The following is a 57399-nucleotide window of genomic DNA, read 5'->3' as shown; positions in this document are numbered from 1 at the left end:
TGCGGCCGTTCTCCAGGGCCTTGGCGAGGATCTCCCGGGCCCGGCCGGGCACCCGCGCGAGGACGGTGTCGAAGAAGGTGTCGTGGACGACCTCGGCACCCGCCCGGCGGAGCCCGGCGGCGATCTCGGCGGCGTGCCCGTGCGTCCGTTCGGCGATGGCTGCCAGGCCCTCGGGGCCGTGGTAGACCGCGTACATGCTCGCCATGACGGCGAGCAGCACCTGGGCGGTGCAGATGTTGCTGGTCGCCTTTTCGCGCCGGATGTGCTGCTCGCGGGTCTGCAGCGCCAGCCGGTAGGCGGGGGCGCCGTCCGCGTCGACGGACACGCCGACCAGGCGGCCCGGCAGCTGCCGCTGGATGCCCTCGCCGACGGCCATGTAACCGGCGTGCGGGCCGCCGAAGCCGTACGGGACGCCGAACCGCTGCGACGAGCCGACGACGATGTCGGCACCCGACTCGCCCGGCGGTCGCAGCAGAGTCAGCGCGAGCAGGTCGGCCGCGACGACGACCCGGGCGCCGCGCTCGTGGGCGGCGGCGGTGACCGGCTCCAGGTCGCGCACCGCGCCGGAGGCGCCCGGGTACTGCAGGAGCACCCCGAAGAAGTCGCCCTCGGGCAGGCCGCCGGACAGGTCGGCGGTGACCACCTCGATGCCGAGCGGGACGGCGCGGGTCCGGATCACCTCGATCGTCTGCGGCAGCGCGTCGGCGTCGACCAGGAAGGAACCCGGGTCCTTGCGCTTGGAGACCCGGTGCGCGAGGGCCATGGCCTCGGCCGCGGCGGTCCCCTCGTCCAGCAGCGAGGCGTTGGCGACCGGCAGCCCCGTCAGGTCGCTCACCACGGTCTGGAAGTTGAGCAGCGCCTCCAGCCGCCCTTGGGAGATCTCGGGCTGGTACGGGGTGTAGGCGGTGTACCAGCCGGGGTTCTCCAGGACGTTGCGCAGGATGACGCCCGGCGTGTGCGTGCCGTGGTAGCCAAGGCCGATCATGGAGCGGACGACGGTGTTCTTCACGGCCAGCTCGCGCAGCCGCGCGAGGGCCTGCGGCTCGCTCAGCGCCGCCGGCAGGTCCAGCGGCCGGCCGGTCCTGATGACGGCGGGCACCGCGTCGTCCATCAGCGCCTCGGCGCTCGAATAGCCGATGGCCGCCAGCATCCGGGACTGGTCGTCGGGGGACGGGCCGATGTGCCGGTCGGCGAACGTGGACCGTGGGTGTTGCGGCGACGCCACCGGGGCGAAGTACTGGGCGGTCATAGGGGAATCCTCCTGGGCTGCTGCGGTCGCTCAGGGCCACCATCGGCCCGCGCTGGCCCGATGGCCGGTCTCCCCCTCTGTCATCGGCACCTGAGAGCTTCACCCGCGGAACGGGGTTTCCCCTTCGGTGAGACGTCAACCCCTCCATCGAGGGGACGACGCCTGCTTTCCAGAGGTGCCTCGCCCAGCGGTCCTTTTGCCTGAGAGGTTCCGGGGAGGTTGCCCCTTCGGCGCTCCACGCTGGCGGCGTGGAGTCTCTCCCGCACAGGGTCGACGGCATGTCCTAAGGGAACTCTATCCAAAGAGGACGGAAACGATCGACGCGGCCCGCGGTCCGGCGGCGCGCGGCCCGCGGTCCGCAGTCCGGGCCCATGATCGGCCGCGCTGGACGGTGAGTACGATATCCACAGCTCACAGAGCCACGGGCGGCCGGGAGCCAGGGGGCGAGACCAATAGGCGAGTCGGGTGGGGCTGCGCGGGGCAGGACGGCATGCCCCGCTCGACGAGGCGGCGCCGGTTCTGGGACGCTGATCACAGTGAGAGTTCCGGACGGTGGTGCGGCATGACACAGGGCGTGACGCACGGCACAACAGAGGGCGTTCCCGAGGCCCGGAGTGAGGCGCCCGAGCCCAGGCAGGGCGCCGCCGTCGGCGTGCCCGTGGACGAGCCCGCCGGGCCCGACCGGATCCGCCGCCCGGTCGACGCCATCCGTTTCCTGGCCGCCGTCGCCGGGCTCGCCGCGATCCTGCTGCTGGTCTCGATCGCCAAGGGCACCACGACCGGTCTGCAGAGCGACATCGTCGGGGGCACCACGCATGCCCCGCGGTTCCTGCTGACCATGGCCACGCTGGTCTCCAGCTTCGGTGTGCTGGCCGTGCCGGTGGCGTTCGCGATCGAGCGCCTGTTCCACAAGGACGGGGTACGGGTCGCGATCGCCCTGCTGGCGGCGGTGATCGCTTTCGGCCTCACCATCGTCCTGGACGACTGGGTGGTCCCCGCGGCCCCCGGCGGCGTCCTGGACTCCCTCATCTGGGGCGGCACCGACACCGCGCCCGTGCACACCGACATCACCCCGGTCATCGCGTTCGTCACGGCCGTGGGCATGGCCGGCCGGACGCGCTGGCAGGCCGCCACCTGGGCGATGATCGGGCTGGCGGCGCTGACCGGGCTGACGGCCCTGTACGCCTCCGTGGCCGCGCTGGCGGCCACCTACTTCCTCGGCCGGGCCATCGGCCACGGCACGCTGTACGCCGTCGGCACGCCCAACCCCCGCCCGCCCGGCACCGCGGTCATGATCGCCCTGGCCAGGCTGGGCTTCACACCTCTCCACGCCCGCCGTGTCCCGACTCCGGCCGACGAGCCCCGCGCCTACGACGTGGCGGTCGAGCAGGCCGCCGGCCGCCCTCTCCCCCAGGGCGAATGGCAACTGCGGGTCACCGTCCTGGACCGCGACCAGCAGACCGCCGGGCTCTTCTACCGGGTGTGGCGCCTGGTCCGGCTCCGCGCCGCGACGCCCCGCCGCGCGCTGCGGTCGCTGCGCCGGTCACTGGAGCAGGAATCCCTGATGGCGTACGCGGTCAACGCCGCCAACGCCCGGACGCCCCGCCTGCTGGGGACCTCCGAGGTGGGCACCGAGGCCGCCCTGCTCGCGTACGAGCACGTCTCGGGCCGCACCCTCAACACGCTCGCCGACGACGAGATCACCGACGAGCTCCTGGCCGACATCTGGCGCCAGTTCCAGCGGCTCCAGGCGGGGCGCCTCGCCCACCGCCGGCTGGAGGGCGAGGCCATCCAGATCACCGAAGGCCGGGCGCATCTGATCCACCTGCGCGTCGGCGAGGTCGCCGCCGGTGACCTGGCGCTGCGCCTCGACCTGGCCCAGCTCCTCACCACGCTCGCCCTGCGCGTCGGGCCGGAACGCGCGGTCGCGACCGCCTCACCCATCCTCGGCGACGGCACCCTGGCCGGGGTCGTGCCGATGCTCCAGCGGGTCGCCCTCACCCGCGCGACCCGGGCCGCGCTGCGGCACGACAAGGATCTCCTGACCCGCATCCGCGAGCAGATCCTGCGCCTGAAGCCCGAGGGCGAGGCCCCGCCGATCCGGCTGGAGCGTTTCCGCCCCCGCACGATCGTCAGCATCGTGGCCCTCTCCTTCGCGGCCTACATCATCATCCCCCAGCTCAGCAGCGTCGATCTCGGCAATCTGCTGTCGGCGGCCGAGTGGTGGTGGGCAGCGGCCGGCCTGGCCGCGGCGGCCGCCACCTACGTGGCCGCCGCCTGGATGCTCATCGGCTTCGTGCCCGAGCCGCTCCCGCTCTGGCGCACGGTCCTGGTGCAGCTGGCCGCGTCGTTCGTGAAGCTGGTGGCCCCGGCCGCCGTCGCGGGCGTGGCGCTCAACACCCGCTACCTCCAGCGCTCCGGGGTCCGTCCCGGGCCGGCGGTGGCCAGCGTGGGCGCCTCCCAGCTGATGGGCATGGCCACCCACATCCTGCTGCTGGTCCTCTTCGGCTTCCTCACCGGCTCGACGACGAACGCCACCAAGGACCTGGCGCCGTCCCGGATGATCGTCATCGTCCTGCTGGCGCTCGCCGTCGTCGCCGGGATCGCGCTCACCATCCCCAAGGTGCGGCGCTTCCTCACGGCACGGCTGAAGAACATGTTCTCCGGCGTCGTGCCCCGGCTGGTGGACGTGCTCCAGTCGCCCAAGAAGATGATCACGGGGATGGGCGGCATCGTCCTGCTCAGCGCCGGCTTCGTGATCTGCCTGGACAGCTGCATCCGCGCCTTCGGCGGTGAGCTGCCGCTCACCACGGTGATCGTGGTCTTCCTGACCGCCAACGCGGTCGGCTCGGCCGCGCCCACTCCCGGCGGCCTCGGCGCCGTCGAAGGGGCACTGACCCTGGCGCTGACCCTGGCCGGCCTCAGCGCCGAGACCGCGGCGTCGGCCGTGCTGCTCTACCGCTTGCAGACGCTGTGGTTCCCGGTGCTCCCGGGCTGGGCCGCGTTCGCCTACCTGCAGCGCAAGGAAGCGATCTAACCCGTCTTGCGCACGCGCCGACGATGCGCCAGCTCGTCGTGCGGTTGATCGTCGTCATCGTCGGTCACGGCTCGTTCCCCCGGCAGCTCCGCGAGGCTGCCTTCGACCTCCTGCCAGACCCGCCCGAGGGCGATGCCGAAGACGCCCTGGCCGCCCTGGAGCAGATCCACGACCTCGTCGGCCGACGTGCACTCGTACACGCTGACGCCGTCGCTCATGAGCGTGATCTGGGCCAGATCGTTGACCCCCCGGTCCCGCAGGTGCGTCACCGCGGTCCGGATCTGCTGCAACGACACACCCGTGTCCAGGAGCCGTTTGACGACCTTGAGGACGAGGATGTCGCGGAAACTGTAGAGCCGCTGGCTGCCCGAACCGTGCGCGGCCCGCACACTCGGCTCGACGAGCCCCGTGCGTGCCCAGTAGTCCAGCTGCCGGTAGGTGATCCCGGCCGCGGAGCACGCGGTCGGCCCGCGGTAGCCGACATCCTCGGGCGGCGACGACACCTCGGTGTCGAAGAGCAGTCCCTGCTCTCCGGCACGCCGAGACGCCATGTGCCTATCGGGGGTCGCCTTGCCCTCGCCGCTGCTCACCGCCACGCGGACCTCCGGCTTCTATCAGCCCGCCGCGCTCCGTCAAGGGGGTTTGACGAATTACACCACGGGTGTTCCACCAGCACGGTAGGTGCCGGTCAGGGTGTGGTCAACGTTCGTCGTCGGCGCGTCGCATGCCCGGATGAACCGGCTTCACGTGGGCAAATTGCGCACCCCGCACCCCATGTACTCCTACCCAGGTGATTACCCAGCGGAAACAGGACCCTCACCAGCAATGCAAGATCACTCGGAACCGGGCATGACCTTGCATGCCCAAAAAGCTTTACCTAACCCGGAGGACCGCTGTTCGGCCTCGGACGCTAGCCCGCTCTCCCGAAGTCCTCAGGGGTGATGGTGTCGAGGAATTCGCGGAACTTCTCGACCTCGTCCTCCTGCTCGTCGGGGATGGCGACCCCGGCCTCTTCGAGGACGTCCTCGCTGGCGAAGATGGTGGCCCCGGTGCGCAGGGCCAGGGCGATCGAGTCGGAGGGGCGGGCGCTCACCTCGACGCCGTTGGAGAACACCAGGTCCGCGAAGAAGATGCCTTCGCGCAGCGCGATGATGTTGACCGTGCGCAGCTGGACGCTCAGGGCGTCGAGAACGTCGCGGAAGAGGTCATGGGTGAGCGGGCGTGCCGGCAGCACGCCCTGCTGGGCGAAGGCGATCGCGGTCGCCTCCACCGCCCCGATCCAGATGGGCAGGTAACGATCCCCGTCCGTCTCCTTCAACAGGACGATCGGCTGATTGGAGGGCATCTCGACCCGGACGCCGACGACCTCCATCTGCTTCACTGCGGCTCCCTGCTGGTCCTCGCTGTCTCGATCACCAATTGCCCAGATCGATTTCTGACCGAACCTTGTAGCCAACGTACACCCGACCCCCGACACGGGGGCGCGCGGACGGCGCGGCAATAACCTCCGGCGAGTCCATGATCAGGGGTCAAGGCTTTCGCGCAGCCCTGTGGCCAGCAGCGCAGCGTGCAGCCGGACCGACAAATCGGCGATCTCACGGGCCGCCTCGGCCGCCTGCTCGTGCGCGCCGGGGCTGCGGCGGCGCAGCTGGGGTGCGATCACCTGTTCGATGAGGCCGACCTGCCGGTCGGCGGCGGCCTTGAGGGCCCGCAGATTGCGGACCTCGACGCCGAACGACCCGAGGGCGGCGGCGGCGCGGGCGATCGTGAGAGCCTCGCCGTCGTAGTGGGCGCCCGCGCGGGTCACCAGCCCGTAGTCCTCCAGGTTGCTCAGCAGGTCCTCGTCGATCCCGGCGCCGTCCAGGAGCTGGCGCCGGGTGAGGCGCACGGCGGGCTCCGGGGCACCCGTGTCCGCCGCCACGAGCGTGCGGGGGCGGCGTTCCTGCGCCGGAACATGCCGGGCCGCCTCCAGGGACGGCGGGGCCTCACCGCGGTCCCGGGCGTCCAGCCGCTGCTTGATCACCCGCAGTGGCAGATAGTGGTCACGCTGGGCGGCGAGGATGAACCGCAGCCGCTCGACGTCGGTCTCGCCGAACTTGCGGTATCCGGAGGGGCTGCGCTGCGGCTCGATCAGGCCCTCCGCCTCCAGGAAGCGGATCTTGGAGATGGTGACGTCGGGGAAGTCGGCCCTGAGCAGGCCCAGAACGTCCCCGATCGTCATCAGGGCACGGGCCGGCTGCGCGTTCATGGCTCCTCCCCTCGTCCCCGTGGCGGCCGCCCGCCCGGCGTGCCGCCCGTCACCCCGCGTGCGGCCGTCCGGTCACCCGTGCTGCGGATTGGTCAGGAACACGAGCCGGAACTTGCCGATCTGGACCTCGTCGCCGCCCGACAGGCCGGCCGAGTCGATCCGCTGCCGGTTGACGTAGGTGCCGTTGAGGCTGCCCACGTCCCGGACCGAGAAGCTGCCGCCCTGACGGGCGAACTCGGCGTGCCGGCGGGACACGGTCACGTCGTCCAGGAAGATGTCGCTCTCCGGGTGGCGCCCCGCCGACGTGCGCTCCTTGTCGAGCAGGAAGCGGCTGCCGGCGTTGGGCCCGCGCTTGACCACCAGCAGCGCGGTGCCGGGAGGCAGGGCCTCGACGGCGACCTGGTCCGGGCCGACGGGCTCCTCGGTGCTCTGATCGGTGTCGAGGGCCTCGAAGCCGCCGATCGAGATCGTCGACGTCGACTCGCCCGGCGACTCGCGGTAGGCCGGCGGTGGCGGCTGCTGGGGCGCAGGGGAAGGAGGCGTGGCGGTCCGCGTCAGCGGAGTGCCGCAGTTGGAGCAGAAGCGGGCATCATCCGGGTTGGCGTGACCGCACTGCGTGCAGTAGACGCTCGGCATCGATCGGCTCGGCCTCCTACCATCGGCGTGCCGCTGGCCCCTCGCTCTCACGAGGGCCGCCTGCGCCACGCGCATCCTTTACCAACCCACGCCGGGGACCCGCCCCCGACCACGGTCCGACTCCCCGTCCTCCAACACGACGGTCGCCGCAACTTACGCGGGTATTGCCCGAGGGGTCAACTGGATCGGGGAGCCGATCTCCTCAAGCTACCTTCGATAATGATCGCAGGTCTACGCCGCCGCGCGGACGAGACTCGATCACCAACCCCGTTGCCCCTCACCTCGACCGTACCGCGCGGATGGTGAGTCTGGTACGCGGGGTGACGTCGTGCTCGCGCCGGGTTGGGAGCGCCTTGACCACGCCGCCGGAAATGTTGAGCGCCCCTGTCATGGAATTGTCATGGAATGCGGCTCTCCGACGGCGGGGAAGCGGGCGGTGCGGCGGGGAAGGTGACACGGAACGCGGCGCCGCCGCCCGGCTCGGAACGCGCCGTCGCCGTGCCGCCGTGCGCCTCGGCGACGGCGGCGACGATCGAGAGCCCCAGCCCCGCCCCGCCGTGATCACGCGTCCGGGCCTCGTCCGCCCGGTAGAAACGTTCGAACACCTTGGCGCACTGCTCCGCGGTGAGGCCAGGCCCGGTGTCGGCGACCTCGACGAAGGCCTGGCCTCCCGCGACGCCGGCGTGGACGGTGGCGGCTGTCCCGGCTGGGGTGTGCCGCCGGACGTTGACGAGGAGGTTCCCGAGCACCTGCCGCAGCCGTTCGGCGTCACCCAGGACGGCGACGGGCCCGTCCGCCTCCAGCGTGAGCGGACGGTCGGGTTCCACCGCGCCGGCGTCCGCGACGGCGTCGGCGGCGAGGGCGGCCAGATCGACAGGTTCGCGTTCCAGGGGGCGGCCCTGGTCGAGGCGCGCCAGGAGCAACATCTCGTCGACCAGCAGGCCCATCCGCTCGGCCTCGGACTCGATCCTGCGCATGGCCTTGGCCAGGTCTCCTGGCCGGTCGGCGGCGCCGCGCCGGAACAGCTCGGCGTACCCGCGGACGGTCGCCACGGGGGTGCGCAGCTCGTGCGAGGCGTCGGCGATGAAGCGCCGCAGGCGTTCCTCGGAGGCCGCGCGTTCGCGGAAGGCCGACTCGATCTGCGCGAGCATCGCGTTCAGCGCGGCGCCGAGCCTGCCCACCTCGGTCTTCGGGCCGGGCGCGTCGACGCGCCGGGCAAGGTCGCCGCCGCCGATGGCGCCCGCGGTCTCGGCGATCTCGTCCAGCGGCCTCAGCGCCCGCCGTATCGCGCGCCAGGCCAGTAACGTGACGCCGCCGAGGACGAGCAGGGTCACCGAGAACAACGTCCCGAGCGTCCGGCCGATCAGCTCGTCCTGCTCGGTGGTGCGCATGGCCATCACCAGCGTGCCGCGCCCACCGGGCAGCCACGCGGCGCGGATCCGCCAGTCGGGCGTGTGGTTGCCGAACGGCCCCTCCCACCGGTCCTCGGCGCCGGTCACGAACGCCTCGATCCGGGTGAACCGCTCGCCGTCGGGATTGTCCTCGTCCGCCTTCCCCGGGCGGACGCTCGCCGGGATCGGCGGCGTCTCGGCGAACGACACGGTCTGCAGGACCTTGCCGTCCGGCCCGCGGACCTGGAGGAACGAGGGGAATCCGCCGTACCGGCTCCCGGCCTGCCACAGGCGCGGCAGGTCCTCGGTGGCCGGCGGCAGGGTGAGCCCGTCGCCCCGGTCGGCGCGGGCCGCGATGAGGACCGCCGCCTCCCGGCCGACCGAGCTCATCAGCCGGTCGTTGGTCGAGGTCTTCCAGTCGAAGATCGCCGCGATGGTCGAGGCGCCCACGGTGACGAGTCCCAGCGTCAGGAGCACCAGCACGGTCAGGATGAGCCGCCGGCGGAGGGACATCAGGCCTCCCTGGGCAAGCGGAGGATGTAGCCGATGCGCGGCACCGTGTGGATCAGGCGGGGGTCGCGGTCGTCGACCTTGCGCCGCAGGTAGCTGACGTAGGTCTGGACGACACCGTCGCTGCCGCCGAAGTCGTACTCCCAGACGTGGTCGAGGATCTGCCGCTTGGACAGGACTCGGCCCGAGTTCAGCACCAGATAGCGCAGCAGCTTGAACTCGGTCGGGGTCAGCTCGACGAAGTCGCCGCCGCGCCGCACCTCGTAGGTGTCCTCGTCGATCTCCAGGTCGGCGAACACCAGCCGGGAACGGTCGCGGTCGCGGTCGTGCGGCCTGGCCCGGCGCAGGACGGCCCGGATGCGCGCGATCAGCTCCTCCAGGCTGAACGGCTTGGTCACGTAGTCGTCGCCGCCGACCGTCAGCCCCTTGATCTTGTCCTCGGTGGCGTCGCGGGCGGTCAGGAACACCACCGGCGCCTCGCAGCCGTCGCGCCGCAGTTTGGCGCAGGTCTCCAGGCCGGAGCCGTCCGGGAGCATCACGTCGAGCACGATGAGGTCGGGGGCGAACCGCGCCACCTGCGTCAGGGTCTCCGCGCCCGACCCGGCGACGGCCGCCTCGAACCCCTCATAGCGGAGCGCGGTGGCGACCAGATCGGCCAGGTACGTCTCGTCGTCGACCACGAGGATGCGTGTGGGGGCATGTGTCACGCGCCCAGTCTCGCTCCAGGACCGCTTTGGGCGCAGTGTGAGATCCCTTAGAGATCCCTGTGAAAGCTGATTCACAGGGATCCCTAAGAGCGTCCACACAGGCCCCGAAGACCGGGCCGCTGCACTGAGCCGCATGGAGAGATTCTCTGGATTCGTGCTGCGGCACAAACTTCTCGTCACGCTGCTGTGGCTGGCCGCCACCTGCGCGGGCGCCCTGGCCGTCACGCAGGTCACCGACCGGCTGAAGGAGGACTTCGCGCCGCCGGGATCGGCCGCGCGCGACGCGAACGCCGCGATCGCGCAGTTGTACGGCTCGGGCGGCACGGAAAAGCCGCTGATCCCCGTGATCACACTGCCCGCCGGGCAGAACCTGGACTCGCCCCAGGTCAAGGCGGCGCTGGGCAAGGCCTTCGACGCCGCCCGGACCCGGTTGGACGCGCGTGTCGTCTCGTACGCCGACACCGGGGACCGGCGCCTGGTCGGCTCGGACGGCCGGACCACGTTCGGCCTGGTCTTCCCGATTCAGGAGACGGAAGGCGGGGAAGGCGGCGGCGGGCTCGACGAGGGCCCGGACCTGAGCGGTCCGCTCGGCCAGGTGCTGCGGTCGCAGCTTCCGGCCGGCGCCACGGTCGCTGTGACCGGCATGGAGGGGCTTGAGGAGGGCGCCGGGAGTGAGGGGCCGAGCGTGCTCGTCGAGACGCTCGTGGGCGGCGTCGGCGCGCTGGTCGTGCTCGCCTTCGTCTTCGGCTCGTTCCTCGCACTGGTGCCGCTCGCCATCGCCGTCGTGTCGATCCTGACCTCGTTCCTGGCGGTGTACGGGATCACCGGCGTGACGGACGTCAACTTCATGGTGCAGTTCGTCGTCGCCCTGATCGGGCTGGGCGTGGCGGTCGACTACTCGCTGCTGCTGGTCACCCGGTGGCGGGAGGAACGGGCCCGGGGGCACGAGGGCGACGCGGCGGTGCGCCGGGCCATGGCCACGGCCGGGCACGCGGTCCTCTTCAGCGCCGTCGCGGTGGCCATCGGGCTGATCGCGATGCTGGCCATGCCGGTGGAGTTCCTGCGCAGCGTCGCGTACGGAGGCATGATCATCCCGACGGTGAGCGCGCTGGCCACGCTCACGCTGCTGCCGGTCGTCCTGGCCACCATCGGCCCCTGGCTGGACCGGCCCAAGCTCCGCAAGGAGGCCGGGGCCAGCCGGGCTTGGATGGCATGGACCCGCATGGTGGTGCGCTTCAAGTGGGTGGCGGTCCTGGTGTCCACGGCGGTGCTCGCCGCCCTGGCGTACGTCGCGCTCGGGATGAACCTCGGCGAGGCTCACAGCGGTGCCATGGCCAAGTCCGGCCACGCCTACGAGGGCCTGACGGCGCTCCGCCACGGGGGCGTGCCGTCCGGCGTTCTCACCCCCGTCGACGTCCTCCTGCCTGCCGGCGCCGATCCGGCCCGCGTCGCCGCCGAAATGCGCGGCCTGCCCGGAGTGCACGCCGTGGTCGCGCCCGAAGGAGACGGCTGGCGGCGTGACGGCTCCGCGCTCGTCACCGTCCTGCCCGCCGGAGAGGGCGGCACCGGCGCGGGCAAGGACACCGTGAAGGCCATCCGCGGCGCCGCGCCGCCGGGTGCGCAGGTGGGCGGCGAGACCGCGGCCGATCTCGACTTCACCGACAAGGTGTACGGCGCGTTCCCGCTCCTGCTGGCGGTCATCGGCCTGCTCACGTTCGTGCTGCTGGCCCGAGCGTTCCGGTCGCTCCTGCTGCCGCTGAAGGCCGTGCTGCTCAATCTGCTGTCGCTGGCGGCCGTCCTCGGCTCGACGGTCCTCGTGTGGCAGCAGGGCCACGGCAGCGAGCAGATCTGGGGCATCTCGGCGACGGGGTCGATCGCGGTCTTCATCCCGGCGATGGTGTTCGCGTTCCTCTACGGGCTGTCGATGGACTACGAGGTCTTCATCCTCGCCCGGATGCGGGAGGAGTACGACCGCACCGGCTCCACGGAGACGGCCGTCATCGAGGGCATCGGGCGGACCGGGCGGCTGGTGACCAGCGCGGCGCTCATCCTGTTCCTGGCGTTCGCCTCGCTGGCCGCGGCGCCCATCGTCGAGGTCAAGATCTTCGCGACCGGGCTGGGGCTCGGCATCCTGCTCGACGCGACGATCATCCGCGCGCTCCTGGTCCCGGCGATGGTCGCACTCTTCGGCAAATGGAACTGGTGGTTGCCGCCGTGGGCCGCCCGGATCCTGCGCGTGGCGCCGTCAGGGGGCGGCCACGGCCGCCTTGGACTTGTCGAGCCCGATGTGGACGGCGAGCCCGCCGAGCACGGTGCCCATCGCGTACCGCTGGACGCGCTGCCAGAGCGGCCGCCGCGCTAGGAACAGCGCGACCGCCCCCGCGCTCAGCACCCAGAGGGCGTTGACCGTCAGCGCCACGGCGACCTGGGTCAAGCCGAGGATGAGGCCCTGCAGCGCGACGTGGCCGCGTTCCGGGTCGACGAACTGGGGCAGCAGCGACACGTACAGGATCGCGATCTTCGGATTGAGGAGGTTGGTCACCAGGCCCATGGTGAAGAGCCGGCGCGGCGGGTCCACCGGAAGCTCCTTGGGGGCGAACGGGGAGCCGCCGCCCGGCCGCACCGCCTGCCAGGCCATCCAGAGCAGGTAACCGGCGCCGGCCAGCTTGATCGCCGTGTAGAGCGCCGGGACCAGCGTGAAGACCGTGGTGAGCCCGGCGGTGGCCGCGAGCACGTACACCACGAACCCGACCGCCACCCCGCCCAGCGAGATCATCCCGGCCCGCCGGCCCTGCGTGATCGTCCGCGAGACCAGATAGATCATGTTGGGACCGGGCGACAACACCATGCCCAGCGCGACCGCCGCGATCCCCGCCATTGCACCGAACGAAACCATCACACCTCAAATCTCGGGATATTGCTCCGAGCCTAGACCTCCAGGCTTTCTCGGTGCAATATTGGACATTGCTCTCGGTGCAATGAGAGGGATGACGACGTGGACGACTACCGGCTCGTCGCCGACGCGGTGGCGGCCGAGATCGCCTCCGGACGGCTGCGCCCGGGCGACCGGCTCGCCCCGCAACGCGAGTTCGCACGCGCACGCGGCATCGCCACCTCGACCGCCGCCCGGGTCTACAAGGAGCTGGTGCGGCGCGGCCTGGTCGTCGGCGAGGTCGGCCGCGGCACCTTCGTGCGATCCGCGGACCGCACGGCCGAGCCCGCGCTCTCCGAACCCGCGCAGGCACGCGTCGACCTGGAGCTGAACCTGCCGATCGTCCCGGGGCAGGCCGAGCTGCTCACCGCCGGGCTGCGCCGGTTCCAGCGTCCCGACGTGCTGGGGGCGGCGCTGCGCCCGGCCGGGGCCACCGGCACGCGTTGCGCCCGCCAGGCCGCCGCCGGGCTGCTCGCGCACGGCGGCTGGCATCCGGATCCGGCGGCGCTGCGTTTCACTGGCAGCGGGCGTCAGGCGATCGCCGCGGCGCTGTCGGCCCTGGTGCCCGCCGGTGAACGGCTGGCCGTCGAAGCGCACACCTATCCGGTCGTCAAGAGCCTGGCGGCGCGGCTCGGCATCGTCCTGGTGCCCGTCGAAGTGGACGAGCACGGGTTGAACCCGGACGCCCTGGCCGCAGCCCACCGCGCCGCCCCGGTCCGCGCCGTCTACGTCCAGCCGACCTTGCACAATCCCTCCAGCGCGACCATGCCGGCAGCCCGTCGCGCCGCGCTGGCCGACGTGCTCCAGCGGCACCACGTGCACGCGGTCGAGGACACGATCTGGGCGTTCCTGCCGGACGAGGCGCCACCGCCGCTCGCGTCGTTCGCCCCGGCCCACACGATCCTGGTCGACAGCCTCTCCAAGCGTCTCGCCCCTGGGCTGACCGCCGGTTTCGCCGTCGTGCCGCCGGGCGTCATCGACGCCTTCACCTCGGCGGTGCGATCGGGCGCGTGGCTGCCCTCCGGATTCGCGCTCGACGCGGTGACCGGCTGGATCAACGACGGCACGGTCTCCGAGATCACCGCCCGCAAACGCGCGGACGTGGTGACCCGCCAGGCCATCCTCACCGAGACCCTCGCGGGCTTCCGGCTCCGCACGGACCCGCGGTCGTACTTCTGCTGGTGGGATCTGCCCGCGCCGTGGCGCGCCGAGACGTTCGTCGCAGCCGCGGCACGCCGGGGCATCGCCGTCACGCCCGCCGCCGCGTTCGCCGTCGGCAACGGCGGCTCGCCCAACGCGGTGCGGTTCGGCCTGGCCTCTCCCCCGCCCGAGACCCTGGCACACGCGCTCGGCGTGCTGGGCTCGATCGCCCGCGGCACGCCCGATGACGCGGCGGTCGACTAAGCAACCGGCAACGGGAGGCCCGGGGAACTAGGAACCGGCGCGTTCGACGACGGTCGCCCACTCCTCCAGGAGGTCCTGGGCGGCGTCCTCGTCGGGACCCTCGGCCCACAGGTGGGTGATCGCCTCGGCGGGGTCGGGCAGGACCAGGACCCAGCTGCCGTCGTCCTCGACGACGCGGACGCCGTCGGTGGTGTCGATGACGCGTTCGCCGGCGGCCTCGACGACGTGGCGCATCACCGACCCCTTGGCCGCCCACGGCGTCGGGACCGACCGCCGCAGCAGGTGCGCCTCGGGGATGCGCTGGTCGATCTGGGACAACGTCAGCCGCGTCCGGGCGACCAGGCCGACGAGCCGCACGAACGCGGCGATCCCGTCCACCGTGGTGCTGAACTCGGGCATGACGAACCCGCCGCGGCCGTCACCGGCGAAGATGATGTCGGGGTCGGCGGCCGCCTTGGTGAGCACGTCCTGCGACGTCGAGGTCCACTCCACCCGGACACCGTGGAACCGGCACACCTGCTCGCCGACACGGGTCGTGGTGACCGGCAGCGCCACCCGCCCGCCGCGCCGTTCGGCGGCGACCAGGTCGAGCATCACCAGCAGCGCGCGGTCGTCGTTGATCAGCTCGCCGTTCTCGTCGACCAGCGAGATCCGTTCGCCCACCGGGTCGAAGCGCACGCCGAACGCGGCGCGGGACGAGGAGACCAGCTCGCCGAGGCGCTGCAGGTCGCGCATCCGCTCGGCGAGCGTCTCGGTCGGGTTGGCCTCGTCCAGCCGGTTGTTGCGGGTGAGGACGTCCACGCCGACCATGCCGAGCAGCATGGGCAGGACCAGCGACGCGGTGCCGCCCGCGCAGTCCAGCACGATCTTCAGCTCCGCCTCACGGACGCCGGACATGTCCACGCAGCGCAGCAGGTCGCGGGTGTAGGTCTCCACGGTGCGCGCCGGATAGGTCAGCTCGGCGATCTCGCCGGGGAACGCCCGGCGGTACTCCTGGCGGCCGAAGACGCGTTCCAGCTTGCGCTGGGCGCCCAGCGACAGGTCGGCGCCGTCCGCGTCGAGGAAGAGGATGTCGACGCCCTGGGGGTCGCCGAGCGTGGTGCGGAGGTAGATGCCGCCCGCGCAGTCCTCCCGGCCGGTCTCGAACCGGGCGGTGGGGAGCGGGGTGGCCTCCAGGTCCTGGACGTTGATGGCGCTGGCGGTGAGGGCGCTGATGACCGCGCGCTTGAGGGTGCGGGCGGCGCGCGAGGCGTCCCGGCCGGTGACGACCATGGTCCCCTTCTTCAGGGTGGTCGCGTACGCGCTGGCCAGCCGCACCGCCAGCTCGGGCGTGATCTCGACGTTGACCAGCCCGGACACGCCGCGCGGGCCGAACAGGTTGCGCTGCCCGCGCGACTCCCAGATCACGCTGGTGTTGACGACGGCGCCGGCCTCGATCGTCTTGAACGGGTAGACCTTGACCTCGCTCGACACGTACGCCTCGGCCTCGATCACGCACTCGTCGCCGATGACCGCGCCCTCCTCGACGCGGGCGCCCGCCATGATGTCGGTGTTCTTGCCGATCACGCACCCGCGCAGGTTGGTGGACGAGGCGACGAAGACGTTGTCGTGAACCACGGCACGGTGCAGGAACGCGCCCTCCTTGACGACCACGTTGCTGCCCAGCACGGTGAACTCGCGAAGCTCGACGCCCGCCTCGACCTTGGCGTAGTCGCCGATGTAGAGCGGGCCCTTGAGGATCGCCTCCGGGTCGACCTCGGCCCCCTCGGCGATCCAGACACCCGGCATCACCTCGAACGCGTCCAGGTCGACGTCCACCTTGCCGGAGAGCATGTCGGCCTGGGCCTTCAGGTAGCTCTCGTGGGTGCCGACGTCCTCCCAGTAGCAGTCCGCGATGTACCCGTACAGGGCAGCGCCCTCGGCCAGGAGTTTGGGGAAGACGTCGCCGGACCAGTCGACCGACTCACCCGCGGCGACGTGATCGAGGACTTCCGGCTCCATCACGTAGATGCCGGTGTTGACGGTGTCGGAGAAGACCTGGCCCCAGGTCGGCTTCTCCAGGAAGCGCTGGATGCGGCCTTCGTCGTCCACGATGATGATCCCGAACTCCAGCGGGTTGGGCACCCGCTTGAGCCCGATGGTGACCAGCGCGCCGTTCCGCTCGTGGAAGCGCACCATGTCGGTCAGGTCGATGTCGGTGAGCGCGTCCCCGGAGATCACCAGGAACCGGTCGTCGCGCAGCGCCTCCTCGGCGTTCTTCACGCTGCCGGCCGTGCCGAGCGGCATCTCCTCGGTGGCGTAGCTCAGCGACATGCCGAGCTCCTCGCCGTCGCCGAAGTAGTTGCGGATCAGCGCCGCCAGGAACTGCACGGTGACGACGGTCTCGGTCAGCCCGTGCCGCTTGAGCAGGCGCAGCACATGTTCCATGATCGGCCGGTTGATGACGGGGAGCAGTGGCTTGGGCTGGTTGGCGGTCATCGGACGCAGCCGCGTCCCCTCTCCACCCGCCATCACAACGGCCTTCATCGCGGGGTCTCCGCTCCCTTCCGAGCGCCGGCCGACGGATCGGGTGCGGGGGGCGAGGCACGGTCGGCCAGCACCAACTGCCGCACCTGTGTCCAGTAGAGGACGGCCGCCCACCAGTAGAGGGCGGTGCCCCAGATCGCGAACGACCAGCCGATGATCTTCGCCGTGGTGGCCACCGCCCCGTCGTGATCCCCCAGCAGCAGCATCGGAAACGCGTAGAGCAGGCACATCGTGCCCGCCTTGCCCACGAAGTGCACCGGCAGCGCCCCGCCGTACCCCAGCCGCCGGACGATCGGCACGATCGGCGTGATCGCCACCTCCCGGGCGACCAGCAGCACGATCAGCCACACCGGGATGATCTCCCGGACGGTCAACCCGATGAGCGTGGCCAGGATGTAGAGCCGGTCGGCGGCCGGATCCAGCACCGTGCCGAGCTTGCTCGTCTGGTTGAGGGCCCGCGCCAGCTTGCCGTCCAGCCAGTCCGACAGGCCCGCGAAGACCAGCAGGCCCAGCGCCCACCAGTCCGCCTCGACCAGGACCAGCCACAGGAAGAGCGGCACACCCAGCAGCCGCGCGAAGCTCAGGATGTTGGGCACCGTCCAGATCCGGTCCGCCACCTCGCCCGTCCCGGCGCCCGGATCCCTGCCGACCTCAGCGCTCACCGGTGCGTGACACCTTCCTCAGCCGTGCCCGATCTTCGCCCTGCCGATCCTGCCGATCTTCGCCCTGCCGAACTCCTTGATGCCCGCCGTCCCCCATCGGCCGACGCCTCCCTCCCTAGTGATCCTGACCCTATCGGTAAGGGTTTGAAAGCCCCCCGATAGCGTCCCGTCATGAGATGGACGCTGCATGGCGAGCGGGCCCTTTACGAGAGCCCCTGGATGGATGTACGGCTGGCCGACGTCGAGCTGCCCGACGGGCGCCGGTTCGACCACCACCTGCTGCGGGTGCGGCCCGCGGCCGGCGTGGTCGCGGTCGACGAGCGGGACCGGGCCCTGCTGATCTGGCGGCACCGGTTCATCACCGACCAGTGGGGATGGGAGATCCCGGGCGGGCGGGTCGAGGCGGGCGAGGAGCCCGCCGAGGCCGCCGCCCGCGAGCTGATCGAGGAGACGGGCTGGCGGGCCGGGCCGATCCGCCATCTGCTGGACGTCCGGCCGTCGCCCGGGATCCACGATGGTGTTCATCACATCTTCCGGGCGGACGGGGCGGTACGGATCGGGGAGCCCACCGACGTCGAGGCGGAACGGATCGAGTGGGTGCCGCTCTCGTCCGTGCGGGAGCTGATCACGGAGGGGCGGATCGGGCAGGCTTCTACCATGGCGGCACTGTTGTACCTCGCCGCCGGAGGCCCCGGATGACCACGCCCATTCCCAAGGCGGAACTCCATCTGCACATTGAGGGAACGCTCGAGCCCGAGCTCGCGTTCTCCCTCGCCGCGCGGAACGGGATCACGCTGATGTACAGGTCGGCGGCGGCGCTCAGGAAGGCCTACGCCTTCGACGATCTGCAGTCGTTCCTGAACCTTTACTACAAGCTGATGGTGGTCCTGCGCACCGAACAGGACTTCGAGGATCTGGCCGACGCCTACCTGGCGCGGGCCGCGGCGCAGGGCGTCCGGCACGCCGAGATCTTTTTCGATCCGCAGGCCCATACGGCGCGCGGCGTGCCGATCGAGGTGGTCGTGGCCGGTCTCGGCCGCGCGCTGGAGGCCGCGCCCGCCCGGCACGGCGTCACCACACGCTTGATCATGTGCTTCCTGCGCGACGAGCCGGTGGAATCGGCGCTGGCGACGTTCGAGAGCGCGCGGCCGTGGTTCGGGGACCCGATCATCGGGGTGGGGCTGGACTCGGCGGAGGCCGGCCACCCGCCGTCGAAGTTCCGGGAGGTCTTCGACCGCGCCCGGGAGGCCGGGCTGCGGCGCGTCGCGCACGCGGGCGAGGAGGGACCGCCCGAGTACGTCTGGGAGGCGCTGGACGTGCTCGGCGCCGAGCGGATCGACCACGGCATCCGGAGCAGGGAGGACGAGCGGCTGTTCCTGCGCCTGATCCGCGAGCAGGTGCCGCTCACCGTCTGCCCGCTGTCGAACGTGCGCCTGCGCTGCGTGGACCACCTCGCCGACCATCCCCTGCCGCACATGCTGGACTCCGGGATGCTGGTGACGGTCAACTCGGATGACCCGTCCTATTTCGGCGGTTATGTGGGTGACGTCTACGACGCGCTGGAGGCCGAGCCCATGCTCATGATCGGCCTGGAGGAGCTCCGGCAGCTGGCGGCCAACTCGTTCGAGGCGGCCTTCCTGTCCGACGAGGAGCGCAGGGCCTACCTCAAGGAAGTCGAGAGGTACCGCTGGATGTGACGGGCTCGTTGGTGTCCGGCGGGGTCATCGGCAGGGTGGCGGTGACGGCGAAGCCGCCGTCCTGCCCACGGCCGGTCTCGACCGTCCCGCCGACGCTGCGGGCCCGCTCGGTCATGCCGACGATGCCGAATCCCTCACTGGCTCCCTCCCTGGCCCCTTCCCCGGCGCTCTCGCCCGGCCCGCGGCCGTCATCGTTCACCGTCAGCTGGAGTTCGGCCTCCCCCCGGACGAGGCGGACCTCGACCGTGCGGGCCCCGGCGTGCTTGATGACGTTGGTCAGGGCCTCCTGCACGATCCGGTGCGCGACGATCCCGACCTCGGGGGCGGGCTCTCCTTCACCCACGTCCACCAGGCAGGCGTCGAGGCCCGCGGCCCGTGCCGCGTTCACGAGCTCGCCGAGGCCGTCCAGCCCGGCCGCCAGCTCGCCCGGCACCCCGGGTGCGTCGGCCCGCCGCAGGATCTGGAGCGTGGCGCGCACCTCCGTGCGCGCGTCCCGGCAGGTCGCGGCGATGGAGTTGAGCGTCCCGGCCAGCTCCGCCCGGTCCAGTGGCCGGTCGCCCGCCACCTGGTGCGCCGCCGCCCCGGCCTGCACGCCGATCACGGTGATGGTGTGTGCGAGCAGGTCGTGCAGGTCGCGGGCGATGCGCAGGCGTTCCTCGGCGACGCGCCGCAGCGCCTCGTCCTCACGGGTGCGCTCGGCGGTCTCCGCCCGTTCGAGGATCGCCGCCATCCGTGACCGTTGTACCCGCCATGCCTGGATCCCGATGATCACGGCGAGGATCGCTTCCAGCGCGCCGATCTGCTCCAGGAAGCTGCGCCCGCCCGCGCGCATCGCGAACGTGACCGCGCAGATCGTCAGGATCACGCACACCGTCGTGAGGACCGCCCTGACCCTGCGGCCCAGAAAGGCGTAGGTGACCAGCGCGAGCACCTCGGCGGGCACGATCGCGTGATGCTGGTAGCCGATCACGTGGAAGGGCAGCACGAGCGCGGTGAAGGCGAGCAGCACCGCCCCCGGCCATCTCCGCCGCCACACCAGCGGCACGTGGAGGGCGATCAGCAGCAGCACTCCCCCGGCGTCCAAGGGCCGATCCTGAGGCCACTTCAGCGTCGCCGCGAGCGCGCCTCCCGCCAGAACGGCCGCGATCAGGCCGTCCACCACCTCCGGCCGCAACCGGCGCACGATCACCACGTTCCATACCGTAACGGAACTTCCCCACGGCATCCCGCCGGGTCCGTTCGGATCAGGCCATACATCACTGGCGGTGGTTGCGGCAACGGGGGGACGGCGGGTTAACGTCGGGCACGACAGATCGCGGGGGCCCGGCGAACCGGGCTGAGATAGCGGCTGAGACGGCCGCTGACCGCTGGAACCTGACCGGGTAATGCCGGCGTAGGGAGAGATCGAGTCGTCATGAACGACACCGCTGTTTCACGTGCCCGCAAGACGTATCTCCAGGGATCGCGCCCGGACCTGCGGGTGCCCATGCGCGAGGTGCCGCTGACCAACGGCGACACCGTGGTGCTGTACGACACCTCCGGGCCGTACACCGATGCCGCGTACGAGACGGACGTGCGGCGTGGCCTGCCCGCGCTTCGCGCCGAGTGGATCGCCGAGCGCGGCGACACCGCCGAGTACGAAGGCCGTGGCCCCCGCCCCGAGGACGACGGCCGCAAGTCCACAGATCCCTTGCGGGACCAGGCGGCCTTCCCGGCGCGCAGGCCGCGCAAGGGGACGGGAGCGCCGGTGACGCAACGCGCGTACGCGCGGCGCGGGGAGATCACCCCCGAGATGGAGTACGTGGCGCTGCGCGAGGGCGTCGCGCCGGAGTTCGTCCGGGACGAGCTCGCGGCGGGCCGGGCCGTGCTGCCCGCCAACATCAACCACCCCGAGATCGAGCCGATGATCATCGGGAAGAACTTCCTGGTGAAGGTCAACGCCAACATCGGCAACTCGGCGGTCGCGTCGTCCATCGAGGACGAGGTGGAGAAGATGACGTGGGCGACCCGCTGGGGCGCCGACACCATCATGGATCTCTCGACGGGCCGCGACATCCACACCACGCGGGAGTGGATCCTGCGCAACTCGCCCGTCCCGGTCGGCACGGTGCCGCTCTACCAGGCTCTGGAGAAGGCCGGCGGCGACGCGGCGGCGCTGAGCTTCGAGGTGTTCCGCGACACCGTGATCGAGCAGGCCGAGCAGGGCGTCGACTACATGACGATCCACGCCGGGGTGCTGCTCTCGTACGTGCCGATGACGGCGCGCCGCAAGACCGGCATCGTGTCGCGGGGCGGGTCGATCATGGCGGCCTGGTGCCTGGCCCACCACGAGGAGAACTTCCTCTACGGCAATTTCCGGGAGCTCTGCGAGATCTTCGCCGCGTACGACATCACCTGGTCGCTCGGCGACGGGCTGCGCCCCGGCTCCATCTACGACGCCAACGACGAGGCGCAGTTCGCCGAGCTGCGCACGCAGGGCGAGCTGACCAAGATCGCGGCCGAGTACGACAACCAGGTCATGAACGAGGGCCCGGGCCACATCCCGATGCACAAGATCAAGGAGAACGTCGACCGCCAGCAGGAGTGGTGCGACGAGGCCCCGTTCTACACGCTCGGCCCGCTGACCACCGACATCGCGCCCGGCTACGACCACATCACCTCGGCCATCGGCGCCGCGATGATCGGCTGGTACGGCACCGCGATGCTCTGCTACGTCACGCCCAAGGAGCACTTGGGCCTGCCGGACCGCGACGACGTCAAGGCGGGCGTGATCGCCTACAAGATCGCGGCGCACGCGGCCGACCTGGCCAAGGGCCATCCGGGCGCGCAGGCATGGGACGACGCGTTGTCGGACGCCCGGTTCGAGTTCCGCTGGGAGGACCAGTTCGACCTCTCGCTGGACCCGGACACCGCACGGTCGTTCCATGACGAGACGCTGCCCGCCGCTCCGGCCAAGACCGCGCACTTCTGCTCGATGTGCGGCCCGCACTTCTGCTCGATGAAGATCACGCAGGATGTGCGCCGGTACGCGGGCGAGCAGGGCCTCGGCGAGTCCGAGGCGCTGGCCGCGGGCATGCGGGCGAAGGCCGCGGAGTTCCAGGCCGCCGGCGGGCAGGTCTATCTCCCGGTGGTCCCCTCCGACGGCTGAGGCCCGGCGAGCCGCGCCCAGGCGATCACGTTGCGGGTGTAGCTGCGGCTGGCCCGGTCGAACGACCCGCCGCAGGTGATCAGGCGCAGCCCGGCATGGTCCAGGTCGCCGTACACGCGGGCGGTCGGGAAGCGGTCCTTGGGGACGTCCTCGACGGAGGTGACCCTGAACCGCAGGGCCCGGCCGTCCGTGCGGACCACCCGCACGGCGTCGCCCGGGCGCAGCCTCCCGAGCCGGTAGAAGACGCCCGGCCCGCCGCGCCCGGAGTCCACGTGGCCGAGGAGCACGGCGGGTCCGCGCTCCCCCGGCGCCGGGCCGTGCCGGTACCAGCCCACCTCGTTGACGCGGGAGAGCGGCGGCACCTGGACCGCGCCGTCGCGGCGCAGTCCCACCGGCCCGACCGGGGCGGTCACACCGATCTTGTCGATGACGATCCGGACCGGCTGCGGCGATCGCGCGGCCGGGGTCTTCGACGGTGCCCCGGCCCGGGCGAGCGGGGCGGCGGAGCGCGGCGCCTCGTCCGACCGGGTGGTCACCCAGGTCAGGCCCGCCGTCCCGAGAAGGACCGCTGCGCCGACGCCGAGCAGGCGGGACGGCGTCATCGGCGCCCCAGCACCTCGCCGAAACCGGTCGCCGCCGCGCCCGCCGGCACCTTGCGCGTCTGCGTCGTCCTGCCGGTCACCGGCTCCTTGCGCGGCGGCGGGGGCGGCGCCACCACGGTGAACCGCGCGTCGTCGGCATACGGGGCCTTCTTCACGAACGCGCCCGGAGCCTTGCAGGCGGCACGCACGGTGTAGGACCCCGCCTTGATCGAGGGGTCGAGCCGGGGGGTGAACGTCTTGTGCTCCCGGACGGCGGTGGCCTTGGCGAACGCGGGCGAGCTCACCTTCAGGACGGCCCTGCCCCCCACATGCGTCATACAGCGCACCTTCACGCGCACCGTGTCGCCGGGCTTGACCTTGGACGGTGACACGGTGACGACGGTCGGCCGCGCGTTCGCCGGAAGAGTGGGGCCGTCGGCGTGCGCCGGGCCGGCCGTGCTGGTGAGAGCCATGCCAGTGAGAGATATGCCGGTGAGAGCCATACCGGCCGCGGCAACGAGCAGGGACATGCGATGCATTTGTTTCCTCCCAAGTGTGCCCGCAGGGGGCCCAGACCTACGAACGAGAGGAAAACGCACGACGGCTGCCCGGACCATCCGACACACCGCGCCTTGCGTTCCGTTGATCATCTGTTGCCACGGTCGGGACACTGACGCCTCCGCCGCGCGCCGTCACCGTCCGTCGAGCAAAGGACGCCGCGGGTCCCAGGTGGTGCCGTCAGCGGCGTCGCGACGGCGGCGGGCGATGCCCGAGAGTGCCTCCAGCACGACGCGGTTCGCGAGCAGGGACGTGATGTCGGCGTGGTCGTAGGGCGGCGACACCTCGACGAGGTCGATGCCCACGACCGGCAGCTCGTAGGCGACGCGGCGAACGGAGTCGAGCAGCTGGCGGGCGCTCAGCCCGCCTGGTTCGGGCGTGCCGGTGCCGGGCGCGTGCCCGGGGTCGCAGACGTCGATGTCGACGGAGAGGAATACCCCGTCGCAGTCGTCTGTGGCGATGGCGAACGCCTCGGTCAGGCATTCGGTGAGCCCGCGCTCGACGATCTCGGTCATCTCGTAAGAGCGGATGCCCTGCCCGGCCATCCAGCCCAGGATCTCCGGCCCCGGCCAGTAGCCGCGCAGCCCGATCTGCAGGAAGCGGTCGCCGCGCAGTGCCCCGGACTCGATGAGCCTGCGCATCGGCTGGCCGTGCCCGACGAGTGCGCCGAACTCGATGTCGCCGGTGTCCGCGTGGGCATCGAAGTGGATCATCGACACGCGGCCCTGGCCCAGGTGTTGTGCCACACCGGCGTGGTCAGGCCAGGCGATCGTGTGGTCGCCGCCCAGGATGAACGGGATCGCTCCGGTCGAGGCCACGGCGTGCACGGCCTCCTGCAGGTCCCGGACGGAACGTTCGGCGTCGCCCGAGAACATCTCGACGTCCCCGGCGTCGTACACCCGCAGGTCGCCGAGCGCGTCCACCCGCAGGGCGAGCGACGGCCGGGAACCGTCCTGCGGCAGGTAGCACGCCTGACGGATGTGCTGCGGGCCGAACCGGGTGCCCGCCCGATGCGACGTGCCCCCGTCGAACGGCGCGCCGAGGATCACGACGTCGCCGTCGCTGTAGCTCGCCGGATCACCCCACTCGCACCGGTCGACGCCGAGGAAGGTGATGTCCGGGCCGAACTGGGCGCCATAGCGGCTCATGCGATCAAGGATAGCTAGGGGTGGATCGCGTAGAGGCGGACCGCTCCGTCGTCGCCGCCGGTGGCCAGGAGGCGGCCGTCGGGGCTGAAGGCGAGGGCGTTGACGACCACGCTGCCGTGCCTGATGGTCGATATCGGCCTGCCCGTCCCGGTGTCCCAGAGCCGGACCGTCTCGCCGCCCGCCGAGGCCAGTGCCCGGACGCGGGGGCTGAACGCGACGGCCGTGATGCTCTTGTCGTGGCCGGTGAGCGTGGCGAGGGGCCGCCGCCGGATCGTGTCGTACAGGCGCACGCTCCCGTCGAACCCGCCCGCCGCGAGGGTGCCACCGTCGCGGCTGAAGGCCAGGCTGGAGACGACGGCGCTGACGCTGGTCAGCGTGACGCTCTTGGCCTTGACGGTGTTCCAGAGCCGGATGGTGGCGCTGCCCGCGACGGCCAGCCTGCCTTGCCGGCTGAACGCGGTGGTGAAGGTGCTCTCGTACTCAGCGGGGCTGCGCAGGGTCGACAACCAGGACTTATCGGCGGTGCTCCACAGGCGCACCGCGTCGCTGCCGGCGCAGGCGAGCACCCTTCCGTCCGGGCTGAACGCCAGCGAACCGATGCTGTTGCCGTCGGTGCCGAAGCCGGACCTGCGCCGCTGGGTCGTGGTGTTCCAGAGGAAGACCTGGCCGTCGTAGCCGCCGCCGGCGAGAGTGCGGTCGTCGGGGCTGAACGCGATGCTGAAGACCGCGTATTTCTGCCCGCGCAAGGCTCCGGTCTGCCGTTGCCTGGCGACGTCCCAGAGCCGGACAGCCGAGCCGTCCCCGCCTGCGGCCAGCATGCTGCCATCGTGGCTGAACGCGAGGGCGTAGACGCGGTCCCCGGTGAGCGTGCCGATCAGCCGGGGGGCCTTTGCAGCGGCGGCCGCCCCTTTCTGTTCCGGTGGCGCGGGTGTCGTGCCGTCCCTCTGGGAGAGGACGACCAGCAGGGCGAGGACCACTGCGGGCACGACCGACAAGGCGAGGGTCTTGCGCCAGACCGAACCCCCGCGGAGCCGCGGTGGCTCGGGGTGCGGCACCTCGTCCGGGAGCGGGTCCGTGACCGCGGTGCGCTGGTCGGTGCCGGTCCGGATCGTCGTGGTGCCGACGCCCCACACGCTGTCGTCCTGCAGCAGGGCTTCGAGCATCGCGGTCGTGTCGTCCGCGGTGAGACGTTCGCAGGCGTCGCGGTGGAGCAGCCCGTTGAGCACCGGGGTCAGCGGGCCGGCGAGCCTCGGCACGGGCGGGTCGGTGGTGAGAATGGAGTAGAGGACGGCGTTGGGGTTGGGCCCTGGGAACGGCCTGCCTCCCTCGACGGCGTAGTAGAGCGTGGCACCGAGCGACCACAGGTCCGAGGCGGGCACCGCCTGCTCGCCGCGTGCACGTTCCGGGGAGGTGTACGCGGGAGCGCCCATCACGACGCCCGTGTGCGTCAGCGAGGGGTCGCCCTGGATGACCGCGATGCCGAAGTCGGTCAGCACCGCGCCGCGTTCGCCGATCAGGACGTTGGCGGGGTTGACGTCCCGGTGGACGACGCCCGCCTTGTGGGCCGCGTTGAGCGCTCCCACGATCCGCAGCCCGATCTCGGCCACCCGCCGGGGCGGCAGCGGGCCCTCGCTCCGGACGACGGCGTTCAGCGACCGGCCTTCGACGAGCTCCATGATGATCCACGGGTCGCCCTCGTGCTCGACGATGTCGTAGATCCGAACGGCCGCGGGATGGTCGATCCGGGCGGCGGACCTGGCCTCCCGGAACGTCCGGCGGCTGCGCTCCTGCCACTGGTCGGCGCCCAGGGTCCCGGCGTGCGAGGCCAGGAACAGCTTCTTGGCCGCCACGTCCCGGCCGAGGCGCTCATGGCGCGCCCGCCATACGACGCCGAACCCGCCGCGGCCGATCTCTGCGACGAGCTGGTACTGGCCGGCGACCAGCTGACCGGGGTTCTCGGTCATGGGGAGCCCGCCTTCCGGTGACGCGCGACCCATCGAATGCGAGTGCTTCAAGGATCAGGCATTCCGGGGAGCTGACTCAATGGGCCAGGGCGGCATAAATCACGACATTGGTCTTGTAGTGGCCGCTGGTGTGGTCGAAGCCGCCACCACAGGTGATCAGGCGCAGCTGCGGATCGGGGGTCGCCCCGTACACCTCCTTGGTCGGAAAGCCGGCCTTCGCGTACGAACGCACCTCCTCCACCCGGAACGTGACGCTCTTCCCCCGGGCGTCGCCGACCTGCACTGTCGCACCACGGCGCAACGCGCCCAGCCGGGTGAACACCGCGGGTCCCGACTTGGAGTCGACGTGGCCGACGACGACCGCCGGGCCCGGCCACCCGGGCCGGACACCGTCGGCGAACCAGCCGGCCCGCGCCGGATCCTTGGGTGACTCCAGTTCGCCCTGGCCGCCCATGTGGAGCCGTTCGAGCGCCGAACGGACCCCGATCGAGGGGATGCGGACCTCCACCGGCTCGCCGATGCCGCCGGCGGCCGGATGGCTGGAGACCTGCGCGGCCTGTCCGCCCGGCACGGCCGACCAGCCCGGTGTGGGCCCGCTCGCCGTGTTCGCGGTACCGCCGCAACCAGCGAGGCAGCACAGCACAAGGCAGCACAGTACGAGGCGGCACAGTACGAGGCGGCACAGTACGAGGCGGCACAGTACGAGGCGGCACAGTACGAGGCGGCACAGTACGACCCCAGCGGTCGCGCGGCGCAGGTCAGGCACGGCGCCGCGACCTGACGAGCACCATCGTGCCCGTCCCGGCGCAGGCCAGAACGGCAAGGACCAGAACGGCCCAGATGCCGTGGCTCTCCTCGCCGGCGGCCTCCGCGCCATGCCCGGCTAGCCCGCCGAAGCCCGCGTTCACGCCGCCGGTTGGGGTCCGCGAGCCCTGTGCCACGTCGACGAGCGAGAGCACGCGAAGTCCAGGCTTGCCGTCGAGGACGACCACGGTGTGCACCGAACCGGCGCCGAGCGCGACCCTCGCGCCCGCCTGCTGGCCGCCTTCGCCCTGCACGCGCACCCGGGCCGCCTTGGCCGGCACGATCTCGTACGGGGCGACCGAGGCGAACTCGAGGCCGCTGGCCAGTTTCCGGCCACCGAGGCTGACGTCCACCGTCGGCACCTTGAGGGAGGCGGCGATGACGCGGACCGCCGCACGGCCCGCGGGCAGGTCCACCGAGTCGTTCACGACCTGCAGCTTGATGCCCTTGTAGGGGCCCATCCCCGCGACGGTGTACGCGCCGCCGCCGCGCACCCGGACGACTGCCGACAACACCGGCGGGCTCGTCGCCGCCGCGTTCGCGGGCCGCATGGCGACCGTGTAGGTGCCGCCGTCGAGCCGCTGGTACGGCGAAAGGGCGCCGTAGCCGACGTGCTTGAGGACGAGGCGCTGGTGTTTCCGGTCCAGCGAGCCCTTCCCCGAGTACAGGTAGACGTCGACGGCGGGGGTGTCCGGAGACAGGTGCGCGAGCCGCACATAGCCCTGTGCAGGGGCCGCGTCGCCGGAGGCGGCGGCGCCTGGGACCGCGCCGACGCAGGCTGCGGCGGCCGTCAGTACCGCGACCGCGCCCACGCGGGCGATCTGGGTGGAACGGCCGGGACGGCCGCCTGAGCTGTACGGAGGTACGAGTGCCAGCATGGGCGCTCCCTGCGGGGCTGAGGGCAGCGGGACGCGGCACCAGTGGGAGCTAAGAGGGAGCGCCACGTCACGCTCCGGACGGTGCACATTTCAATCCAATGCACCGTAGAGAGCAATGCGATGGGCCAAAGCATCATCGGCCACATACGGCCACCACTCGGTTACGGACACGGAGCGTAGAGCCTCCGCGTTCCGCTCCCCGCCGCGTAGGCGTCCCGATCGCTGAACCGGCAGCCGTAGTCGGCGGCGGCGATGACCTGGGGGTTCCGCAGGTCGTCCCCAGCCGGCCGCTGCCCACGGTGCACCCACCGGCTCAGGTCGTCCCACGCCGCCCCGGCCTCCGCCGGCGAGAACTCGCAGTGCTGCGTGCTGCGGATGGCGCGCTGCACCAGCAGCCTGGACTGCCCACGCCGCGAGACGTCCGCGAGGTACGTGCGTTCCATGGAGAACGGAACGAACAGGTCACCTAGATTGTGAAGGCTCAGCACGGGCACATTGGGGACACCGAAGATCTGAGGTGACTGGGTCAGGAACGGCGAGTAACGGGCGCGCACGTTCTCCGGGCGGACTCGCTGCACGGCGCGGTTGATGTCGACCGGGGTGTTCGGCACGTAGCGGGCACGGAGGTTCGTCGCCAGCTGGCCGGGATCCTCGGCGACCGTCCCCTCGGCGGGAGCGCCCTGGGAGAACAGGAAGTTCTGCCAGAACGAGAACGCCTTATCCGCGCCGGGCCTCTCCCCGCCGCTCCGGTTCACGGTGATGGCGCGCAGTTGCCGGCCCAGCGGGTTGGCGATGTCGGGCGCGCCGGGCGGCAGCGTGTCGATGCCGAGCGTCCGCTGGATCTTCGGAACGGTGACGGGCAGGTAATCCTGGCCCGGCGGATGGGCCTGGATGCCCGCGAGGCCCTGCGCGACGAGGTGGTAGTCCAGGAAGAAGTCGAAGAGCGAGTTGTCGCCCATCACCCCGCACATCGGCAGGCCGCCCGCGTAGAAGCGCGGATACTGCTCCAGCGACCGGCCGGTGATATGGCCGCCCATCGAGGCGCCGATGATGAACGTCCGCTGTGGTCGTCGCACCAGGCTGCCGAACCGCAGGGCCAGAGCGTGCGTGCTCAGGACTCCCGCGCGGACGTCGTAGCCGTTGGCGTAATACGACGACGCTGCCCAGGCGTATCCCTGGTCGAGGAGCCTCTGGCGCAGGCCGTACGAAGGCGGCGCGACGGTCAGCACCTTGCCCTGGCCCGCGTACCCGTGCGCCCACATGACGAGTTCGCCGTTCCATGCGGGCGGGACCTCGATGTCATAGGCCGCGTGCCGGTAAACCCCTTGCAGCACGCGGGACGGCCGTCCGTGCACGATCGCGGGCGGCAGCGGCGGATTGACGATGGTGTAGCCAGGCAGCGGCTGGTCGTCCGGAGTCGAACCTCCGGAGGCGGAAGCTGCGGAGGCGGAAGCTGCGGAGGCGGAAGCTGCGGCCGGCGGAGCCAGACCTCCGGCCGCGAGCACCAGCCCGGTGAGGAGAACGAGGAACCTGCGTGGGCGTCGCTGCATGAGGCTCTCCCTACTCAGCGTTCAACACTCAGCGTTCAACGCGTTCGACCTTCAACGCCGCGTCGCGATGGTCTGCCCGTAGCGGCTTCTTGTCGAACTTCCCGGTGGTGGTTTTGGGGATTTCAGGAAGAAAGGCCCAGTTCTCTGGGACCTGCCAACGGGCCACCTTTCCGTCCAGGTAACCCGCCAGGTCCGCAGCCGTGGCCGTGACACCCGGGCGCAGCACTACGCAGGCGAGCGGACGCTCGTCCCAGCGAGGGTCGGGGACGCCGATGACGGCGGCCTCGAGCACGGCCGGGTGCGCCATGAGGTGGTTCTCCAGTTCGACGGAGGAGATCCACTCGCCGCCGGACTTGATGACGTCCTTGGCCCGGTCGGTGATGTGGAAGTAGCCGCGCTCGTCGATCGTGCCGACATCGCCGGTGCGCAGCCAGCCGTCGTGGAACTTCTCCGGCGCCGGATCGCGGTGGTACGACCCGGTGATCCACGGACCGCGCACCTCGATCTCGCCGACGGACGTGCCGTCCCAGGGCAGTTCGGCACCCGCGTCGTCGACGAGCCGCATCTCCACCCCGGCCGCGACCCTGCCGGACTTCAGCCGCCAGTCCAGATCCTCGGCCGTTCCGCGGGCCACCTCGGGCGGAGGGATCGCCATGCCGCCGAGCGGGCTCGTCTCGGTCATCCCCCAGCCCTGGACGATGCGCAGCCCGTGCCGCTCCTCGAAACGTTCGAGCAGCGCGCGCGGCGCCGCCGCACCGCCGGACGTGCCCACCCGGAGCGACGACAGGTCGATCTCCTGGGCCGTCCCGTACTCCAGGATGGCGCTCCAGATCGTCGGCACGGCGGAGGCGAACGTGGTCCGCTCGGCTTTGATGAACCGGGTGAGGTGGTCAGGCTGCAGGAACCGGCCAGGCATGTGGAGCGTGGCGCCGGACAGGAACGCCGCGTACGGCAGACCCCACGCGTTCACATGGAACATGGGCACGATCGCCAGCACGCGGTCGGCCGCCGTGATGCCCTCCAGGGAGGCTGATTGGACCGCCAGCGCGTGCAAGAACGTCGAACGGTGCGAATACACCACGCCTTTGGGGTCCCCGGTGGTCCCGCTCGTGTAACACATGGAGGCGGCCGCACGCTCGTCCATCTCCGGCCACGCGTACCCGGGCTCCTCGGCCTCGACCAGGTCGTCGTAGCGCAGCACGGGAACACCCCGCCTGTTGGCCTCCAGCGCGGACGCGTCTCCACTGCCGACGACAATGAACGCGTTGACGGTGCTCAGGTCATCCACCACTCGTGCCAGGAGCGGCACCAGGCTGTCATCGACGATGACGACCTCGTCCTCGGCGTGATTGACGATGTGGGCCAGCTGGTGGGGGAAAAGCCGGATGTTGAGGGTGTGCAGGACCGCACCCATGGCGGGCACGGCGAAATAGGCCTCCAAATGTTCCTGGTGATTCCAGCAGAAGGTCGCCACCGGGTCCCCCGCTCGCACACCCAGCTTGGCGAGTGCGGCGGCGAGCCGTTCCGCGTTCTCCGCGATCCGCGCGTAGCTGGTGTGGCGTGCGCCCTCACCCGTCCAGGTGACGCACTCGCTGCCCGCGTGCACACGGGAGCCGTGGCGCAGGATGGCGGCGATCGACAGCGGGAAATCCTGCATGGTGCTGGAAATCATGACCGTTCTCCGGGGGTGGGAGTCATCCGTTGTTCAGCACATACCGACTGGTCGGTACCGTAAGCCTGGGAAAGGGCCGCGTCAATGACGGAATGTTCCCGGTAGGCTGATCGGCGATCAGCTCGGCGGAGGTGCCGGCAGGCGGAGGCGCAGGGTGACAGAGGGAGGTGCAGGGTGACGGAGACACAGGCGGGACGGGCGGAACGGGCAGCGCTCCCGATCCCCGACCGGCTGCTCGCCGTGGCGACCCGCATGTTCGCCGAAAAGGACTACGCCAGCACGTCGGTCCAGGAGATCGTCGAGGCGGCGGGCGTCACCAAGGGCGCGATGTACCACTACTTCGGCGCCAAGGACGATCTGCTCTACGAGATCTATCACCGGCTTCTCGCGATGCAGATGAGCCGGCTGGAGCGCATCGCCGACGGGCCGGGCAGTGCCGAGGAGAGGCTGCGCGCGGCCGCTCTCGACGTGCTCGAGACGAGCTTCCTGCACCTGGACGACTTCACCGTCTTCTGGCGTTCCATGCACATGCTGTCCGCCACCCGGCAGCAGGCCGTCCGCGCCGAGCGGCGGCGCTACCACGAACGGTTCCGAGGGCTGGTCGAGGAGGGGCAGCGCGCCGGCGCCTTCCGCGCCGAGCCGCCCGCCGATCTCGCCGTGCACTTCTTCTTCGGCGCCGTGCACCAGATCCCCACCTGGTATCACGCAGGCGGCCGGCTGAAGGCCGAGGCCATCAGCGTGCACTACGTCGACCTGCTCCTGGACGGTCTCCGCGGCACTGCGGATCCTCGCTGAGGCACTGAAGGCGTTGAGGGCATTGAGCGCTCGCGCGGCCTCCCCCATCACCTGGAGGTGTCAATGTTCAGGACCCCGATCGAGGTGTCCGGTCCGCTGCGCACGCCGCGCAACATGCTCACCGAGCAGACCTACGGCGACCACGCGAGCATCCATGACGAGACGACCGCGCAGCGGCTCGGCGTCGCGGGCGCGGCCATCGAAGGGCCTACGCACTTCAGCCAGTTCGACCCGCTGCTCGCCACGCTGTGGGGGCGGCGCTGGTTCGAGACCGGCTGCCTGAGCGCGCATTTCCAGGCCATCTGCACCGAGGGCGACGAGACCCGCGCGCTGGTGACGATGGACGGCCCCGCTCCATCCCGCGTCCATGTGCGCACCGAGAAGCCGGACGGCACCGTCGTCCTGTCGGGCACGGCCACCCTCGGCCCCGACGCCGGGCCGACCGCGCTGGACGAACGGCTCGCCAAGAACAGGGCGCCCGCCGCCGACCCCGTGATCCACGCGGGCTGGACGCCCGGCCGCAAGGGCGCCGCGCCGGAGCACGTGCGGATGGCGGCCGACACTCACATGGGTGACCTCTATCCGTTCACGCTCCGCCAGAAGCTGGCCTCGATCACCGAGCCCAGTTCCTGGTACGAGTCGGCGGACACTCCCTGGGGCCGCCCGATCGTGCCCGTCGAGATGGTCAGCGTGCTGGCCATGGCGACGTTCGGCGAGTCCGGGCTGACCAAGGCCGAGCCTTCGGTGGGCCTCTTCCTCGACCTGGAGATCCGCCTGCTCGCCGGCCCGGTCTTCGTCGACGAGCCGTACGTCCTCGAACGCGAGGTCGTCGCCCTCGGTGAGAGCCGCCGCACCGAGTCGGCGTGGATCCGCACCACGATCACCGCCGAGACGGGCGGGACACCGGTGGCCGAGGTCCTCCTGCACCAGGGCGTTTTCAAAGAGTCGTACCCCCACTACCCATCCGACAGGTAGCGGGGCTTCTGCCCGCGTCTCCGGAGGCGTACCGTCTGAGGAGGAGGCCGGGATGAGCGGGAAAGGACATCCGGACGTGGACGGGTCCCTCGCCGCCTGGGCACTGGACGCGTGCCCAGCGGACGAGGCTTCCCTCATCTCCGCCCACGTCGCGGATTGCGCACGCTGCACCGCGGAGGCGACACGCCTGCACGGCACCACGACGCTGCTCGCGGTGGCGGCCGAAGAGCCGCCGCCTGCGTCGCTCCGCCCGCGACTACTGACCGCCGCCCGCCGCCTCCGGGCCCCGGGCGTCGCGGTGGGGACGGTGGCAGGTCTCGCCGACGCCTACGCGGCGCAGGTCGCCCTGATGGACGAGTTGCTGATGTCGCTGAGCCCGGAACTGTGGCGGACGCCGCTCCAGCAGTACCGCTCGGTGCGGGAGCTGATCGATCATCTGACCGGGAACGACGCCAGGTTCGCCGCCGACCTCGGCCTGCCGCGACCCGTCCGGCACGGCCACCACGACGCCTGGCACGCGCAGGCGCAGGCGCTGGTCCAGGGTGTGTCCGGCGACGTCGCCCTGCTCGACCGGGAGGCCTCACTCGCCGGTGCACGGCCCGTCCGGACCTCCGCGCGCAACGCGCTCGTCCAGCGGACCTTCGAGACCTGGACGCACGCGGACGACATCCGCGCGGTCGCCGGCCGTCCCACCGTGCCGCCGCCCGCCGAGCACCTGCGGCTCATCATCGATCTCGGAACCGGGCTGCTCCCCCGGGCACTGCGCGTGCTCGGCCTCGAACACCCGGGATCGACCGCGCGCCTGGTGCTCACCGGCCCGGGTTCGGGCGAGTGGGCGGTGCCACTGGCGCTGGGCGGCGAACCCGGCCTGCCCGACGTCACCATCACTGCCGTCGCCGAACACTTCTGCCGCCTGCTCGCCGGGCGCCACCAGCCCGGGAACTTCCCGCACCGGGCGGAGGGCGACCCGGCCGTCGTCGCGGACGTCCTGCACGCCGCGTCGACCCTCGGCTGCGACTAGGGAGCCACACGTCCGAGCTGCGTTTTAATGTGAGCCCATGGACGCGCTGACCGATCTTCTCGACGGGCCCCGGGCCCGGGGGGCCTTCATGTTGCGGGCGATGCTCGACCCGCCCTGGTCCCTGCGCATCGAGGACGAGGCGCCCCTCTGCGTGATCGCCGTGGTCAAGGGCGAGGCGTGGATGATCCCGGATGACGGCGACGCCCTCCGGCTCGGCCGCGGGGACATCGCGATCACCAGCGGGTCCGGCCACTACACGGTCGCCGACGACCGCATGACACCGCCGCAGGTGGTGATCCACCCCGGCGACAAGTGCACGACGCTCTACGGCGAGCCGCTCCGGGAGAAGATGGCGCTGGGCGTCCGCACCTGGGGCAACAGCGCCGATGGCGAGTCGGTGATGCTCATCGGCACATACCACATGCGCGGCGAGATCACCCAGCGGCTGCTGGCGGCACTGCCGCCGCTGGTGGTGCTGCCGGCGGACGCCTGGGACAACACCCTCCTCACGTTCCTCGGCCAGGAGATCGGCAAGGACGACCCCGGGCAGGAGGCCGTCCTCGACCGGCTGCTCGACCTGCTCCTGATCTCGTCGCTGCGGTCCTGGTTCGCCCGGCCGGGGGCGAACGCGCCGGGCTGGTACAAGGCGCACGGCGACCCGGTCGTCGGTCCCGCGCTCCAGCTGCTCCACGACGACATGGCGCATCCGTGGACGGTGGCCTCGCTCGCCGCCAAGACCAGCGTCTCCCGCGCGGCGCTCGCCCAGCGTTTCGGCAAGCTCGTCGGCGAGCCGCCCATGGCGTACCTCACGGGGCTGCGGCTCGCGCAGGCCGCGGACATGCTGCGCGAGACCGACAGCACCCTGGAGGCGGTGGCCCGGAAGGTCGGCTACAGCAACGCCTTCGCGCTGAGCACGGCGTTCAAGCGTGTCCGCGGCCTCAGCCCCCAGGAGTACCGCGCACGCGGCATCGCCTGAGCGCCAGAAGCCGGAGCCGGCCTGGGGCTGGGGCTGCGGCTGGCCGATCCGTCACCTGCCCAGCCGGGCGGTGCTGCTCGCGGTACCGCCCGCCTTGGCCTCGAACGCCACGGCCAGGACTCCCCGATGTGGCGGCGGTGCGCCGGGGACGGTCACGGTCATGAGCCCTGCCCGGCGGACAACGATCTCCTTGCTGCCGAGGATCTTCCCGTCCCAGACGTACGCGTAGGCCGTGCCCGGACCGGTCGATCGCAGCCGGAACGTCGTCTTGCCACCGGAGACGATCGGCTTCCCGCTGATCCGCGCGGTGTCCCATCGCGGCGCGGCCCGGCCCCCGGCCAGCGGGATCCCGGTCTCGGCCGCCTGGATGATCGAGAGCGGCGAGTTCTGCGACAACGCCGCCTCGGCCGGCATCACCGGCGGCGGGGCCGTGTCCGGCATGCCCGGCGGCGGTACGTGTCCGGGGAGCGTGGTGAGGCCCCATCGGTACGGATCTCCCTGGACGCCGCCCCAGGTGGACCAGCCGATGCGGGTCTGGCCGGTCTTGTCCTGGGTGTCGGAGTCGTAGACGAAGACGTTCAGCGCCATCCGCGACGGGTCGACCGCGGCCGGGAGCACCGTGAACGGGATCTTTGCCTCCACCGTGTATCCGGTGTACGGCTCGGAGACGGCGGCGGCGACCTCCATGCCGGGCGCGGTCTCCTTGCCCGGTCCCTGGTGGTGGTCCGCGTCGCGTTCGAAGCACGGCTTGCCGTCGGCCATCGCAGGGAAGATTCCGGTCTTGAACGTGGTGGACGTGTTCTCGGAGTCGCCGCGCGGGTCGATGGCGATCTCGACGGAGTCGGTGCGCCAGTGCCGCTTGCAGTCGTCCGCCCCGAGCACGGTGCCCCGCTTGTCGTCACGCACGTTCACGAGCATGTGCAGGGCGTCGCCGGTCCACGTCACCTTGCCTGTGGCGGAGCAGTCCGCGGCCGACTCGCACGCGCTGCCCTCCCAGACCCGGGAGAGGTCCAGCGTGGGACCGGCGTACTCGCCGGGGCTCTCCTTCCCATCGGTCTGGGGCGCCGTTCCCGCCTTGGGAAGCACCGCCACCGGCACGAGTTCCAGCGCGGCCTTCCGCACGCTCGGCGGGCCGGAGCCGCTGGTGGTGGTGATCGTGTAGTCGTAGTCGCCGTTCACGCCGCCCTGATTGGAAGTCGGCAGCGAAGCATCAGTGTTCTCCACCGTGAAGGTCACCGCGCCCTTGGCTCCAGCGGCCAGTTCGTACGGCTTGGTGGCCGCGTCGGCGGCGAAGCCCGCCGGCAGGCCGAGTTCAACGGTGCCGGACTGAGCCGAGGACGAGGTGTTGGCCAGGTCGACCCGTACCTTGCGTGACTGGCCCGACCCCAGCGTGAGCACGCGCTTCATCCGGCCGATAAGACCAGGCACGCCGGTCTTCTGCGCCCAGGCATCGAAGTCGGCGACGCGGGGCAGCGGCTCCTGCTCTCCGGTGACGGCGGGCCCGGGTTCCGGCTTGGGAGGGCTGGGCCGTTCACGGCTGTGCACCTCGGTGAAGTAGTCACATCCGATCTTGGCCGGGTCGGCGGGGACGTCGGGGAATCCGCCCCAGCCCTGGCTCACGTACACCCGCTGGGCCTCGCGTTCCACCTGCGCCCAGGTCTTACCTCCGTTTCGCGGCGACGCCCGGCCACCCCAGACACCGATGACGGTGGCCTTGGGGTCGGCCGGTGTGAAGTCGGTGACGCAGGACGGACCGGCCGGCCCGGTCGCCCCGCCTGTGATCAGGAGCCGCCGCGCGGCCCAGGGGTGCGGCACGTCCTTGGGACCGGCCTTGGCGTCGGCGGCGGCGAAGTAGGCCTCGATGGCCAGGCGCGCGGCCTCCTGGTGATGTCCGTGCTGCCCGGGCAGCGGCGCCGGCTCCATGGTGACGATCGTCTTCGGCCGGGTCTCGCGTACCAACCGGACGACCTTCTCGAGCGTCGCCTGGTGGTTCCAGGACTCGGCCGCCAGGGGCGCGCTCACCGTGTAGTAGAAGTCGACCTTGTCCAGGTAGTGCACGTCCTTGATGCCCGCCTTGCCGACCGCGCGGCGTTCCTCGTCCTCGCGCAGCAGGCCGAGAGGCGGGCCTTCCTCCGTGCCGACCGCGTTGCCGCCGCCCTCCCCACGGGTGACAGTGAGCATGCCGACACGAGCGCCATCGAACTCGTTCCACTGGCCGTACGTCGACAGACCGCTCGCCTCATCGTCGGGGTGCGCCCCGACGAACAGGACGTCCAGCCTGCCCTTCTCAGATGGCCGCGCCGCCAGCGCCGGGACGGCCGTGAGGGCCGTTCCCGCGAGCACGACGGCGAGCGCGGCGGGGAGGACGGCGGGCAGGGCGAGTCTCCTCATGGGGTACTCCTACTCCTTGATGGCCCCCGAGAGCATTCCGGCGATGAACCGCCGCTGCAGGAAGACGTAGACGGCCACGATCGGCGCCGCGATGATGAGCGCCCCGGCCATCAGCTGGGCGTAGTCGGTCTTGTGCGCGCCCTGGAAGAACGACAGCCCGAGCGGGGCGGTGCGCAGCCCCTCGTCGGAGTTGAGAATCACCAGCGGCAGCAGGAACTCGTTCCACGTCCACATCGAGGTGAGCAGCACCATGGTGAGGATCGCGGGCCCGCCCATCGGGACCAGCACGCGCCACAACGTCGTCCAGCTCGACGCCCCGTCCATCCTGGCCGCCTCGATGAGCGAACGCGGGCAGGCGCGGAAGTAGGCGCGCATCCAGAACGACCCGAACGCCACCGACTGGGCGATCTGCGGCAGGATCACACCCGCGTAGGTGTTGTCCAGGTTGAGCGAGCGCAGGTCGAAGTAGAGCGGGATCACGACGGCCTCGGTCGGGATGGTCAGCCCGGCGAGGAACAGCAGGAACAACACGCCCGAGCCGCGCGGCGCCAGCACGCCGAGCGCGTATCCCGTCATGATCGACAGAACCGTCGCGACGGCGACCGTGGCGGCGGTGACGATGAGGCTGTTGCGCATGTACGTCGCGAAGTGTCCTTCCCGCCACGCCTCCCGGAACGTCGACAGGTCGAACCCCGGCAGCTGGAACGCCTGCGCCACGACGGCCACCAGCGGGAACACCGCGATGACCGCGAACACGACGAGGATCGTGTGGTTGAGGATCAGCTCCCGGCGGGCGGTCATGGACACGCGGGTCACGCGCTCCTCCCCTCGGCGAGGCGGCTGATGCCGGCGGTGAGCAGGAAGATGAGCGCGGCCAGCGTGATGCCGATCGCGCACGCCAGCCCGACCTCGCCGGTGTTGAACGCCCGGTTGTAGACCTCGTACGCCGGGACCTTGGTCTCCTCCCCCGGGCCGCCCTTGGTGGTCACGAAGATCAGGTCGAAGTTCCGCAGCGCCGCGGCGGTGGTGAGCGTCAGCGCGACCGCGAGCTCCCGGCGCAGCCCCGGCAGCGTGACCGCGAAGAACTCGCGGACCGGGCCCGCTCCGTCGATGCGGGCCGCCTCGTACAGCTCGCGCGGGATCTTCTGCACCCCGGCCAGGAACAGGACCATCGCCAGGCCGATCTCGACCCAGGTCCCGACGAGGCCGACCGCCGGGAGCGCGAAGGTGAAGTCGCCGAGCCAGCCCCGGGACCAGTCCGGGAACCCGAGCCGGTGCAGGCCGCGCAGCACGGAGTTGACCGGGCCGTCCGGGGAGTAGACCCACTGCCAGGCGACCGCCACGGCGACCATCGCCACGACCTGGGGCAGGAACAGCACCGTCCGGAAGAACGTGAGCCCCCTGATCCGGCTCCGCGACACCGCGCCGACGAGCACGAACGCGATCAGGCACGGGATGACCGCGTAGAACACGATCAGGATCAGGGCGTGGCCGAACGCACCGCGCAGGGACGGGTCGGTCAGCGTCTTGGTGTAGTTGGACAGCCCCGCCCACGTACCGGTGCTGATCCCGTCCCACTCGTACAGCGAAAACCAGAAGCCGCGCACGAGAGGCCAGAGCAGGAACGCGGCGTACACCAGCAAGGCGGGCAGCACGTAAAGCCAGCCGATGTTGCGCGGCTCACCGGGAGGCCTGCCACGGCGGGAGTCGTCTTTGGCGGGCGTCACTTCTTCTTCAGGAATTCGGCGTAGTCCTTCTGCGCGTCGCCGAGTGCCTGCTGCGGAGTCGCCCTTCCGGCGATGAGCCGCTGGAGCGGCCCGCCGAAGGTATCGGCGAGGTTCGGCGTCGCGTAGTCGATGTACGGGGTGATCCCGTCACTCTTGCTCAGCTCCGCCCACGCGGCGGCGATCTCCTTCATCACCACGCCGTCCGGCTGCTTGGACGGGGGTGCCAGAGCGGGCAGGTTGCCGGTCTCGACGGAGACGTCCATCGCCTCCGGTGAGGTGATGAAGTTGATGTAGGCAGCCGCGACGTCCGGATGCTTGGACTTCGCCGTGATCGAGAACGGCAGGCTCTCCCCGCCCATCGTGACCGGCGCTCCGCCGGCCTGCGCCGGCGGCGGCAGCATGAAGCCGACCTTGTCGCCAAGCTTGTCCTTGAGGTCGGCGGCCCACCACGTGCCGCCGACCATGAAGACGCCCTGGCCCTTGGCGAAGTTGAGCGGGGTGTCGTCCCACTTGATGGCGTTGGCGTCTTTGTTGAGGTAGCCCTGCTTGGCCCAGTCGGCCAGCTTCTGCGCCGCCTGGACGTTCGGCTGGTCGGTCCAGGAGCCGCCCTTGCCGAAGACGAGGTTGCGCACCGCCTCCTTGCCCGCCGTCTGGTCCTGGATGATCCCGTACATCTGCATCGCGGGAAGCTTCTCCAGGTTGCCGAACGCCAGCGGCAGCTCTCCCTTGCTCTTGGCGGTGCCGAGTGCCTGCTCGAACTCGGCCCACGTCTTCGGTGGCTGGAGCCCGACCTTGGCCAGCTTGTCCTTGTTGTAGTAGATGCCGACGATCTCGCCGTTCAGCGAGACGCCGTAGAGGTTGCCGCCGCCGATGGACTTGCCGTCGGGGGTGACGCTGTTGAGGTCCATCAGGCTCTTCGGGTAGCGCTTCTTCCACCCGTAGACCTGGTCGTAGGAGTCGAGCGGGAGCAGCAGGCCGCCCTTCACGACCTGGCCCATGGCGGCGTAGCCCTGGTTGGCCTGGACGACGTCGGGCGGGTTGTCGCCGGAGAGCGCGAGCCGCAGGGTCTTCTGCAGGTCGGTGAACGACCGCGCCACCCGATTGATCTTGACGTTGGGATACGTGGCCTGGAACCGGGCGTTCAGAGTGTCGATCTGCTTGCGCTGCCCGCCCTGGATCTCCTGATCCCAGACGGTGAGCGTGACGTTGCCGGCCTTGGCGACGTCGGTGCTGACCGCGGCGGGCGGCTTGCTCGCGGGCTTGTCGTTGTCCGAGCCCGGCGCGCACGCCGTGACGAGACCGAGGCCGAGCACGGCGGCGACCGCTGTGCCGAGCGTGCCTCTTCTTCGACCTCCACGGCCTCTCCGACCTCTCCGACCGACCGGTTCCAGGACCACGTGCGGCTCCTTTTCAGCAGGTGGGGTCTCCGCCTCCGGAACGGGCTACTTCTCCGGGACGAAGAGGCGGACGTCGTCGATCTGCGCGTTGCCCTCGTAGAAGTTCATGTGCGGGTCGCCGATGATGAAGTGGTCGGGGTACGCCGATCCGGCGGGCCAGGTGTCCTTGTCGACGAGCGTCCCGCCGGCGCCGCTCCAGGTCCACTCCGCGTTGAAGCGGCCGTCGTAGTCCTCGGCCTTCTGGTTGTAGTGCCAGATCGGCTCGCCGTCCTGGACGAACGACCTGGTGTAGCGGAACGTGGCTTGCCCCACGTGAGCGAAGTTGCCCGACATCTCCATGGTGTATGCGCCGTTTCGGCGTTCGATGGCGAACTTGTACGGCTCGGCCGGCAACAATTCCGGCCGCAGGTCCACCTGGGAGACGATCGCCTTGCCCTTGGCGAAGCCGCACTCGCTCTCCATGAGGTACTCGGTGCCCGGCTGGTTGGCGTAGCGGCGGTCATCGGTCATGAAGATGGCGTTGACACCGTTGCCGGTGCTGGCGCCGTACGGCTCGAACTGCTTGGTCACCGGGTTGCACACGCGAAGACCGGTGCCGGTGTACTTGTAACGGTTGTAGGAGTCCATCGCCACCTTGCGGTGGGTATGGATGAACACGTTGTTGTGGGGAGCGGGGCGCGCGTAATCCATGATGCCGAGGTAGTAGAACCCGTTGGCGTCGGTGCGCACATCGAACCACGAGCACTCGGGCCTGGAGAAGTCACCGCCGGACGCCCACGGATGGTTGGTCTTGCAGCCCTCCGGCGAGTAGCCGTTGATCCGGCCGTCCGGGTAGTCCCACGAGCCGCCGCGCTGGCCGCCGAAGTCGAGCCCGCGCAACGTCATCTCGACGCGGTACTCGGCGGGCAGCGGCTTGGACGACCGGACCAGCACGCCGCCCTTGTGACTCGGCTCGTCCATGCGCGCGACGCCGTCGCGGGTCGCCAGTGTCGGGGGCGCGTCGGGCTTCCCGTCGCCGTCCTCGTCACGTGCGGCGAGCTCGGCGGTGAGCCAGCCGCGGGCACCGAAGCTGAACGACTTGCGGTAGGTGTTCACCTTCGCCAGTTGCTCGCGGAAGGCGGGACCGCCGACCGTCTCGAAGAAGGCTCCGTCGTTGTCGTAGACGTCCACGTTGTAGGGGCTGGCGGGACCGTCGTCGTCGCGGAACCACGCCGCGTGCCGGTCGTCCACGTGCCGGTTGAACGGCTCGGCCGCGAGCAGCCGCCAGCCGTCCGGGCCGGTACCGGTACCGGTGCCGCTCCCGGGAGCCGCGTAGGCCGCCGGCGCGGCGACCAGGGCGAGGGGCAGGGTGAGGGCAGCGACGCCTCGGGTGAACGCCGTCATGCCACCGTCTCCATCATGTTCCGTCATCTCCTCACGTGGCGCTGCGAAGATCCAGACGAATCGTTCGCGACGCTAACCCACACCCCCGCCCGGCACCAGGCACAGATGTTCACAAAAGTGGTATTGACCAGTCGGCCGAACTGGCCTTACCGTTGCCGCCAACCGAACGGCATCGCAGGGGGTGAACGGCATGACGATCGCTGGTGACGAGGGCGCTGCGAACACCAAAAGGCGGACGGTCCGCCGTGAGCTTCTCGCGATGCTGGACGGGCTCGACGTCGGCGACGCACTGCCGTCGGAGCGGCGGCTGGCCGAGACGCTGGGCGTCTCCCGGCCGACGCTCCGGGCGGCGATCGACGATCTGGTCGCCGACGGCCTGCTCGACCGGCGGCACGGCAGCGGCACCTACGTGGCCGAGCCGCGGATCGCGGTGCCGCTGACCATGACCTCGTTCACCGAGGACATGATCCGGCGCGGCATGAAGCCGGGCGGCCGGGTGCTCTCGTTCCGCACCGCGTCGGCCGGCGCCAAGATCGGCCGCCGGCTGTCCGTCTCACCCGTCGAAGAGGTATTTACCATTCGCCGGTTGCGGCTCGCCGACGGCGCGTCGATGGCCATCGAGACCCTCTACACCCCCACCGAACTGCTGCCCGGCCTGCGGAAGGAGGACCTCGAGGGCAGCTCGTTCTACGACCTGCTGCGGGGCCGCGGCATCGTGATCGCCTCCGGCACCGAGACCATCGAGCCGACCGTCACCACTGAGGAGGAGGCCGCCGACCTCGGCGTCCCGGTGCACACGCCCGCCTTCCTCTTCGAACGGGTCACCCGCGACGAGCGCGGCCGGCCCCTGGAGTACGTCCGCTCCGTCTACCGCGGCGACCGCTACCGGCTCGAAATCGACCTGCGGCCGCCGTCGACCTGACAGCCCGTCACCGACTCCCACCGTTCCACCCGCGCTGACGGGGGCGACAGCGCGCACCTGAATCCCGAGGTGACGCCACCGTGGACATCATCAAGGACATCCTCACCTTCCTCGCCGACAACGTGTTCGGCCAGGTGCCCATCCTCATCGGCCTCATCACGCTCGCCGGGCTGCTGCTGCAGCGCAAGCGCTTCGAGGACACGCTGGCAGGCGCCCTGCGCGCCACGATCGGCGTCGTCATCCTCTTCATCGGCGTCGATGTCTTCGTCGGCGGCCTCACCAGCTTCCAGACCGTGCTCGCGAGCGCGATGGACACCGAACCGCCGAAGGCCAAGCACACGCTGACCGGCTTCCTCGCCGAGCAGGGCGGCACCGTCGCGCTCGTCATCACGGTGGCGTTCCTCGTCCACGTGCTGCTCGTGCGGCTCTTCCCGGCGGCCCGGTACCTCTACCTGACCGGCCACCTGATGTTCTGGATCAGCACGGTCACGGTCGCCTCCCTGGTGACGATCGCTCCGGACGCCGACCAGCTCACGCTGGTCCTGTGCGGCGCGGGCTTCGTCGCCTCCTACTGGACGCTGCAGCCGCTGTGGATGCGGCCGCTGATGCGCAAGGTCATGCCCGACGACCGGTTCGGGTACGCGCACACGAGCTCGCTCGCGTGCCTGGTGACCGGCCTCGTCGCCCGCCCCCTGGGTGACCGCGAGAAGCACGACACCGAGAAGCTCAAGCTCCCGCGGCAGCTGTCGTTCTTCAAGGACATCAACGTCTCCACCGCCCTGGTGATCTCGGCCATCATGCTCATCGCGGTCGCGCTCGCCGACAAGGCGGTGGTCACCAAGCTGGCCGCCGAGATGGACCCGAAGCTGTCGCCGTGGGTGTGGGGGCTGCTGGTCGGTCTGCGCTTCGCGGGCGGCATCGCGATCCTGCTCTTCGGCGTGCGCATGTTCCTCGCGGAGATCATCCCCGCGTTCAAGGGCCTCAGCGACAAGGTGATCCCGGGCACCCGCCCGGCGCTCGACGCGCCCACCGTCTTCCCTGTCGCGCCCACCGCGGTGATGCTCGGCTTCGTGTCCGCGACCTCGGTGTTCCTCGCCTGCCTCGGCGTCTTCGCCGCCGCGGACTGGTTCACCCTCGCCCCACCCATGATCATGCTCTTCTTCGTCGGCGGCGCGGCCGCCCTCTTCGGCAACGTCGTCGCGGGCTGGCGCGGCGCCGTGCTCGGCGGCGTCCTGACCGGCCTCATCCTGGCGATCGGCCAGGCCGTCACGTGGGGCATGTACGAGTCGACCGCCCCTGAGCTGGCCACGCTCGCCGACCCCGACTGGTACGCGATCGCCTGGCTGCTCAAGGGCCTCGACCCCGTCATCGGCGGCGCGTCCATCTGGGCCGTCCCCGTCGTCGCGATGGCCGCCACCGTCGCCACCCTGCTCATCCTCGGCCGCCGTGAGAAGGCCAGAGCCACCCAGGAGGCCACGCGGCAAGAGCCCGGGAAGCGCATAGGGAAGATTTCATAAAGTGTCGGCGATTCCTTCAAGGAAAGGAAACAGCACTATGGCATGATGCGGGCATATTGCATCGAAAAGAGGAGTCGCGAGTGACAACCAACCCGACCGAGGACGAACTTTTCACCGCTTTCACGCGGGCGGACCTCGGCGGCGACGAGAAGCTCGACCTGATGGAGTTCACGATGGTCTTGGAGAGCCTGGGGCTGTCCTGGGCGCGGCACGAAGTGCAGGACCGCTTCGAGAAGACCGACACCAACCATGACGGCTTCATCTCCTTTCCGGAACTCCGGACGCTGTTCGAAACCCTGGGGCTGACCGGGCCGCAGCGCGCCTGATCCCTTCCCGCCAACACCTGATCTCTTCCGTCAACGCACGGCCCGCCGGTCTTTACCCGATCCGGCGGGCCCTGTCATTGTGTCCGTGTCATTGCGTTCATCCGGGCTTATCGCCCGTCATGGGGTCGCGGTTCAGGCCGGACGGCCGCGCCATTCACGGTAGCGGCGCACAAGTGACGCCGTGGACGGGTCGGGCGCGTCGGCGGGCGGCTCCGGAGAGGTCAGCGCGGGCGCCAGGTCCATGGCCATGACCTTGCCGAGCTCGACCCCCCACTGGTCGAAGGAGTCGATGCCCCAGATCGTGCCCTCGACGAACACGATGTGCTCGTAGAGGGCGACCAGCTGGCCCAGGGTGGCGGGCGTCAGCTTGGGCGCCAGGATGGTGTTCGTGGGGCGGTTGCCCGGCATGACCTTGTGCGAGACGACGTCCGCGGGGGTGCCCTCGGCGGCGATCTCCTCCGCGGTCTTGCCGAAGGCGAGGGCGGAGGTCTGGGCGAGGAGGTTGGCGGTCAGCAGGTCGTGCATGCCCGCGTCGCCGGCGGTGTGGTCCTCGAACGGCTCGGCGAAGCCGATGAAGTCGGCGGGCACCAGCCGGGTGCCCTGGTGGAGCAGCTGGTAGAAGGCGTGCTGGCCGTTGGTGCCCGGCTCGCCCCAGAAGATCCCGCCGGTCTGGGCGACGACGGGGGCGCCGTCGGCGCGCACGGACTTGCCGTTGGACTCCATCGTGAGCTGCTGGAGGTAGGCGGGGAAGCGCGCGAGCCGCTGGCTGTAGGGCAGCACGGCACGGGTCTGGGCGCCGAAGAAGTCGTTGTACCAGATGCCGAGCATGCCCATCAGGACCGGCATGTTCTGCTCGAACGGGGCGGTGCGGAAGTGCTCGTCCATGGCGTGGAAGCCCGCGAGCATCTCGCGGAAACGGTCCGCCCCGATGGCGATCATCAACGACAGGCCGATCGCGCCGTCGAAGGAGTAACGGCCGCCCACCCAGTCCCAGAAGCCGAACATGTTGTCGGTGTCGATGCCGAAGTCGGCGACCCGCTGCGCGTTCGTCGACACGGCCACGAAGTGCCGGGACACCGCCTTGTCGTCGCCCAGCGCGCCGACGAGCCACTCGCGGGCGACCTTGGCGTTGGTGAGCGTCTCCAGCGTGCCGAACGTCTTGGAGGCGACGATGAACAGGGTCTGCTCGGGGTCCAGGCCCCGGAGCTTCCCGGAGAGGTCGGCCGGGTCGATGTTGGACACGAACCGGGCGGAGATCCCCGCGTCGGCGTAGTCGCTGAGCGCCTCGTACGCCATCGCCGGGCCGAGGTCGGAGCCGCCGATGCCGATGTTGACGACGGTGCGGATCGGCTTGCCGGTGAACCCCGTCCACTCCCCTGAGCGGACCCGCCCGGAGAAGTCCGCCATCGTGTCCAGAACGGCGTGCACGTCGGCCCCCACGTCCTGGCCGTCCACGTTCAGCCGCGCGTCGCGCGGCAGCCGCAAGGCCGTGTGCAGCACCGCCCGGTCTTCGCTGACGTTGATGTGCTCGCCGGCGAACATCGCGTCGATCCGCTCCCGCAACCCGGCCCGCTCGGCCAGTGCCACCAGCATCCGCATCGTCTCGCCGGTCACCCTGTGCTTGGAGTAGTCCAGGTAGAGGTCGCCCGCGCTCACCGCCATCCGGTCCGCCCGCCCGGGGTCACCGGCGAACAGCTCGCGCAGGTGCGTCCCGGCCAGCGTCGTGTGGTGCTCGGCCAGCGCCGACCACTCGGACGATTCGGTGATATCAGCCATAACCCACTCATCTCCCCGCATATCCCGGAGAGCGCCGGTGGCGCTCCCCGGTGGTCCATACCCCGACCTGCGATCATAAGGTGATCGCAGGCCGCCCACCTGCCAACCGCCCGATCGCGCCCCTCCTTCCCGCGCGCGTTCGGAACCGCGGTCAGTTGCGGCGTTGCGGGACGCCCCACGGGTTGTCGTCGCGGAGGGGTGGCGGCAGGAGGTCCTGCGGCAAGCCCTGGTAGGTGACCGGGCGCAGGAACCGCTCGATCGCGGCGGTGCCGACGGAGGTCGTCGCGGGCGTGGTCGTCGCCGGGAACGGGCCACCGTGCTGCATCGCGTACGTGACGGAGACTCCCGTGGGCCACTGGTTCCAGAGGACGCGGCCGCTGCGGTCGGTGAGCACCGCCGCGAGGCCGGCGAGCTCGGGCGCCTCCCCCTCCTCGCCGTGCAGGGAGGCGGTGAGCTGGCCGGGCATGGACGCGAGCACTCCGGTGACGTCCGCGAGATCCTCGTACGTCACCACCATGCCGAGCGGGCCGAAACACTCCTCGCCCGCCACGTCCTTGTCCGCGGCGAAGTCCGCCAGGCTCATCGTGAGCAGGCGTGGGCTCGCGTCGTCCGACCAGACCAGCTGCCGCACCCCCGGGCGGCCGGCGAGCGTGTCGGCGGTGGACAGGTAACCGGTCTCGATGCGGTCGTTCAGCATCGGGGCCGCGTCCACCGCGCCGACCAGCTCGGCGATCCGGTCCACGATGCCGTCACCCGCGGGCACGAACAGCAGCCCCGGGTTGGTGCAGAACTGGCCGGCGCCGAGCGTGAGCGACCCGGCGTAGCCCTTGGCGATCTCCTCGCCGCGTGCCTTGGCCGCCTGTGCGGTGACCACGGCCGGATTGACACTGCCGAGCTCGCCGTAGAACGGGATGGGCACGGGCCGTTCGGCAGCGATGCGGGCAAGCGCCAGGCCGCCGCGCTGGGAGCCGGTGAACGCGGCGGCGGTGATCGCCGGGTGGCGGAGCGCCTCGACGCCCTCCTGCTCGCCCTCGATCAGGCCGAAGACCCCCTCGGGCACGACCGCGCTGATGATCTCCGCCGTGCGGCGGGACAGCCGTGGATGGCCGGGATGCGCCTTGACGACGACCGGGCATCCGGCGGCCAGCGCCGAGGCGGTGTCACCGCCCGCGACGCTGAAGGCGAACGGAAAGTTGCTCGCGGCGAAGACCAGGACCGGGCCGACCGCAGTGCGGTATCGGCGCAGGTCAGGACGTGGTCCGCTGGACCACTCCGGGTCGGGCCGGTCGATGCGGGCGTCATAGAACTCGCCCTTGCGGACTTCGTCGGCGAAGAGCCTGAGCTGGAACGTGGTGCGGGTCAGTTCCCCGTTCAGCCGGGTCTCCCCCAGATGCGACTCCTCGTCGGCCAGCGCGACGAGCTCGGCCCGCGCAGCCTCCAGGGCGTCGGCCACCGCCGTCAACGTGGCGGCCCGGGTCTCGGGTGGTGCCGCGGCCCACGGGCCTGCGGCGGCCGCGGCGGCTGTCGCCGCCTGGTCCGGCGTGGTCATGGGGTGCTCCCTTCGTTGGACGACAAAGCCCACGCTAGAGGACGAAACCCTCAGGGAAGGGGTCGGCCGGGTCGAGCATGTAGTTGGCGGTGCCGGTGATCCAAGCGCGCCCGGAGAACTCCGGGACGACGGCGGGCAGGCCGCCCACCTCGGTCGTGCCGGTGAGACGGCCGATGAACCGGGTGCCGATGAACGACTCGTTCACGAACTCGGTGTCCAGCGGCAGCTCGCCGCGGGCGTGCAGCTGCGCCATCCGCGCCGAGGTGCCGGTGCCGCACGGCGACCGGTCGAACCATCCGGGGTGGATCGCCATCGCGTTGCGTGAGTGCTTCGCGTCCGAGCCGGGCGCCAGGAACTGCACGTGCTTGCTGCCGCCGATGGACGGGTCCTCTGGATGCACGGGCGGGTTCTGCTCGTTGATCGCCGCCATGATGTCCAGGCCCGCTTTGAGGATGTCGTCCTTGCGGGCGCGGTCGAACGGCAGGCCGAGAGGTTCCAGGTCCGTGATGGCGTAGAAGTTGCCTCCGTACGCCATGTCGTATCGGACCTCACCGAACCCAGGGACGTCCACCACCGCGTCCTGCTCCAGGCAGAACGAGGGGATGTTGCGCAGGGTGACGTGCTCCGCCCGCCCGTCCCGCACCGCCACGCGGGCCTCGATCAGCCCGGCCGGGGCGTCGAGCCGCACGATGGTCTCGGGCTCGGTGACCTCGACCATGCCGGTCTCGACCAGGACGGTCGCGATGCCGATGGTGCCGTGCCCGCACATCGGCAGGAAGCCGCTGACCTCGATGTAGACCACGCCCCAGTCGGCGTCCGGGTGGACCGGCGGCTGGAGCAGCGCGCCGCTCATCGCCGAATGCCCGCGCGGCTCGTCCATCAGGAAGCGCCGCAGCCCGTCGAGGTGCTTCATGGCGTACAGCCGCCGCTCGGCCATCGTGTCGCCGGGGATGGGCGGGACCCCGCCGGTGACGACCCGGGTCGGCATGCCCTCGGTGTGCGAGTCGACGGCGCTGAGGGTCCGGACCGCACGCATCAGGCGGCCTTCCGCTTCTCGAGCGCGGTGATCGCGCGGGCCATGTCGGCGGTGACCTGCTCGCGGTGCTCCTCGGTGAGCGGCCCGCGCGGCGGGCGGCAGGGACCGCCGTACCGGCCGACCTGCTCCATGCCGAGCTTGATGGCCTGCACGAACTCGGTGCGCGAGTCCCATCGGAACGCGGCGACGAGCGGCTCGTACAGCTCCCGCGCCTCAGCCAGCCGGCCGGTGGTCGCCAGTTCGTAGAGCAGTGCCGACTCGGCCGGGAAGACGTTGGGGAATCCGGCGAACCAGCCGGTGGCGCCCATCAGCAGGGCCTCCAGGGTCACGTCGTCGGCGCCCGCGACGACCTCCAGCCGGGGGGCCTTCTCCTTGATCTCCAGAACGCGGCGGACGTCGCCGGAGAACTCCTTGACCGCGACCACGTTGTCGATCTGCGCGATCTCGGCGAGCAGGTCCGGGGTGAGATCCACCTTGGTGTCGATGGGGTTGTTGTAGACCATGACCGGCAGGCCGGCCGACGCGACGGCCTCGAAGTGCGCGATGACCTCGCTGCGGTTGGCGCGGTACATCGTCGGCGGCAGGCACAGCACGCCGTCGGCGCCGTCCTCCGCCGCGAGCTCGGCCCAGTGCCTCGCCTGGTGGGCTCCGGGGCCGTGCACGCCCACGACGACGACGCCGTCGTCCCCGACCGTCTCGATCGCCGTGCGGGCGACGCGGCGGCGTTCCTCGTCGGTCAGCGAGGAGTATTCGCCGAGCGAGCCGTTCGGGCCGACGCCTCGGCAGCCGTTGTCGACCAGCCAGCGGCAGTGCTCGGCGTACCGGTCGTAGTCGACCGCGAGCCCGGCGGGCGCCGAGGCGTCCTCGCGGTACGGCAGCGCCGTGGCGACGATGACGCCGCCGAGGCTCTTGATCGTGTTGGTGCTCATGGGGCGCTCTCTTCCTCGTGCGGGCGTCGTGCCAGCTCGCCGAGCCGGATGGGCTGGGCGATGGGTCGGTGATGGGGTGTGGCGGTGATGCCGTGACGGGCGAGCAACTCGGCGACCGTGGGGCCGCAGACGCGGGCCTGGCACGGGCCGAGCCCGGCGCGAGTCCCGAGCTTCATTGCGTGGAACGAGCCGCCCGCCTGGTCGCCGGCGGCGCGGCAGATCGTGTCGTACGAGGTCTCCTCGCAACGGCACACGACGGTCTCCGGGCGCATCCAGCTGCTCCAGGCCGTTCCGATCGGGTGCGCGGCGGCGAGCCGCTCGGCGAACGCGCGAGCCTGGTCGCGACGGCGGCGCAGCCGCCGGATCTCCGGTACGCCGGGTTCACCGCCGGCGGCGCACCATCCGGCCAGCAGCCCTTCGATCCGGGCCGCCGGGGCGCCGCCGATCCCGGTGATCTCGCCCGCCGCGTACACCCTCGGGCTCGTGGTCAGCTGATCGTCGTCCACGAGCACGAACGCGGCGTCGCGCAGCTCACAGCCTGCGGCGACCGGGAGTTCGAGCTGCGGGCTGAAGCCGTGCGAGACGCAGACGGCGTCCACCGGGACCGTCCGCTCGGTGCCGGGGATCACCGACCAGTCGGCGCGGAGCCGCGCGATGACGGCCTCCTCGACCCGGCCTTCGCCGCGTGCCTCGGTGACGGCGCGGCCCATGCGGTAGGGAACGCGGTGCCGGGCGAGCAGACCGGTGTATTCGGCGAGCTCGGCGGCCTTGTCCCCGTGGGAGGCGAGCTCCCATGGCCGCCGCGCCCAGCCGCGCGTCACCGTGGCGGCGGGATTGGCCTCCAGCACTTCCAGGACGGTGGACCCCGCTTCCAGAAGGGAGGCGGCTACTGGCAGAAGGAACGGTCCGGACCCGGCGACGACCACCTGGTCGCCGACAACGAGGCGTTCCCCCTTGGCGAGGGCCTGGGCCGCGCCTGCGGTGAACACACCCGGCAGATCCCATCCGGGGAACGGAAGCACCCGGTCATGCGCGCCCGGGGCGAGCACGAGCGCGTCGGCGTCGAGCACACGGCGCTCGCGCCCCGACCCGTCGGCCGGACCACGCAGCACATGGACGCGCGGCGGTCGCGCCTCCCCCGGATCAGGTCGCTCCAAGGACCAGACCGAGCTCTCAGGCCACCAGCCGCAGCGCGGGTGGCCGAGCACGTGGCGGCGCATCCGGTCGAAGCCGCGCCAGCCGTGGTGCAGGCGCTCGGGCCGTTCGGCGGCGAAGGCGTCCGGCAACATCCGGTGGTACTGGCCGCCGGGCTGTTCGGCGGAGTCGATGAGCGTGACCCGGGCGCCCGCGCGGAGCGCGGCGGCAGCGGCGGCCAGACCTGCCGGTCCGGCACCGATGACGGCGACGTGCCGCGTCATCAGGACTCCTCCGCTTCCACCCGTGACTGCGAGACCACGATGTCGCCGTCCAGGGCGCGACGGCGGCAGGCGCGCACGTCGCGGTCGCCGTTGACGGTGACCAGGCAGTCGAAGCAGACGCCGATCCCGCAGAAGACCCCCCGTGGCGCACCAGTCGGGCCCTGGCGCCAGGCGTGGCGGCCGCCGGCGAGCAGCACCCCGGCGATCGTCTGTCCCGCCACGCCCGCGACCGGGGCGCCGTCCACGGTGATCTCGATGGGCGTGTCCGGGCGGCGACCGGCGGCGTCGTCCTCGCGGCGGACAAACCTCGGGGTCACAGGTCCTCCCCTTCGCCCAGCACGGCGGGCCGGTCCACCCGGAACGGCGCGGCGTCGATCTCCGGCTTCCGGTCGTGCAGCAGGTCGCGCAGGACGGCGGCGGTGCCGACGGAGAGCCCGATCCCGGCGCCCTCGTGCCCGGTCGCGTGCCAGAGTCCCGCGAGCCGCGGGTCCGGCCCGATGACCGGGAGATGATCGGGTACGTACGGGCGGAACCCGCCGTACGCGCGCATCACCGGGACGCCGTCCAGGCACGGGAAGAGCCGCAGCGCCTTGCGCGCGATCACCGAGAGCACCTCGGGGCGGATCCGGTCGTCGAAGCCCACCCGGCGGCGCGATGAGCCCAGCAGGATCGTCCCGGCCCGGGTGGACTCCACGACCGCCGACGACTGGAGCTCCTCCGCGCCGCTGCCGACCGCGCCCACATAGTCGGCGTCGTAGACCTTGTGGAAGACCGTGGGCGGCATGGGCGCCGTCACGAGCACCTCGCCGCGCCGGGGGCGCACGCCGATGGGTGCGCCGAGCCTGCGCGCCAGCTCTCCCGACCACGGCCCGGCGGCGTTGACGAAGACATCGGCTTCGAAGGTGCCCGCGGAAGTGCGCACGGCGGTGACGCGTCCACCGCGCACGACGCCCGTCAGGACGTCGCAGCCCGTGCGCAGCGTGGCTCCGGCGCGGAGAGCGCCGGCCAGCAGGGCGCTCGCCGCTCCGGCAGGCTGGACCTGCGCGTCTTCGGGGTAGTGGACGGCGGCGGCGAAGTCACGGGTGACGTTGGGCTCGGCCGCGGCGAGCGCGGCGTCGTCCATGGGTTCGGCCACGACGCCCGCCGCGCGCTGGCTTGCGGCGAAACGGCCGAGTTCGTGCGCGCCGGCCTCGGTCATGGCGACGACGATGCCGCCCTTGGGCTCCCACTCGACAGCTCCGGCGTCCGGATGCCCGGCGATGATCTCGGGCCAGAGCCGCCGCGAAAGCTGCGCCAGCTCCAGTTCGGGACCCGGGCCCTTGTCGGACACGAGCACGTTGCCTTCACCGTGCGACGTGGTCGCCGCCGCCGGGCCGCCCCGGTCCAGGACGGTCACCGCGTGCCCGGCCCGGGCGAGCTCGCGGGCGCAGGCGGCGCCGATGATCCCGGCGCCCAGCACCACGACCCGCGCTCCGGCCACAGACCCCTCCCGGCACCGTTCGTTAAACCGAACGATGTCGAGGCTAGGGCGGCGACCCGGACACTGTCAACGATCGCTCGCGATTCGCATCACGGCGTTTCGACCAGGCAGGGCGGTTGCGTACGGGTCCCGTGAAGCCGCTGGTCAGTGCGGTACTGCAAGAGCAGGACCGAACGCACCGGCCCCTCCAGGGCGGTGTAGCTGTGCGGGAGGCGGGCGTCGAAGCCGACATAGTCGCCCGGCCCGAGCTCCACCTCACCATCGTCCACCCGAACACCCAGCCTGCCCGCCTGCACGATGGTGTGCTCGGTCCCGACGTGGCCGAGCGAGTCCTGCCGCGAACCCGCCCGTACCTGCTGGTCATAGACGTCGAAGATGGCGTCGCCGGACTCGATGCCGCGCAGCGGCCGCAGGTCGATCCCTTCACCACTGAGCACCTGCACGTCGGCGGAGCGCACCACGGTGAGCCCGTTCCCGCGCGGCTGGTCGAGCAGATCGGAGATCGGCACCTCCAGCGCCCGCGACAGGCTGAACACCGTCTCGATCGTGGGGTTGCCCGAACCGCCTTCGAGCTGCGAGAGCGTGGCCTTTCCGATCTTGGAACGGCGGGACAGCTCGGACAGCGACAGCCCGCGCTCGGTCCGGGCGCGCCTGAGATTGGCGGCCAGCAGGTCCCGCACCGACTCTTCCGAAGCCCCCACGAGCCGCCTCCCTCAACTTCGTTCGCTTTGCCGAACGAAGTATACGAGCGACAGACGCCTTTACTCCGATCGTGAGGCCACCAGGGTGAGGACGTCGTATTTGGCCACTGAGGCGCCGTCCTGGTTGGTGACGTCGGTGTCCCAGCGGACCTCGCCGTATCCGGTGCCTCCGCGTGGGGTGATCTGCTTGGCGGTGAGGGTCACGGTCAGCTCGTCCCCGGGGTAGACCGGCGTGAGGAAGCGGAGATTCTCCAGGCCGTAGTTGGCGAGGACCGGGCCGGGGTCGGGCGACACGAAGAGCCCGGCGGCGAACGAGACGACCAGGTAGCCGTGCGCGACCCGGCCGTTGAAGAACGGGTTGGCCTTGGCCGACTCCTCGTCCATGTGGGCGTAGAAGGTGTCGCCGGTGAACTCGGCGAAGTGCTCGATGTCCTCCAGGGTGACCGTGCGCGGCCCGCCGACCGCGGTGTCGCCGATGCGCAGATCCTCCAGGTGCTTGCGGAAAGGGTGCTCCTCGGTGACGGTCCGGTCGGTGCCCGGGACCCAGCGGCCCGTGAGGGCGGTGAGCATGGCCGGTCCGGCCTGCACGGCGGTGCGCTGCATGTGGTGCAGGACACCGCGGATGCCGCCCATCTCCTCGCCGCCGCCGGCGCGTCCCGGTCCGCCGTGGACCAGGGCGGGCAGGGGCGAACCATGGCCGGTTGACTCCTTGGCGTCCTCGCTGTTGAGGACGAGCAGCCTGCCGTGCCAGGGTGCGATGCCCAAGACGACCTCGCGTGCGAACTCCGCGTCGGCGGTGACGATCGATCCGGTCAGGCTGCCCCGGCCGCGCGCCGCCAGTTCGACGGCCTGCCCGGCACCCGCGTACGGGAGCAGCGTGCTGACGGGACCGAACGCCTCCACCTCGTGCGGCTCGGAGCGGCCGGGGTCGTCGGCGCGCAGCAGGATCGGGGACATGAACGCGCCGCGTTCGGCGTCGGCGTCCACCGGGCTGAGGTGATCCGGGTCGCCGAACGCCACGCGCCCGGCGTCCAGCAGCGCCTTGAGCGAGCGCCGCACCTCCTCGCGCTGGTCGAGGCTCGCCAGCGCGCCCATCCGCACGTCCGGGTTCGCCGGGTTGCCCACGGTCACCTTCGCCAGCCGTTCCCGCACGGCCTCCGCGACGTCGTCCATCAGCGGACCGGGCACCAGGGCACGGCGGATGGCGGTGCACTTCTGGCCCGCCTTGACGGTCATCTCGGTGACGAGCTGCTTGACGAAGAGATCGAACTCCTGCGTCCCGGGTGCCGCGTCCGGGCCGAGGATCGAGCAGTTCAGCGAGTCCGCCTCGGCGTTGAAGCGGACGGAACGGCCCACCACGGCAGGATGGGTGCGCAGTCGCTGGGCTGTGGAGGCCGACCCGGTGAAGGCCACCAGATCCTGCTCGGTCAGATGGTCGAGCAGGTCACGGGCGTCGCCGCAGACGAGCTGCACCGAACCCTCGGGCAGGATGCCGGACTCCACGACGAGCTCGATCATGCGCGCCGACAGGTACGCGGTCTGGCTGGCCGGCTTGATCAGGCTCGGCATTCCGGCGAGGAAGGCCGGCGCGAGCTTCTCGAGCGGACCCCAGACCGGGAAGTTGAACGCGTTGATCTGCACGGCCACGCCCAGCATGGGGGTGCAGAGGTGCTGGCCGACGAAGGTGCCGCCCTTGCCCAGCGGCTCCACGTCCCCTTCGACGAGGAAGGTGTCGTTCGGCAACTCGCGGCGGCCCTTGCTCGAATAGCCGAACAGCACGCCGATGCCGCCATCGATGTCGAACTTGGAGTCGTTAAGGGTGGCCCCGGTGCGCGCCGACAGCTCGTACAACTCGTCCCGGTGTTCCCGCAGATGTGAGGCGAGGGCCTTGAGCAGGGCCGCACGCTGGTGGAAGGTCAGCTCGCGGAGGGCCGGCCCGCCCGTCCGGCGGCCGTACTCCAGGGCGGCTCCCATGTCCACGCCCTCCGAGGAGATCCGGGCGACCTCCTCGCCCGTCACCGCGTCCGGCAACGCCACGCCCTCGTCTGCTGGAGAGTGCCAGGAACCGGACACATAACTGCGCAGCGCAACCACCGGGGACCTCCTCGTCCACGTTCGTCCTTGTCTCCTGCCACGATTCCCGGTCTCTCACGCCTTGGAAACCCGGATGGGGCTACCTCCCAGGTAATCGCCCCCGCTACCAGCTCCCTCATAGCGTCGGAGGCGTCGAGATCGAAACGACGCTGATCCTCCGGAAGGGGAATTCCTATGACCACCACGCGCTCTGTCACCGATGCCGGGATCTTCGCCGACGGCCGCAGGCTCATGAAGGTGGCCCTGCGCCTGGACGCGGTGGTGACGGGGGCCAACGGCCTGGCCTATCTGGCGCTGGCCAGGCCGCTCGACGACCTCCTCGGGCTGAGCACCGCCCATTCCTACGCGCTCGGGGCCTTCCTCCTGGTCTACGCGGTCGCGGTCTGGGCGATCTCGATCCCCGCCCAGGCCAACCGCGTCGCCGTCACCGCCGTGATCGAGGCCAACCTCCTGTGGACGGTGCTGAGCGTCGTCACGGTGGTCGCCGGCTGGTTGTCGCTCAACGCGGTCGGCGCGACCTGGGCAATCCTCCAAGCGGGGACCGTCGCGGGCTTCGCCGGACTGCAGTACCTGGCACTGCGCCGCAGCCGCTGAACGGTCCCCGGCAGTTGGACGAGCGAGGCCTCACCCTCAGAGGCGTTCTCAGGAGGCGTGGACATCCCACGCCTCCTGGCGGATCTCGATGTGCTCGGACCGGCGCAAGGTCTCCAGCAAATCCCGCCATTCCGGCCGCCAGTCCGCCTCGGGCCCGGCTCGTTGGACGAGGGTGACGGCGAAGAGCTCGGCCACGAAATGGCCCTCGCCCGCCAGGCGCCGCGCCGCCGGCAAGAGGGCGGGCGGCTCGACCCGGGAGCGGAACCGCGACTGGAGGCTGCCGCCCGCGAGCCGCCCCGCATGTGCGGGTCTGTCCCGGAGCAGGCGTGCGAGATCGACCAGCTCATCGGCGAGCTTCTCCGGAGACGGGGTGTCCTCGGCGCCGGTGGGGACGGGGAGCAGGGACACGTACAGCCTGGCGGCCTCCTGCACATGGAGCGGATGGGCGGACAGCCGCTCGGCCGCCCGGCGCGCGAGCGCCTTGCGGCTGGGGGTCCTGTGCCCGGAGAGGTACGAGGTGATCCGGTCGATCCGGGAGCGGGCGACCTCGTCGAGCCCGGCGGCCAGCAGGCGGTCGAGCACCGGGAGCACCTCCTCGCCGAGCTCGCCGGTGCCGAGCAGCGCGAGCATGACCGGCAGCTCGGTCTTCTCGGCGGGCGCCGCAGGATCACCGACGGCTTCGAGGATGTCGGCGTAGCCGCCCTCGTACCAGGGGGCCCACGTGGCGAACGCCCGCGAGGCACGGAACCGTACGCCCGGAAGCTCCGAAGCCCCCAGCAGGCTCCGGACCAGTGCGGCGTACCGTGGCCGGTGCGCGGGACCATATTCCACGGGCTGCGCCTGGTAGAGGGTGCGCAGCAGCAGCTCCCCGGCATACGGGCCCGCTGCGTCGCCGAGCGCCGCCAAGGCACGTGGATCCTCGGGCATCCAGCGCAACGCGACCGCCACGGCCACCCGCACGTCCCGGTGCAGCGCTGGATCCCGCCATGCTCGCAGCAGGACGTCGGCGGCGCCCTCCGTCCGATGCCGTGCGAGCTGCCGCGCCGCCTGCTTGCGCACGGTCACCTTGCTGTCAGGCCCGGAGAGAGCC

Annotated in this window: 48 protein-coding genes and 3 riboswitches (2 of these 51 running past the window's edge); of the genes, 14 read left to right on the top strand and 34 right to left on the bottom strand. The window is 71.1% G+C overall.

All coding sequences use genetic code 11. The features are described 5' to 3' along the window. A protein-coding gene (gcvP, locus tag ACH34W_RS31635) for an aminomethyl-transferring glycine dehydrogenase (protein ID WP_395964795.1) crosses the window boundary here: on the bottom strand, positions 1 to 1249 show its 5' portion. It extends 1631 nt beyond the left edge of the window; the window shows 1249 of its 2880 coding nt (coding positions 1-1249); it begins with the start codon at positions 1247 to 1249; the stop codon falls past the left edge of the window. 68 nt (positions 1250 to 1317) lie between these two features. Beyond that, a riboswitch (glycine riboswitch) is annotated at positions 1318 to 1427 on the bottom strand. After that, positions 1428 to 1522, bottom strand: a riboswitch (glycine riboswitch). A 289-nt stretch (positions 1523 to 1811) separates the two neighbouring features. Here gcvP and ACH34W_RS31630 point away from each other — a divergent pair. Beyond that, positions 1812 to 4286, top strand: coding sequence for a YbhN family protein (locus tag ACH34W_RS31630; RefSeq protein WP_395964794.1), 2475 nt, complete (start codon positions 1812 to 1814; stop codon positions 4284 to 4286). On the opposite strand, the gene ACH34W_RS31625 is transcribed toward ACH34W_RS31630, so the two are convergent. The 6 genes from ACH34W_RS31625 to ACH34W_RS31600 form a co-directional block, all read right to left on the bottom strand. Then, the gene (locus ACH34W_RS31625; protein ID WP_395964793.1) at positions 4283 to 4882 is read right to left on the bottom strand and encodes a MerR family transcriptional regulator; all 600 of its coding nucleotides are present in this window, start codon (positions 4880 to 4882) and stop codon (positions 4283 to 4285) included. The genes ACH34W_RS31630 and ACH34W_RS31625 overlap by 4 nt on opposite strands. A gap of 314 nt (positions 4883 to 5196) precedes the next feature. Next, positions 5197 to 5667 (bottom strand): bifunctional nuclease family protein, encoded by a 471-nt coding sequence (locus tag ACH34W_RS31620; RefSeq protein ID WP_395964792.1) that lies wholly within the window; start codon positions 5665 to 5667, stop codon positions 5197 to 5199. A gap of 141 nt (positions 5668 to 5808) precedes the next feature. After that, positions 5809 to 6534, bottom strand: coding sequence for a MerR family transcriptional regulator (locus ACH34W_RS31615; RefSeq protein WP_395964791.1), 726 nt, complete (start codon positions 6532 to 6534; stop codon positions 5809 to 5811). Between the two features lie 72 nt (positions 6535 to 6606). Next, positions 6607 to 7170: an FHA domain-containing protein gene (locus ACH34W_RS31610; protein WP_395964790.1), complete on the bottom strand. Its 564-nt coding sequence runs from the start codon at positions 7168 to 7170 to the stop codon at positions 6607 to 6609. Between the two features lie 398 nt (positions 7171 to 7568). Further along, on the bottom strand, positions 7569 to 9074 hold the full coding sequence (locus ACH34W_RS31605; protein WP_395964789.1) for a sensor histidine kinase: 1506 nt from the start codon (positions 9072 to 9074) through the stop codon (positions 7569 to 7571). Next, on the bottom strand, positions 9074 to 9778 hold the full coding sequence (locus tag ACH34W_RS31600; protein ID WP_395964788.1) for a response regulator transcription factor: 705 nt from the start codon (positions 9776 to 9778) through the stop codon (positions 9074 to 9076). Before ACH34W_RS31600 ends, ACH34W_RS31605 begins: the two co-directional genes overlap by 1 nt. 133 nt (positions 9779 to 9911) lie before the next feature. On the opposite strand from ACH34W_RS31600, the gene ACH34W_RS31595 reads away from it, so the two are divergent. Then, positions 9912 to 12140: an MMPL family transporter gene (locus ACH34W_RS31595; protein ID WP_395964787.1), complete on the top strand. Its 2229-nt coding sequence runs from the start codon at positions 9912 to 9914 to the stop codon at positions 12138 to 12140. Here the strand turns inward: ACH34W_RS31595 and ACH34W_RS31590 are convergent. Further along, positions 12024 to 12674, bottom strand: coding sequence for a LysE family translocator (locus tag ACH34W_RS31590; protein WP_395964786.1), 651 nt, complete (start codon positions 12672 to 12674; stop codon positions 12024 to 12026). The genes ACH34W_RS31595 and ACH34W_RS31590 overlap by 117 nt on opposite strands. Positions 12675 to 12773: 99 nt before the next feature. Between ACH34W_RS31590 and ACH34W_RS31585 the strand changes: the two genes are divergently transcribed. Further along, positions 12774 to 14114 carry a PLP-dependent aminotransferase family protein gene (locus tag ACH34W_RS31585; protein ID WP_395964785.1) on the top strand — a complete coding sequence of 447 codons (1341 nt, stop codon included), beginning with the start codon at positions 12774 to 12776 and terminating at the stop codon, positions 14112 to 14114. 27 nt (positions 14115 to 14141) lie between these two features. Here ACH34W_RS31585 and ACH34W_RS31580 read toward each other — a convergent pair whose 3' ends face one another. Both ACH34W_RS31580 and ACH34W_RS31575 read right to left on the bottom strand, forming a co-directional pair. Continuing rightward, complete coding sequence (locus ACH34W_RS31580; protein ID WP_395964784.1) at positions 14142 to 16640, bottom strand: sugar phosphate nucleotidyltransferase; 2499 nt, start codon at positions 16638 to 16640, stop codon at positions 14142 to 14144. Then, positions 16637 to 17302, bottom strand: coding sequence for a CDP-alcohol phosphatidyltransferase family protein (locus ACH34W_RS31575; RefSeq protein WP_395964783.1), 666 nt, complete (start codon positions 17300 to 17302; stop codon positions 16637 to 16639). The genes ACH34W_RS31580 and ACH34W_RS31575 overlap by 4 nt, the downstream gene beginning before the upstream one ends. 171 nt (positions 17303 to 17473) lie before the next feature. Here ACH34W_RS31575 and ACH34W_RS31570 point away from each other — a divergent pair, with 171 nt between their 5' ends. After that, complete coding sequence (locus ACH34W_RS31570) at positions 17474 to 18001, top strand: NUDIX domain-containing protein (protein ID WP_395964782.1); 528 nt, start codon at positions 17474 to 17476, stop codon at positions 17999 to 18001. Then, a complete protein-coding gene (locus ACH34W_RS31565; protein WP_395964781.1) occupies positions 17998 to 18999 on the top strand; it encodes an adenosine deaminase in 1002 nt (333 codons plus the stop codon). Before ACH34W_RS31570 ends, ACH34W_RS31565 begins: the two co-directional genes overlap by 4 nt. Here ACH34W_RS31565 and ACH34W_RS31560 read toward each other — a convergent pair. Next, entirely contained in the window at positions 18968 to 20191 is a 1224-nt protein-coding gene (locus ACH34W_RS31560; protein ID WP_395964780.1) for a sensor histidine kinase, read from the bottom strand. The genes ACH34W_RS31565 and ACH34W_RS31560 overlap by 32 nt on opposite strands. Positions 20192 to 20304: 113 nt before the next feature. Continuing rightward, positions 20305 to 20418: riboswitch (TPP riboswitch) on the top strand. Here ACH34W_RS31560 and thiC point away from each other — a divergent pair. Further along, entirely contained in the window at positions 20414 to 22147 is a 1734-nt protein-coding gene (gene thiC / locus ACH34W_RS31555) for a phosphomethylpyrimidine synthase ThiC (RefSeq protein ID WP_395964779.1), read from the top strand. (Overlaps the previous riboswitch by 5 nt.) On the opposite strand, the gene ACH34W_RS31550 is transcribed toward thiC, so the two are convergent. The 8 genes from ACH34W_RS31550 to ACH34W_RS31515 all read right to left on the bottom strand — a co-directional run bounded on the left by ACH34W_RS31550 (position 22117) and on the right by ACH34W_RS31515 (position 31302). Continuing rightward, positions 22117 to 22749 carry a class F sortase gene (locus ACH34W_RS31550; RefSeq protein ID WP_395964778.1) on the bottom strand — a complete coding sequence of 211 codons (633 nt, stop codon included), beginning with the start codon at positions 22747 to 22749 and terminating at the stop codon, positions 22117 to 22119. The two genes, thiC and ACH34W_RS31550, sit on opposite strands and share 31 nt — an antisense overlap. Continuing rightward, positions 22746 to 23267, bottom strand: a complete 522-nt coding sequence (locus ACH34W_RS31545; protein WP_395964777.1) for a hypothetical protein — start codon at positions 23265 to 23267, stop codon at positions 22746 to 22748. Before ACH34W_RS31545 ends, ACH34W_RS31550 begins: the two co-directional genes overlap by 4 nt. Before the next feature lie 153 nt (positions 23268 to 23420). Continuing rightward, positions 23421 to 24434: an agmatinase gene (speB, locus tag ACH34W_RS31540; protein ID WP_395964776.1), complete on the bottom strand. Its 1014-nt coding sequence runs from the start codon at positions 24432 to 24434 to the stop codon at positions 23421 to 23423. A 14-nt stretch (positions 24435 to 24448) separates the two neighbouring features. After that, the gene (locus ACH34W_RS31535) at positions 24449 to 26398 is read right to left on the bottom strand and encodes a WD40 repeat domain-containing serine/threonine protein kinase (RefSeq protein WP_395964775.1); all 1950 of its coding nucleotides are present in this window, start codon (positions 26396 to 26398) and stop codon (positions 24449 to 24451) included. A 76-nt stretch (positions 26399 to 26474) separates the two neighbouring features. Next, on the bottom strand, positions 26475 to 26969 hold the full coding sequence (locus ACH34W_RS31530; protein WP_395964774.1) for a class F sortase: 495 nt from the start codon (positions 26967 to 26969) through the stop codon (positions 26475 to 26477). A 187-nt stretch (positions 26970 to 27156) separates the two neighbouring features. Next, entirely contained in the window at positions 27157 to 28080 is a 924-nt protein-coding gene (locus ACH34W_RS31525; RefSeq protein ID WP_395964773.1) for a DUF4397 domain-containing protein, read from the bottom strand. Between the two features lie 161 nt (positions 28081 to 28241). Beyond that, positions 28242 to 29630, bottom strand: coding sequence for an alpha/beta hydrolase family protein (locus tag ACH34W_RS31520; RefSeq protein WP_395964772.1), 1389 nt, complete (start codon positions 29628 to 29630; stop codon positions 28242 to 28244). Positions 29631 to 29658: 28 nt separating this feature from the next. Further along, positions 29659 to 31302, bottom strand: a complete 1644-nt coding sequence (locus ACH34W_RS31515) for a long-chain fatty acid--CoA ligase (protein WP_395964771.1) — start codon at positions 31300 to 31302, stop codon at positions 29659 to 29661. A gap of 174 nt (positions 31303 to 31476) precedes the next feature. On the opposite strand from ACH34W_RS31515, the gene ACH34W_RS31510 reads away from it, so the two are divergent. The 4 genes from ACH34W_RS31510 (at position 31477) to ACH34W_RS31495 (ending at position 35069) form a co-directional block, all read left to right on the top strand. Next, complete coding sequence (locus ACH34W_RS31510; RefSeq protein WP_395964770.1) at positions 31477 to 32097, top strand: TetR/AcrR family transcriptional regulator; 621 nt, start codon at positions 31477 to 31479, stop codon at positions 32095 to 32097. A gap of 63 nt (positions 32098 to 32160) precedes the next feature. Continuing rightward, positions 32161 to 33072: a hypothetical protein gene (locus ACH34W_RS31505; protein ID WP_395964769.1), complete on the top strand. Its 912-nt coding sequence runs from the start codon at positions 32161 to 32163 to the stop codon at positions 33070 to 33072. Between the two features lie 52 nt (positions 33073 to 33124). Next, positions 33125 to 34093, top strand: a complete 969-nt coding sequence (locus ACH34W_RS31500; protein ID WP_395964768.1) for a maleylpyruvate isomerase family mycothiol-dependent enzyme — start codon at positions 33125 to 33127, stop codon at positions 34091 to 34093. 37 nt (positions 34094 to 34130) lie between these two features. Then, positions 34131 to 35069 (top strand): cupin domain-containing protein, encoded by a 939-nt coding sequence (locus ACH34W_RS31495; RefSeq protein WP_395964767.1) that lies wholly within the window; start codon positions 34131 to 34133, stop codon positions 35067 to 35069. A gap of 51 nt (positions 35070 to 35120) precedes the next feature. On the opposite strand, the gene ACH34W_RS31490 is transcribed toward ACH34W_RS31495, so the two are convergent. From ACH34W_RS31490 to ACH34W_RS31470, 5 genes are all read right to left on the bottom strand, one after another. Then, complete coding sequence (locus ACH34W_RS31490) at positions 35121 to 37460, bottom strand: sugar-binding protein (protein ID WP_395964766.1); 2340 nt, start codon at positions 37458 to 37460, stop codon at positions 35121 to 35123. Between the two features lie 9 nt (positions 37461 to 37469). Next, a complete protein-coding gene (locus ACH34W_RS31485; protein WP_395964765.1) occupies positions 37470 to 38276 on the bottom strand; it encodes a carbohydrate ABC transporter permease in 807 nt (268 codons plus the stop codon). Next, a complete protein-coding gene (locus tag ACH34W_RS31480; protein WP_395964764.1) occupies positions 38273 to 39187 on the bottom strand; it encodes a carbohydrate ABC transporter permease in 915 nt (304 codons plus the stop codon). Before ACH34W_RS31480 ends, ACH34W_RS31485 begins: the two co-directional genes overlap by 4 nt. Beyond that, positions 39184 to 40500 (bottom strand): extracellular solute-binding protein, encoded by a 1317-nt coding sequence (locus ACH34W_RS31475; protein WP_395964763.1) that lies wholly within the window; start codon positions 40498 to 40500, stop codon positions 39184 to 39186. The genes ACH34W_RS31480 and ACH34W_RS31475 overlap by 4 nt, the downstream gene beginning before the upstream one ends. A 129-nt stretch (positions 40501 to 40629) precedes the next feature. Continuing rightward, positions 40630 to 41967 (bottom strand): hypothetical protein, encoded by a 1338-nt coding sequence (locus ACH34W_RS31470; protein ID WP_395964762.1) that lies wholly within the window; start codon positions 41965 to 41967, stop codon positions 40630 to 40632. Positions 41968 to 42157: 190 nt separating this feature from the next. On the opposite strand from ACH34W_RS31470, the gene ACH34W_RS31465 reads away from it, so the two are divergent. The 3 genes from ACH34W_RS31465 to ACH34W_RS31455 all read left to right on the top strand — a co-directional run bounded on the left by ACH34W_RS31465 (position 42158) and on the right by ACH34W_RS31455 (position 44732). Then, positions 42158 to 42889, top strand: a complete 732-nt coding sequence (locus tag ACH34W_RS31465) for a GntR family transcriptional regulator (protein ID WP_395964761.1) — start codon at positions 42158 to 42160, stop codon at positions 42887 to 42889. A gap of 80 nt (positions 42890 to 42969) precedes the next feature. Then, positions 42970 to 44406: a PTS ascorbate transporter subunit IIC gene (locus ACH34W_RS31460; protein WP_395964760.1), complete on the top strand. Its 1437-nt coding sequence runs from the start codon at positions 42970 to 42972 to the stop codon at positions 44404 to 44406. Between the two features lie 80 nt (positions 44407 to 44486). Then, positions 44487 to 44732, top strand: coding sequence for an EF-hand domain-containing protein (locus tag ACH34W_RS31455; RefSeq protein ID WP_395964759.1), 246 nt, complete (start codon positions 44487 to 44489; stop codon positions 44730 to 44732). 132 nt (positions 44733 to 44864) lie between these two features. On the opposite strand, the gene pgi is transcribed toward ACH34W_RS31455, so the two are convergent. The 9 genes from pgi to paaZ all read right to left on the bottom strand — a co-directional run bounded on the left by pgi (position 44865) and on the right by paaZ (position 55715). Then, complete coding sequence (gene pgi / locus ACH34W_RS31450; protein ID WP_395964758.1) at positions 44865 to 46508, bottom strand: glucose-6-phosphate isomerase; 1644 nt, start codon at positions 46506 to 46508, stop codon at positions 44865 to 44867. Positions 46509 to 46659: 151 nt separating this feature from the next. After that, positions 46660 to 48057: an aldehyde dehydrogenase (NADP(+)) gene (locus tag ACH34W_RS31445; RefSeq protein WP_395964757.1), complete on the bottom strand. Its 1398-nt coding sequence runs from the start codon at positions 48055 to 48057 to the stop codon at positions 46660 to 46662. A 34-nt stretch (positions 48058 to 48091) separates the two neighbouring features. Then, positions 48092 to 49093, bottom strand: coding sequence for a proline racemase family protein (locus tag ACH34W_RS31440; protein WP_395964756.1), 1002 nt, complete (start codon positions 49091 to 49093; stop codon positions 48092 to 48094). Continuing rightward, positions 49093 to 50022 carry a dihydrodipicolinate synthase family protein gene (locus tag ACH34W_RS31435; RefSeq protein WP_395964755.1) on the bottom strand — a complete coding sequence of 310 codons (930 nt, stop codon included), beginning with the start codon at positions 50020 to 50022 and terminating at the stop codon, positions 49093 to 49095. Before ACH34W_RS31435 ends, ACH34W_RS31440 begins: the two co-directional genes overlap by 1 nt. After that, positions 50019 to 51440 (bottom strand): NAD(P)/FAD-dependent oxidoreductase, encoded by a 1422-nt coding sequence (locus tag ACH34W_RS31430; RefSeq protein ID WP_395964754.1) that lies wholly within the window; start codon positions 51438 to 51440, stop codon positions 50019 to 50021. The genes ACH34W_RS31435 and ACH34W_RS31430 overlap by 4 nt, the downstream gene beginning before the upstream one ends. Next, on the bottom strand, positions 51440 to 51757 hold the full coding sequence (locus tag ACH34W_RS31425) for a (2Fe-2S)-binding protein (RefSeq protein ID WP_395964753.1): 318 nt from the start codon (positions 51755 to 51757) through the stop codon (positions 51440 to 51442). The genes ACH34W_RS31430 and ACH34W_RS31425 overlap by 1 nt, the downstream gene beginning before the upstream one ends. Further along, a complete protein-coding gene (locus ACH34W_RS31420; protein ID WP_395964752.1) occupies positions 51754 to 52920 on the bottom strand; it encodes an NAD(P)/FAD-dependent oxidoreductase in 1167 nt (388 codons plus the stop codon). The genes ACH34W_RS31425 and ACH34W_RS31420 overlap by 4 nt, the downstream gene beginning before the upstream one ends. A gap of 89 nt (positions 52921 to 53009) precedes the next feature. Continuing rightward, a complete protein-coding gene (locus tag ACH34W_RS31415) occupies positions 53010 to 53621 on the bottom strand; it encodes a helix-turn-helix domain-containing protein (protein ID WP_395964751.1) in 612 nt (203 codons plus the stop codon). Between the two features lie 60 nt (positions 53622 to 53681). Next, entirely contained in the window at positions 53682 to 55715 is a 2034-nt protein-coding gene (gene paaZ / locus ACH34W_RS31410; protein ID WP_395964750.1) for a phenylacetic acid degradation bifunctional protein PaaZ, read from the bottom strand. A gap of 174 nt (positions 55716 to 55889) precedes the next feature. Here paaZ and ACH34W_RS31405 point away from each other — a divergent pair, with 174 nt between their 5' ends. Beyond that, positions 55890 to 56309, top strand: a complete 420-nt coding sequence (locus ACH34W_RS31405) for a hypothetical protein (RefSeq protein ID WP_395964749.1) — start codon at positions 55890 to 55892, stop codon at positions 56307 to 56309. A gap of 48 nt (positions 56310 to 56357) precedes the next feature. Here ACH34W_RS31405 and ACH34W_RS31400 read toward each other — a convergent pair whose 3' ends face one another. After that, positions 56358 to 57399: the 3' end of a HEAT repeat domain-containing protein gene (locus ACH34W_RS31400; RefSeq protein ID WP_395964748.1), read on the bottom strand. It continues 2210 nt past the right edge of the window; the window shows 1042 of its 3252 coding nt (coding positions 2211-3252); its start codon lies off the right edge, out of view; the stop codon is at positions 56358 to 56360.

The sequence above is a fragment of the Actinomadura sp. 6N118 genome, assembly GCF_044326415.1.
Classification (GTDB): domain Bacteria; phylum Actinomycetota; class Actinomycetes; order Streptosporangiales; family Streptosporangiaceae; genus Spirillospora.
The sequence above is the reverse complement of the archived record's forward strand: the minus strand, read 5'-3'. Positions and strand labels throughout refer to the sequence as shown.

Excerpts from the sequence above, each read along its gene's own strand:
- ACH34W_RS31630 (WP_395964794.1), top strand. The coding sequence starts at position 1,812 with ATGACACAGGGCGTGACGCACGGCACAACAGAGGGCGTTCCCGAGGCC.
- ACH34W_RS31615 (WP_395964791.1), bottom strand. The coding sequence starts at position 6,534 with ATGAACGCGCAGCCGGCCCGTGCCCTGATGACGATCGGGGACGTTCTG.
- ACH34W_RS31610 (WP_395964790.1), bottom strand. The coding sequence starts at position 7,170 with ATGCCGAGCGTCTACTGCACGCAGTGCGGTCACGCCAACCCGGATGAT.
- ACH34W_RS31605 (WP_395964789.1), bottom strand. The coding sequence starts at position 9,074 with ATGTCCCTCCGCCGGCGGCTCATCCTGACCGTGCTGGTGCTCCTGACG.
- ACH34W_RS31595 (WP_395964787.1), top strand. The coding sequence starts at position 9,912 with ATGGAGAGATTCTCTGGATTCGTGCTGCGGCACAAACTTCTCGTCACG.
- ACH34W_RS31590 (WP_395964786.1), bottom strand. The coding sequence starts at position 12,674 with ATGGTTTCGTTCGGTGCAATGGCGGGGATCGCGGCGGTCGCGCTGGGC.
- ACH34W_RS31580 (WP_395964784.1), bottom strand. The coding sequence starts at position 16,640 with ATGAAGGCCGTTGTGATGGCGGGTGGAGAGGGGACGCGGCTGCGTCCG.
- ACH34W_RS31570 (WP_395964782.1), top strand. The coding sequence starts at position 17,474 with ATGAGATGGACGCTGCATGGCGAGCGGGCCCTTTACGAGAGCCCCTGG.
- ACH34W_RS31565 (WP_395964781.1), top strand. The coding sequence starts at position 17,998 with ATGACCACGCCCATTCCCAAGGCGGAACTCCATCTGCACATTGAGGGA.
- thiC (WP_395964779.1), top strand. The coding sequence starts at position 20,414 with ATGAACGACACCGCTGTTTCACGTGCCCGCAAGACGTATCTCCAGGGA.
- ACH34W_RS31550 (WP_395964778.1), bottom strand. The coding sequence starts at position 22,749 with ATGACGCCGTCCCGCCTGCTCGGCGTCGGCGCAGCGGTCCTTCTCGGG.
- ACH34W_RS31545 (WP_395964777.1), bottom strand. The coding sequence starts at position 23,267 with ATGCATCGCATGTCCCTGCTCGTTGCCGCGGCCGGTATGGCTCTCACC.
- speB (WP_395964776.1), bottom strand. The coding sequence starts at position 24,434 with ATGAGCCGCTATGGCGCCCAGTTCGGCCCGGACATCACCTTCCTCGGC.
- ACH34W_RS31535 (WP_395964775.1), bottom strand. The coding sequence starts at position 26,398 with ATGACCGAGAACCCCGGTCAGCTGGTCGCCGGCCAGTACCAGCTCGTC.
- ACH34W_RS31525 (WP_395964773.1), bottom strand. The coding sequence starts at position 28,080 with ATGCTGGCACTCGTACCTCCGTACAGCTCAGGCGGCCGTCCCGGCCGT.
- ACH34W_RS31520 (WP_395964772.1), bottom strand. The coding sequence starts at position 29,630 with ATGCAGCGACGCCCACGCAGGTTCCTCGTTCTCCTCACCGGGCTGGTG.
- ACH34W_RS31515 (WP_395964771.1), bottom strand. The coding sequence starts at position 31,302 with ATGATTTCCAGCACCATGCAGGATTTCCCGCTGTCGATCGCCGCCATC.
- ACH34W_RS31505 (WP_395964769.1), top strand. The coding sequence starts at position 32,161 with ATGTTCAGGACCCCGATCGAGGTGTCCGGTCCGCTGCGCACGCCGCGC.
- ACH34W_RS31500 (WP_395964768.1), top strand. The coding sequence starts at position 33,125 with ATGAGCGGGAAAGGACATCCGGACGTGGACGGGTCCCTCGCCGCCTGG.
- ACH34W_RS31495 (WP_395964767.1), top strand. The coding sequence starts at position 34,131 with ATGGACGCGCTGACCGATCTTCTCGACGGGCCCCGGGCCCGGGGGGCC.
- ACH34W_RS31490 (WP_395964766.1), bottom strand. The coding sequence starts at position 37,460 with ATGAGGAGACTCGCCCTGCCCGCCGTCCTCCCCGCCGCGCTCGCCGTC.
- ACH34W_RS31470 (WP_395964762.1), bottom strand. The coding sequence starts at position 41,967 with ATGACGGCGTTCACCCGAGGCGTCGCTGCCCTCACCCTGCCCCTCGCC.
- ACH34W_RS31465 (WP_395964761.1), top strand. The coding sequence starts at position 42,158 with ATGACGATCGCTGGTGACGAGGGCGCTGCGAACACCAAAAGGCGGACG.
- pgi (WP_395964758.1), bottom strand. The coding sequence starts at position 46,508 with ATGGCTGATATCACCGAATCGTCCGAGTGGTCGGCGCTGGCCGAGCAC.
- ACH34W_RS31445 (WP_395964757.1), bottom strand. The coding sequence starts at position 48,057 with ATGACCACGCCGGACCAGGCGGCGACAGCCGCCGCGGCCGCCGCAGGC.
- ACH34W_RS31440 (WP_395964756.1), bottom strand. The coding sequence starts at position 49,093 with ATGCGTGCGGTCCGGACCCTCAGCGCCGTCGACTCGCACACCGAGGGC.
- ACH34W_RS31435 (WP_395964755.1), bottom strand. The coding sequence starts at position 50,022 with ATGAGCACCAACACGATCAAGAGCCTCGGCGGCGTCATCGTCGCCACG.
- ACH34W_RS31430 (WP_395964754.1), bottom strand. The coding sequence starts at position 51,440 with ATGACGCGGCACGTCGCCGTCATCGGTGCCGGACCGGCAGGTCTGGCC.
- ACH34W_RS31405 (WP_395964749.1), top strand. The coding sequence starts at position 55,890 with ATGACCACCACGCGCTCTGTCACCGATGCCGGGATCTTCGCCGACGGC.